The following is a 57,671-nucleotide window of genomic DNA, read 5'->3' as shown; positions in this document are numbered from 1 at the left end:
CCGGTCAATCTCGGCTTTCTCGGCAAGGGCAACGCGAGCTTGCCGGAGCCGCTCGTCGAGCAGGTCAAGGCGGGCGCGATCGGCCTGAAGCTGCATGAAGACTGGGGCACGACGCCGGCGGCCATCGACAACTGTCTCTCCGTCGCCGACGATACCGACACGCAAGTCGCTATTCACACGGACACGCTCAACGAAGCGGGCTTTGTCGAAGCGACGATCGCCGCGTTCAAGGGCCGCACGATTCACACGTATCACACGGAAGGCGCGGGCGGCGGCCACGCGCCCGACATCATCAAGGTAGCGGGCGAATCGAACGTGCTGCCCTCTTCCACGAATCCGACGCGACCGTACACGGTCAACACGCTCGACGAACATTTAGACATGCTGATGGTTTGCCATCACCTGGACCCGTCGATTGCGGAAGACATTGCATTCGCGGAATCGCGCATCCGCCGGGAGACCATCGCGGCGGAAGACATTCTGCATGACCTCGGCGCGCTGTCCATGCTCTCGTCCGATTCGCAGGCGATGGGCCGTGTCGGCGAAGTCATCATCCGTACATGGCAGACGGCGCACAAGATGAAGGTGCAAAGGGGCGCGCTCGCTGAAGACAACGCACGCAACGACAACTTCCGCGCGAAACGGTACGTCGCGAAGTACACGATCAATCCCGCGATCACGCATGGCATCGCGCATGAAGTGGGATCGATCGAACCGGGAAAGTGGGCCGATCTCGTGTTCTGGGAGCCGGCGTTCTTTGGCGTGAAGCCGGCGATGATCGTCAAGGGCGGCATGATCGCCGTGGCGCAAATGGGCGATCCGAACGCATCCATACCGACGCCGCAGCCCGTGCACTACCGCGAGATGTTCGCGACGCGCGGCGGCGCTCTCGGCAAGACATCGCTGACGTTCGTGTCCCAACTGGCGCTGGAGTCGCGCATCACGGAACGTTATGGCTTGAAAAAGCAGGTGGTGGCGGTGAAGAACTGCCGCAATGTGACGAAGGCCGACATGATTCACAATGCATGGCAGCCGTCCATCAGCGTCGATCCGCAGACCTATCAGGTGATCGCCGATGGTCAATTGCTCACCTGCGATCCCGCCACCGTGCTGCCGATGGCGCAACGCTATTTTCTGTTCTAAAGCTCTATGCGCACTATCGACAAACGTCTCACAGCGAAGCTCGCCCCGGTTCTCGTCAAACGCGCGCCAACAATGACCCTGGCATTCGATTCGCGCGGCAAGAGCCGTCTCGCGGTCACGCTCGATAACGGCGAGGAAGCCGCGCTCGTGATGCCGCGCGGGACCGTGCTCGCCGATGGCGACATGCTCGTCGCCGACGATGGCGGCTTCGTGCGGGTGGTTGCCGCTGCCGAAGACGTGCTCGTCGTGCGTGCGGTGAATCCGCTGGTGCTGATGCGTGCGGCCTACCATCTCGGCAATCGGCATACGCCCGTCGAGATTCACGCGGATCATCTCAAGCTCGAAGCCGACTCCGTTCTCGAAGACATGCTCAAGCGTCTCGGCACGACCGTCACGCGCGAATCGCAGCCGTTTCAGCCGGAAACGGGCGCATACGGCGGCGGGCACAAGCATGGCCATGACGAGACGTTCAGCGAGGACTACGCGCTCGCGCAGAAGGTCTATCACGAGCATCACGGGCACGATCATTCGCAGTGCGGGCACGACCATTCGCACGATCATCATCACCATCATCACGGTCATGCGCACGACTGAACTCACGGCGCTGCTGCATCTCGCGTCGCCTGCGCTGCCTATCGGCGCGTTCAGCTATTCGCAAGGGTTCGAAGCGGCAATCGAACACGGCTTCATACACGATGCCGATAGCACGCGCGAGTGGATTGCAAACGGCCTCTCGCATGTGCTCGCGCGTGGGGAGTTGCCGTTCATCGCGCATCAGATCGAGCGCTGGCGGACGCATGACAGTGCCGCACTTGCCGATGCAAACGAAGAATTCATCGCGAGCCGCGAGTCCGCTGAGTTGCGCCGCGAGACCGAGCAGATGGGGTGGTCGCTTGCGCAATTGTGCGCATCGCTCGAATGGGGCGATGAGGCGCGTCGCGCGACGCTCGCTGCGATGAAGCCCATCGCGCAACCGACGGCCTTCGCGTTCGCGGCGTATGCACACGATGCTTCAACCGATGCGGCGCTCGCCGCTTATGCGTTCAGTTGGGTCGAGAATCAGGCGGCAGCGGCGCTCAAGGCCGTGCCGCTGGGGCAGCTTGCAGGGCAGCGGATCATCGTGGCATTGCGCGCGCCCATCGATGATGCCGTGAGTCGTGCGCTCGCTACATCGCCCGATCAGGTCAATACATTCGCGCCGCAGCTTGGCATCTTGTCGGCGCGGCATGAGTCGCAATACTCGCGGCTCTTCCGTTCTTAACTTGCTTCAAACATCGAATCGAAATCGCATGAACGCTCCTGCTTATTCCGCCGCCGCTCGTCGAACGAAGAAACTGCCGCCGTTGCGCGTGGGCGTCGGCGGGCCCGTGGGTTCCGGTAAAACGACGCTGCTCGAAATGCTCTGCAAGGCGATGCGCGACAAGTACGATCTCGTCGCCATCACCAACGATATCTATACGAAAGAAGATCAGCGGCTTTTGACCGTGGCGGGCGCGTTACCGGCTGAACGGATCATGGGCGTGGAAACGGGCGGCTGTCCGCATACGGCGATCCGCGAAGACGCATCGATCAATCTCGAAGCGGTGGACAGGATGGTGTCGCGCTTTCCGGACGTCGATATCGTGTTCATCGAGTCGGGTGGCGATAATCTGGCGGCTACGTTCAGCCCCGAGCTTTCCGATCTGACCATCTATGTGATCGATGTCGCCGGTGGCGAGAAGATTCCGCGTAAAGGCGGGCCCGGGATTACCAAGTCAGATTTGCTTGTGATCAACAAGACGGACCTTGCGCCTTATGTCGGTGCAAATCTGGATGTGATGGCGAGCGACGCTACAAAAATGCGTGGGGAAAGGCCGTTCGTGATGTGCAATCTCAAGGGACTCGACGGATTGGATGCAGTGATTTCGTTTATCGAGAAGAAAGGGTTGCTGGCGGTGTAAGGGGACACGATTGCGCGCGGCTGCTGGAGGTGGCCCGCTCAACATTGCAAGCTCGAAGCCATTCTCGGGCGCGTTCGGCTAACTGCGCCGTTTTATGTAGCTATTCTAATAAAACCAAAGCGTCATCTCCGCAGCAATCGCTTCACATCACTTCTGACATTCCGGAACGACCGCAAGGGCCGCTGGACGACAGAGCACGTCAATGCAAGACAAAAAAGATCTGCATTTGTTAGCCGGATCACGCATCCGTCGATAGCAAGCTGTTTAGAATCGTTCTTCCGGTGCCGCATCTTCACGCCCGGCCCAACGGGCTTCGCTTTATTCAGCATAACGAATGGTCGTTCGCTTCCTTTTACAGCGGAGAGATTCATGAATACGAGCGCAACCTTGAAAGCGGAAATTAAGCGGCGGGTGAAATGGTCTCTGATCGGCGCAGTCGCCAGACTTCCGGATTCCGTGCAAACCTTGCTTTTCGTTTCAAGCGTCCGCAAGTACGGCAAACGCGTGCCCATTCTGCGGGTCGTCTACAGCGGCTGTTACAGGACTCATCCGATCGACCGCACGCTCGGCACCGATACCGGCGGCATCTATCCGCCCGAATCCGTGACAGGCACTAATGGTCCGGAAAACGGCAACCTTCCTTATATGGGCTGCCAGCCGAGCATTGTCCGGCATGCGCTGAGTCAGCTCGGCGACGTAAGCGGACGCACGTTCATCGACATAGGCTGCGGCAAGGGCCGCCCGATGATCGTCGCAACGGAGTTTCCCTTCGATGCCGTGCTGGGCTACGACATCGCGGCGCCGCTCGTCGATATCGCGAACCGCAACGCAGAGATCGTCGCGCGCCGCTTTCCCGGGCGAACGGCCATGCACGCGTTCGTCGACGATGCGACCCGAATGCCCCTTCCTTCCAAAGACATCGTCGCATTCTTCTTCAACCCGTTCGGCGCGGAACTCATGACCATCATGCGGCAGAAGTTCGAAGCTGCCCTCGCCGATCACACGATCGAACGCCTCACTATCGTCTACATTTATCCGACGTGCGCTCATGTGTACGACCAGTCGCCGATGCTCGCGCGGCAAGCCTCGTTCAACACCCCGTACGCGCCCGGTGAAATCGGCTACGGACCTGACTCGCAACAGGAGGTGATCATCTGGAACGATGCGCGACACGCGCCGGCGTGATCATTTACCTTCACAACGGGCGAATCCAGTAACGCGACCCACGATCTTTTCGCGCGGCATGCGCAGATAGCGCTTGTCCATCTTCGACGAACCGACAGTCAAACAGTACATGCACGGCTATTCTCCTTGGCGCCTTGTCCGGCAGCGCACTCGCTATCTCGTCGCCAATTCCGCCGATGCCGATAAATCAGTTTTCGAAACTGATGGTACGACGCGCAGCGGATGCCTTCCAACATCGATGGAAGGATCTGCTCGCCGTTCATTAGCAGGTCGAAGCGATTGCCGCCGACGACGGGCGATCCGAGCGGCAGTCCAATCGCGCGAAGAAATTGCGGATCGTCGCTCGGATAGAGCCGTTCGATCTTGTGCTCGATTTTCTTCTCGCCGCTCGACAGGTTCGCGATGACCAGCACGACGACGAGCGTAACTCCGATTGGTCGCGACAATCAGGGCGATCGTCCGCATGCACGGCCTCGCTTGGCGGACGGACGTCCCGAAAGGAGATGGATGGGGCGATCCTCCAGGGTGCAATCCGGTGAGATCGCGGCCTTACGCCTCGCGATCCTCCAGCAACGCGCCGAGCACCTTAACCGTCCGTTCCGTCGCCCCGCGATGCCTCGCCGCGAACGCCGCCGCAGCCTCGCTCATCGCGATTCGGCGCGGCTTGTCCGCGAACAATTCGCGCAACGCATCCGCGAGGCCGTGCGGGTCGTCGACACGCAACGCCGCGCCCGCCGCGATGGCATCGTTGGTCGCCTGCGTGAAATTGAACGTGTGCGGTCCGATCAGCACGGGCACGCCCGCCGCACACGCCTCGATCAAATTCTGCCCGCCAAGCGGCAACAGGCTCCCGCCGATGAACGCCAAATCGGCCGCCGCGTAATACGCGCCCAACTCGCCCATCGAATCTCCGAGCAACACCTGCACGTTCGACGGCAATCGCGCCGGCACATCCGCGCCCGATCCCGCCGCGGCCGGCTTCGGCGCCCATACCGAACGGCGCGCGCCCGTCATCCCGGCAGCCGCGATCAACGCGGACACTTCATCGAACCGTTGCGGATGACGCGGCACCAGGATCAGCAGCGCATCCGGCACGTTCAGCGCGGCGAACGCGCGCAGCACGAGCGTCTCCTCGCCTTCGCGCGTGCTCGCGGCGACCCACACGGGACGATCGCCAATCGCCGCGCGCCAGCCCTGTCCGCGCGCCACCAGCTCGGGAGGCGCGCTCATGTCGAACTTGAGGTTACCGAGCACCGCGATGTTGCGCGCGCCGAGGGCGGTCAGACGTTCCGCATCGGAAGGCGTCTGCGCAAGCACACGCGAGAACCCGCCGAACACTTCGCGCACCGCGCGCCCAAAACGCGCCGCGCGCCGGTACGACCGCTCCGACATACGCGCGTTCGTCAACACGAGCGGCACGTCGGCGTGCTTGCATTCGTCGATCAGCGTCGGCCAGACTTCCGTCTCCATCACGATGCCGATCGACGGCCGCCACGCGCGCAGAAAACGCCGCACGAGATGCGGAAGATCGTAGGGAAGATAGCTGCGCAAGACGCGATCGCCGAACAGGTCGATGCCTGTCGCGCGGCCGCTCGGCGTCATGTGCGTGATGAGCAGGCGCGCTTCGGGATGCGCCTTCATCAGCGCTTCGATCAGCGGCTGCGCGGCGCGCGTCTCGCCGACCGATACCGCATGCACCCAGATCAGCGGCGCGAAATCGTCGGAGCGGCGTGCGGGGCCGCGTCCGAATCGTTCGCCGATATGCTCGCGATATCCCCGCTCCTTGCGCGAACGAATCAGAAGACGCAGCACGGCAAGCGGCGCCACGATCCACCACATCGCGCGGTAGATCGCCCTTAGCACAGTCGCCGAGAACGGCGCCGCCGGCGCGGATGCAGCGCCGCTCAAACGAGCGCCCTGCCCTTCAGGCGCTCGAGAATGCCAAGCGGAGCATGATCGGGCCGCGCCATCGCCTTGACGGGCAGGAAGAAAGTCTGCTCCATCATGAACTGGCCGGACATCACCGCATGCGACGTCTGATCCGAAAAGCACACCCACACCGATCCGGGCGGAAACGGCATCGTCTCCTGCGGCGAGGACTTCTGATAATCGAGGTCGGCCTTCATCGCGTCATGCAGATGCAGCATCAGATGGTCATACTCGCTGCGCTTGCTCTTCGTGATGTGCAGCAGATTCATCAGCCACGCGGAACCCGGCGCCTGCGGCTTGATGCCGGGCAGAAAGCGCTTGGCCATGTCTTCGAACGGCTCCCCCACGCGCCACACGCGCGGCGCGCCTGCCGGATTGACGTTGGTGAAGACGCGCAAAATGCGCTCGCCGTAATTCGGACGCGACGGGAATGCATCGACGTGCAGGCGGCTATCGTCCTTGCGCCACGACGTCTCGCGCGTTTCGACCTGATGCAGCCGCAGGCTCGTCGGTGCGACGCGCAGCTTGCCGTCGTATTCGGGGAAGAGCCCGTCGACGAGCGTGCGCGCGTTCGTCTGATACCGGGCGATGAGCGAGCGCACCGCGGACTGCATCACGTTGTCGCCGACGACGCCGTTGAGCGCGCCGCCGTTGGGCGCGAGGCTGATGTTCTTGCGCTTCGGGTCCGCGATTTCCGGATCGAGCAGTGCCTGTTCGCCGCCTTCGATCGCGAAACGCAGGTTGGGAAAGTAGAGGACCTTGCCGTCTTCCACGCCGGCCAGCAACGCCTCGCGCGGTACGGACAGGTTCTTGCCCTGCCAGTCGCAGGATGCGACTTCGATGATCTGAGATTCCGTCATGTGCCTTCCAACTTGATTAAGCTCGCGCACGGCGCTGCGTCTTACGGCATCACAGCAGGCCGAAACCCGCGAGCGCGGCCTTCACTTCGGAGAGTGTCGGATGCCGGCTCGCGTCGCCGAGATTGATCACGTTGGGCGACCAGTAGCCGCCGGTGCGCCATGCGGTCGAGAAATTGTACAACTCGACGGTAGGCCGCTTCAGCGCTGCGGCAATATGAACGAGTCCGGTATCGACGCCTACCGTCGCTGCGGCGCCATCGATCAAACCGACGACCGCCGGCAGCGACAGCTTCGGCGGCACGATCGCGGCCGCGCCGAATTCCTTCGCGAGCTTCTCGCTCGTCGCGCGTTCGGCGTCGCTTCCCCATGGCAGCACGATGGACGCACCGCGCGTCACGAGCGCCTGCCCCAGTTCGATCCACGCGGCTTCGGGCCATTGCTTGTCGGCGCGGGACGTCGCGTGAACGAACACCACATACGGCACGGGCAAATTGAGCCCGAGCGCGGACACCGCGAGCGTCGCGCGCCGAGTATCGATGCCGAAGTCGATGTCGTCGGTCATCTGCGGGCGAGGCAGATCGAGCGCGGCCGCCACGAGTTGACGCGTGCGCTCGACGACGTGCGTGCGCGGCTCGATGGGCACGCGCCGGTCATAGAAGAAGCGCACGGGCCATTCATAGCCCGCGCCCTCCGTGCGATTGCCGAGCCCGACGAGCGGCCCGCGCGCCCAGCTCGCGACCCACGCGGTCTTGATGAGCCCCTGGCAATCGATGACGAGATCGTATTTCTCGGCGGCAAGCTCACGCCTGAACTTGCCGATCTCGCGCCAGTTCGCCGCCGATGCGAAGCCCTTGCGCCAGCGGCGCAGCGAAAACGGGATCGCGCGGCGCACGCCATCGACCAGTTCTACGAGGCTCGCGAAGCTCTCTTCGACCAGCCAGTCGATCTGCGCATCGGGATAACGGCGGCGAATGTCGGCGATGGCCGGCATGTTATGCACGACGTCGCCAAGCGACGACACGCGGACGATCAGGATCTTTTGCACGCTGTGAAGGAAGGCGCGGCTCGCGCGATGGAGATGGATACGAAGCGAGGATTTTAGCGCGGGTTGATCGCGGGACGGGGCCGGTGAGCAGCGGCGGCGTGGCTTTCTCGCAGAAAAAGCCGGTAACATGTCGGGGCAGGCCAGAACGGCTATGGATCAACGAAAGGAGTACGCGATGGGAACGCGTTACGAACAGGACGTCGTGGCATGGGCGCGGGAACAGGCTGCGCTGCTGCGCGCTGGGGAGTTCTCGGCTATCGATGTTGAACATATCGCAGAGGAAATCGAGGACGTGGGCAAGAGTGAGCAACGAGAACTGTCCAGCCGCATGGCCGTCCTGCTGGCGCATCTGCTCAAGTGGCAGTATCAGCCGGGACGCCGCGGATCGAGCTGGCAACGCACGATCAAGGAACAGCGCCGCGCCGTCGGCGTCGCATTGCAGAAGACGCCCAGTCTGACGACTTCGTTGCGTGATCCCGACTGGCTCGTCGGTACATGGGCCGACGCCGTATCGAAAGCAGTCGAGGAAACCGGACTCGACGTCTTCCCCGAAGATCTGCCCTGGTCCACCGAAGAGATCCTGTCTCCGGAGTTCTACCCTGAATAAAAAACGGCGCGATCTTTCGATCGCGCCGTCTTCATCACAGCATCACTCTCAAAACGGCAGCTGTGCGTCCGGCTTCTCCGCCAGAATCACGCGGCGGAAATCTTCCTGAATGCGCTTCAGCGCTTCCTCACTGTCCGCCTCGAAACGCATCACGACAACCGGCGTCGTGTTCGACGAGCGAGCAAGGCCGAACCCGTCCGGATACTCCACACGCAGTCCGTCGATCGTCAGCACGTCGTCCGCGCCTTCGAACTTCGCCGACTTCTGCAGACGCCCGATCAGTTCGAAGTTCTCGCCTTCCTGCAGCTTCAGTTGCAGTTCCGGCGTCGATAGCGAATTCGGCAGATCGTTCAGCAGTTTGCTCGGATCGTCCACGCGCGACAGGATTTCGAGCATGCGTGCGCCGGTGTAAAGGCCATCGTCGAAACCGTACCAGCGGTCCTTGAAGAACACGTGACCGCTCATTTCACCCGCGAGCGGCGCGCCCGTTTCACGCAGCTTTGCCTTCACGAGCGAGTGGCCCGTCTTCCACATCACCGGTTCGCCGCCCTGCTCACGCACCCACTTGGCGAGATTGCGCGTGCACTTCACGTCGTAAATGATCTGGCCGCCCTTGTTGCGCGACAGCACTTCCTGCGCGAACAGCATCAACTGACGGTCCGGATAAATCACTTGCCCGTCCTTCGTGACGACGCCGAGACGGTCGCCGTCGCCATCGAACGCGAAGCCGATTTCCGCATCCGTTTCCTTCAGCGCCTTGATCACGTCCTGCAAATTTTCGGGATGCGCCGGATCCGGGTGATGGTTCGGGAAGTTGCCGTCGATGTCCGTGAACAGTTCGACGCACTCGCAGCCGAGCGCCTTGAACAGACGCGGCGCGAGACCGCCCGCGACGCCGTTGCCCGCATCGACGACGATCTTCATCGGGCGCGCCGGCTTGATGTCCGAGACGATGCGATCGAGATAGATCTGCGATACGTCGAACTCCGTATAGCTGCCTTCGCCCGACTCGAAGTCGTCGTTGACGATGCGCTGATACAGGCTTTGAATCTGCTCGCCGTAGATGGCCGCGCCGCGCAGCACCATCTTGAAGCCGTTGTAGTCGGGCGGGTTATGGCTGCCCGTCACGACGATGCACGAATCCACGCGGCGCTCGCCCGAGGGCAGCGGCAGCGGCACGCTCGCCGCGAAGTAACCGACAGGCGTCGGCACCATGCCGATATCGATGACATCGACGCCCGCCTCGCGCAGGCCGTCCGCCAGCGCGCCGACGAGTTCCGGACCGGACAGGCGGCCATCGCGGGCCACGACGACGGAATCGCCGCCCTGCTTGCGAATCTCGCTGCCGAACGCACGGCCGATGTTTTTCGCGACATCCGTATCCACCGTCTTGCCGACGATGCCGCGAATGTCATACGCCTTGAAAATGGATTGGGATACCTGGCTCATAAGATGGCTACCTCTTCTGTATTAATTGATGAATTCTCGGCGATGCAGCCATAAGGGCGTGGCAAGTCGTGGCGACAGGTGCGCGCCGACTCCGCCAATATGCGCGCGAACGACTGCGAGGCTCATGTGTCGAGCGTCGGACCATCGCGAGCCTGCCGACGAAACGTTGCAAGCGCCACGCGAGGGCGGGCTTCGGTTCGCACTTATAATCGCTGTCTTTCAGCGCTTTCGATGTTGCGCGTCGCGGTTAAGGCCTGCGCATTCATTCTAATCCAATGCCCAAACGCTCTTTGGCCTTCAGGCCGACGAATGAGTCGCCTTCGCGCGCAACCGCACATAAGCTGATCCTTGACGCGGTTTTATTACGTGATGCGCAACACGTCAAGCGGGCTTCGGTAGCACGGCGCGTGCCCGCGATCATTCAAGGATGCCGCGCATGAAGGTGCTGACGCGCTCGGGCAATCCGGACGTCGCCCGCGCGCTCGCGAACATCGTCTGGCTCGGGCTCGAGCGGCTCACGCAGATCGCGGTGGCCATCGTTATCTCTGGGCTGCTCGCGCGCTATCTCGGCCCCGACGCGTTCGGCAAGTGGCAATACGCGAACACGCTGCTGCTTGTCATTGCACCGATCACATGGGTATGCGGCGCGGAGATTCTCGTCCCTACCATCGTCGACAAACCGCCCGCGCAAACCGGTGCCGTGCTGGGCAGCGCGTTCGTGTTGCGCATGGGCGTGTCGATCGTCGCGCTGCTTCTGACATGGACGTGGATCGCAGCGGGCGGCGCCGATCCGCTCGTCGGCGCGATGCTCGCGGGCCTTGCCGTCACGCTGCTCTTTCGCGAACCGTTTATCGGCGTGATCAACGCGTGGCTGCAAAGCATGACGTACAGCAAGCCGCAACTGATCGCGAGCATGACGACGGCCATCGTGAAAGCCGCGCTCGTCTACGCGCTCGTGCGCATGGCGGCGGGTGCGGCGACGTTCGGCTGGCTATGGGCGCTCGAAGCGGCGGCCATCGCCGGCGCGCTCGTGTTCTATTACATGCGCCGTCACGGCGGCACGCTCGGCTGGCGTTTCGACCGCGCGCTCTTTCGTCATTTCGCAAGCGCGGGCACGGTGTTCTGGATCGGCCTCATCTGCATGTATCTGTTCCTGAAGCTCGACCGTCTGATGCTCGCGCATCGCGTATCGTTCGCCGAACTCGGGCTTTATTCCGCTGCACAACAACTGAACGAAAACTGGATCGCGCTTGCGCTGATGCTCTCGCAAACCATCGCGCCGGCGTTCGTGTATCGCGTAACGGAAACGGCGCGGCTGAAGCGCAACCTGCTGCGCCTCTTCGCGATGACAGCCGTGCTGATGATCGCGGGCGCCGCCGTGCTGGATGCGCTGGCGGGCTTCATCATCGCGCGTGTGTTCGGGCCGAACTATGCGAGCGCGGCGGATATCTTCCGCTGGGCCGTGTGGCTTTCAGTGCCCGCGGGCATCGAAGCAATCGGCAATCTCGTGTTGCTCAAGTATCAGGCGAAGTACGTGCTGCTTGCGAAGTGGCTGCTTGCGCTTGCCGTTGCGTTCGCGGTCAATGCGTACGCCATTCCGCGTTTCAACGGCTACGGCGCGTTGATCGGACTGGCGGCGGGTTACGTGGCGGCGGCATCGGTGAACTTCTACTACATTCGTTTCCGGCTGCGCGCATGACCGATCTTTCCGACGTAGCCGTCCTGATTCCGGCCTATCACGGCCAGGCCGATGTCGAACGCACGCTTGCCTCGTTCAAGGAAGCGTCGCGTGTGCGCGTCTTGATCGTCGATGACGGCAGCACGCCGCCCATCGTCGCGCCTTTGATCGACGGCCTCGACATCGAAATCGTGCGCATGGCGCAGAACGGCGGCATCGAGCGCGCGCTGCAAGCGGGCATCGACGCGCTCGCTGAACGCGGCATGCGTTACGCGGCGCGCATCGACGCGGGCGATCTCGCGACGCCTGGCCGTCTTGCAGCACAACGCGCGTATCTCGAAGCGCATCCGGATGTTGCGGTCGTCGGCATGTGGACGCATGTCGTCGCGACGAACGGCGCCCCGCTCTTCGATCTCACGCCGCCCACCGACCCCGCCGCGATTCGCCGCACGATGCTCGCGCGCTCCTGCTTCGCGCATCCGTCGCTGATGCTGCGTGTCGATGCGGTGCGCGAAGTCGGCAACTATCAGGCGAAGTATCGCGCCGCCGAAGACCTCGATTTGGTGCTGCGGCTGATGGCGCGTTATGACGGCGCGAACCTGCCTGAATTCGGGCTTTACTACGAGCTGAACGAAGGCGGCATCAGCGCGACGAAGCGGCGAACGCAGACCATGTCAACGCTGCGGCTGCAACTGCGTTACTTCCGTGCGGCGAATCCGTTCGACTGGATCGGAGTCGTGAAAAGCATCGCGCATCTGCTGCTGCCGTATCGCGCGCTGCGTGCGCTCAAGGCCCGGCTGTTCAAAGCCGCATCGCGCTAAAACGAAAACTTCCGGATGAACGAAAACAAGTCCAGCCTACGCATCGCCCTCGTGTGCAACACGGCCTGGGCCATTTATACGTATCGGCGCGGCGTATTGCGGATGCTGACCGAGCGCGGCGCGGAAGTGACGATCATCGCACCGCGCGATCGCACGTTCGAACCGCTCATCGAAATGGGCTGCCGTTGCGTCGAACTGCCGGTGGCTTCGAAGGGCACCGATCCGCGCCAGGACCTGAACACGATGATCGCGCTCTACCGCGAATATCGGGCGACGAGTCCGCATCTCGTCTTTCACTACACGATCAAGCCGAACATCTACGGCTCGCTTGCCGCCATGCTCGCGCGGGTGCCGTCCATCGCGGTGACGACCGGTCTCGGCTACGTGTTCATTCAGAAGAGCCGCACGGCGCAGATCGCCAAGCGGCTCTATCGGTTCGCGTTTCGCTTTCCGCGCGAAGTCTGGTTTTTGAATCGCGACGATCATCAGGCTTTCGTCGACGAAAATCTGCTCGCGCATCCGGATCGCGCGCGGCGTCTGCATGGTGAAGGCGTCGATCTCGATGACTTCGCGCTCGCACCCCTGCCGCGCCGCGAAGACTTCGTGTTCATCCTGATTGGGCGGCTGCTGTGGGATAAAGGCGTGGCGGAATACGTGGAGGCGGCGCGGCGTTTGCGGCGGCGCCATCCGCATGCGCGCTTTCAATTGCTCGGGCCGGTCGGCGTCGATAACCCCAGCGCGATCAGCCGCACGGACGTAGAGGCGTGGGAGCATGAGAATATCGTCGAGTATCTGGGCGAAGCGAACGACGTGCGTCCGCTCGTCGCCGCAGCGGATTGCGTCGTGTTGCCGTCGTATCGCGAAGGCGTGCCGCGCACGCTGATGGAAGCCTCCGCGATGGGCCGCCCGATCGTCGCGACCGATGTGCCCGGCTGCCGCGAAGTGGTCGAGCACGGCGTCAACGGCTTCCTCTGCGAAGTAAAAAGCGCCGATAGCCTGGCCGAGCAGCTCGAACGCATGCTGACGCTGCCCTTCGAAGAACGCGAAGCGATGGCGCTGCGTGGCCGCGAAAAAGTCGCCCGCGAATTCGACGAGAAAAAGGTCGTCGAACGATACAAGAGCACAATACACGCTATTACCGGCATTTCACTCTGAACCGCGCTTCCTGGAGAGCATCACAATGAATGGCACGAACCCAAGCGCCAGCGGCATCAAAGGCACCATCCTCGTGACCGGCGGTGCGGGCTTTATCGGCTCGCACACGTGCGTCGAACTGCTCGATGCGGGCTACGGCGTCGTGGTCATCGACAACCTCGTCAACAGCCGCGCGGAATCGTTGAAGCGCGTGGAACGCATCACGGGCAAGCGCGTGACCTTCTATCAGGAAGACGCACGCGATGAAGCCGCGCTGAACCGCATCCTCGACGCCCATGCGATCACCGCCGCGATCCACTTCGCCGCGCTGAAAGCCGTGGGCGAATCGGTGGCGAAGCCGATCGACTACTACAGCAACAACATCGGCAGTCTGCTCGCAGTGCTGAAGGTGATGGGCGAGCGCAACGTGCGCAACTTCGTGTTCAGTTCGTCGGCCACGGTGTACGGCGTGCCGCAGTCGGTGCCGATCGACGAATCGTTCCCGCTGTCCGCGACGAATCCCTACGGCCAGTCGAAGCTGATCGCCGAGCAGATTCTGCGGGATCTCGAAGTCTCCGATCCGTCGTGGCGCATCGCGACGCTGCGCTATTTCAATCCGGTCGGCGCGCACCAAAGCGGCCTCATCGGTGAAGATCCGGCGGGCGTGCCGAACAACCTGATGCCTTATGTCGCGCAAGTGGCGGTCGGCAAGCTCGAACGGCTGCGCGTGTTCGGCAGCGATTACGATACGCACGACGGCACCGGCGTGCGCGATTACATCCATGTGGTCGATCTCGCACGCGGACACATTGCCGCAATCGACGCGCTGAAGCGGCTCGACCGCAGCTTCGTCGTCAATCTCGGCACGGGGCAAGGCTATAGCGTGCTGGATGTCGTGAAGGCGTTCGAGCGTGCTTCGGGCAAGCCCGTACCCTATGAACTCGTGCCGCGCCGTCCGGGCGATGTCGCCGCCTGCTATGCCGACCCCGGCGCCGCGCTGGCGCTGATCGGCTGGCGCGCGGAGCACGGCATCGAACGCATGTGCGCAGATCACTGGCGCTGGCAGTCGCAGAATCCGCAAGGGTTCGCTTAAAGTCGCGCCGCGCCCCGCATCGCATAGTCGTTGGTTCGATGCCGGGCGCTGTCATCAACCGGTCCATTTTTCATGCTTAGTTTCGCGCTTGCTTTTCTGGTCTCGCTCTTCGTGACCTTGTTGATCGTGCGCTTTGCACACTTGCAGGAAGGCGTGCTCGGCGACACCGACCTCGCCGGCGTGCAGAAGTTTCACGCGCGTCCGGTGCCGCGCATCGGCGGCGTCGGCATCCTGTGCGGGCTGACCGCATCGGCGGTGCAGTTGCGATGGAGCTATCCGCTGGTATCGGCCGGCATTCTCGGCATCATTGCGTGCGGCATGCCCGCGTTTTTGTCCGGGCTGCTCGAAGACCTGACCAAACGCGTGACGCCACTCGTGCGCCTTCTCTGTACGATGGCCGCAGCCGGTCTCGCTTATGCGCTCCTGAATATCGCGGTGACACGCATCAGCGTGCCGCCGCTCGATTTCCTGCTCTCCTACGCGGTCATTTCATGCGCGGTGACGGTGCTTGCCGTCGCGGCGCTGGCGAATGCGGTGAACATCATCGATGGCTTTAACGGCCTTGCATCGATGGTCACGTTCATGATGTTCGCGTCGCTCGCCTATGTCGCGTTCCAGGTGCATGACCCGATCGTGCTGTCGGGATCGCTCATCATGATGGGCGCGGTGATGGGCTTCTTCATCTGGAATTTTCCGGCGGGCCTGATCTTTCTCGGCGATGGCGGCGCGTACTTCGTCGGCTTCATGCTGAGCGAACTGTCGATCATGCTCGTGATGCGCAATCGCGATGTCTCCGCTTGGTATCCGGTGCTGCTTTTCATGTACCCGATCTTCGAGACGTGCTTCTCGATCTATCGCAAGAAGTTCATTCGCGGCATGTCCCCCGGCATTCCGGATGGCGTGCATCTGCATATGCTCGTCTACAAGCGGCTGATGCGCTGGGCCGTCGGCGCGCAGAACGCACGCGAAATCACGCGGCGCAATTCGCTGACATCACCTTACTTGTGGCTGCTGTGCCTGATCGCCGTGATTCCCGCGACGCTCTTCTGGCGGCATACGGTGCATCTGTTCTGCTTTGTCGTCGTGTTCGCGGTGACTTACGTGTGGCTCTACGTGAGCATTGTCCGCTTCAAGGCGCCGCGCTGGATGGTGTTTCGCAGGCCGCATACGGTGAAGAAATAGCGCCCGCCTTTGCACGAGCCGACGCCGCCCTCTTCGGGCGGCGTTTTCATTACACGCCAGATTTCAGGTGCTTTCTGAAGAAATCGGCGGTTCGGCCATTCGCAAGTTTCGCTGCGGCTGCATCGTAATGTGCGCCCTGATTGCGTGCGAACGCATGATGACAGCCGGGATAGGTGTACGCCTCGATGTTCTCGCGCCCCTGCACCGCCGCGAGCACCCGATTGCGCGCTTCGGCATTGATGAACTCATCTTCTTCCGCCAGATGAATGAGCAGCGGAATCTTGATGTTCGGCACTTCATCCAGGTGCTGGTCCGTGCCGCCGCCGTAGTACGACACCGATGCATCGACATCCGTGCGCGCGGCGCTGAGAAACGACAGCAGCCCACCGAGACAGAAGCCGACCGAGCCAATCTTTCCCTGCACTTGGGACAGGCCACGCGCGAAGCCGATAGTCGCCGCGATATCCTCGACGCCGGTGTTCAGGTCGAATGCGTTGTAGTACTTCATCGCCTGCTGCCATTCGGCTTCGGTGCGATCCGTGAGATTCACGTTCGGCTCGATCCGCCAGAAAAGGTCCGGGCATAACGCCACGTAACCCTGTCGTGCGTATTCGTCGGTGGTTTCGCGCATGTCGCCGTTGATACCGAAAATCTCCTGAAGAACGACGACGGCGGGCGCGGGCGTCTGCGTGGGAAACGCAATGTAGGCGTCGAAATCGCCATCGGGTGTAGAGATGCTGAGCATGTCGGACATGGGTTCTCCTTCCATGAGGGCTGCGGCATCTCTTTGATACGCGAAAAACGACGGATGCGCCAGCACGATTCGCCAGCGCGATCGCCGTCCAATCCTTCAGGCAGGCGCTGCACCCGGCAGGCCGCGCGCGACGCCGCGAGCGACGGCGAGGTATTGCGCAGCGGTATCAGCGAGCGTGAGGCCGTTGAGCGGCCTGTGCGAACGCGGCTGCGTCAGCGCGGAAACGAGCGCATCGGCGTAGGCGGCGGTATCGTCGGGATCGCAAAGACGCACGCCGGGAAAATCCGCCGCGAATGCAAACGGCCGGATGGTGCTCGCGACCACCGGCACGCCTGACGCCAGCGCCTCCAGAAAAGCGATGCTGTGTCCTTCCGAGCGCGAAGGCATCGCGAACACGCTCGACGAAAACAGCAGTTCCGCGATATCCGAACGCGGCCCCTGCAGCGTCACGTTATCGGAGAGGCCGAGCTTGTCGATGAGATCGCTCACGGCTGCGTGATACGCCGGATCTTCGATCACGCCGCACAGAAGCAGCCGCGCATCGGGCACGCGTTCGACGACCCGCTGGAACGCATGCACCGTCGAGAGCTGATTCTTCACCGACGTATAGCGTCCGATCTGCACGATCTGTTGCGATGCGTTCACTGCACCATGCGCCGCGCGCATCGAAAAGCGCGACATGTCCACGCCGTTCGGGATCAGCGTCATCGACGGATGACGGCCGACGGCGCGCACGTAATCGTCGATATTCGCCGGCGATACGGCGATCACCGCGCGCGCCCGCCGCGACAGCATGCGTTCGACACGCCGGAACATCGCGCTCTCGAAGTCGTTGGTGGCCGAGTGCATCACGTAGACGACCGGCACGCCGAGCGGCAGCATGCGCGCATAGAACGCGGGGATCGTCGCGTGCGCGAAGATCACGTCCGCGCGATACCCGCTCATGGTCCGATACAGATTCCACAGCTTGCCGAAGCGTCCTTGCGCGTGCTGCGGAAAGAGACACTGCACGCCGTTCGCCACCAGTTCCGCCTGCAACGCGGTGAAGTCGTCATGTGCAGGCGTCAGCGATGCGATCGCGACCGTTTGCCCGCCGCGTTGCTGATGTATCGCCAAGTCTTTCGCCAGCACTTCCGCACCGGAAAGACGCGGCGCGAGCACGAGATGGATGATCCGCATTAAGCCTCCTTCACGCTTCGATAGAGCATCCATGCAGCAGCCGAACCGAGGCCCGCTGTCATCGCCCATGCAATGCCCGTCACACCCCACAGATGCATCGCGACAGGCACGGTCACGCACAGCACGATCGCCTGAATGATCGACGCGTGCGTCGCGACCTTCGGCATGCCCGCCGCACGCAGCCACGACACGAGCACCGCGATGACCGCGCCGATCGCCATGTTGATGACGAAGATCCTGAAGAGCGGCACCGCCGACAGCCACGCCGGTCCCAGCACGAAATTGAAGAGCGGCTCGGCGGCGATGCGCAGCACGATCACGAGCACCGTCAGGCCGACGCCCGCGAGCAGCAGATAGCGGCGAAACAGCTTGCGTGCACCTGCAACGTCGCGCCGGAGATGCTCGGAGAACGTCGGAAACAGATACTGCGACATCGCGATGGCGGCATCGGCGAGCAGCATCTGCGCGAGCTTCGACGACATCTGATACGCGCCCAGCTGCATCGGTCCGAGCAGCTTGGCGACGACCACCTTGTCGAACTGATTGAGCAGCAGATTGACGACGCTGCCTGCCCAGATCCATCGGCTGAAGTTGACGTAGTGCGAGATGCCCGCAAACGAAAAGCGAATCGGCGGACGCGGCGACATGGCGGTCCAGGTCAGCGTGGTCTTCAGCAATTCGCCCGCAACGAGGCCGATGAGCACCGAATAGGCGCCCGCGCCCGATAGCGCGCATACGAGTCCCACTGCGCAATCGGTGAACGCCGCCGATGTCTCCACGCCCGCCAGCGCCTGAAAGCCGCGATGTCGCGTGACGATGAAATACGCCGGCGAGGCAACGCCGCGCATGATGGGTAACACGGTCGCAAGCAGAATCAGTCCGATGGAGCCGCTCATGTGGAACTGGCTCGTCATCAGTGGCGCGAGCGCGGCAAGCAGGAGGCCGATCAACACGCCGCGCATCGCGAGCGTGGCCCATACCGCGCCGAGCTCATCGTGCGTGGGCGCATCACGCCCTTGCACGACGGCCTGTGCAAGCCCGGTATCGGACAAGGATTCGGCGATAGCCACCGCAAGCAGCGCAATGCTCACCGCGCCGATCGCTTCCGGCCCGAGTATGCGGCCGATGGCCAGGAACTTCACGGCAACGAGGCCGCGCACCACCACTTGTTGCAGGAGCACCCAGAACGCGGCATCGTGCCCGAATCGCGCGCGTGCTGGCATAAACGGTAGCCGGACAGATCTCACTCAATTTCCCCGCGCTGCTGATGTTTATTCGATTCGTGGCGCGGCGATATGTCGGTATCGCGCGCGATCCACCTTGCGCGCCACGCCGACGCACCATGTCCGGACGACGGGTGCGCGCACGACGACGCTTGTTTTCAGGCGACTGACGCAGAGTATCGTGACCGCATCCGTTGCGGACGACAACGCGTAGTGCTAATCGGCCCTGCGTGGTGGTAGTGAGGATTGACGGATCGCGTTGCGTGTCCTCGACCACATCCGGCGATGCCGGTGACGCCTCAAAATGCAGCGTGCCTCACTCCACCATTACCATGCCGGATACCAACATCATGGCGAACGAGACCGTCCTCATCATCGAGCCCGATTTCAGCGGCCATCGCTGGCGCTATGCGGAATGGGCCGCGAACGCGTATATGGAAGCGGGTTATCGCTGCCTCATCGTGACGCAGCCGCGTAACGCCGAGCATCCGCTCGTCAGGAAGATTCGCGAGCAAGGCGGCGGTGCGCTCGACATCACGCTCGTTGCGCCGCCCGAGCATCGCGGGCGCAAGGGTCTTTCTTCGATCAGCTATATGCGCTCGCACGAAGAGTTCCGGCATGCGTATGCAATGGCCAGCCGCGAGCGCAAGGTCGCGCTCGTCGTCGTGCCTTATGTCGATTACTTTCTGCTCGCGCTGCCGTTTCTGCGCTCGCCGTTCGGCAAGACGCCCTGGGTCGGCGTCACGATGCGCTCGAACTTTCATCATCATCTCGTCGGCGTGCGCGCGCCGCGCCGGCCGCTCGTCAATGCGGTGAAATCGAAGCTCTTCGCGCGTGCGGTTCGCGTGGGCGGCATGAAGACGCTGCTGACCATCGACCCGACTTTGTCGGACTGGTGGAAGCGCAACGCGGGCCATAGCGGGCGCACAGCGATCGAATATCTCGCCGATCCGTTTCCGGATGCGCGCGCAGCCGAGCCATCGGCGGCGAAGCAAAGGCTCGGGCTTTCGGACGGCAAGCATGTGCTCGTGTATGGCGCGATCAACGATCGCAAGGGCCTCTTCGAACTGATCGATGCGCTCGCCGCGCGCAACGGCGATGCACATGCGCCGACGCTCGTCATCGCCGGCAAGCAGGACAACGATGCGCGCGCCTTGCTGGCAGCGGCGGTCGCCAGGCTCACGCCCGCGCCGGTCGTGTTGGATCGCTTCATCCCGAGCGAGATGGAGCTGGACCTTTTCTCCGCGTGCGATGTGGTGTGGCTCGGCTATAAAGGCCACTACGGCATGAGCGGCGTGCTCGTGCAGGCGTTCCGCTTCGGCAAGCCGGTGGTCGCGACGGCCGATGGACTGATCGGCTGGTTCTGCCTCACGGGGGATTTGGGGCCCGTCATCGATGATCTGTCGCCTGCATCGATCAACCGTGCGCTCGACGATGTGCTCGCGCGACGCACTCGGCCTGTCGTTCAAGGGCATCTGCTCGAACGCAACACGCTTGCGCAATTCAAGGAAACGCTGCGTCAGGTGATGGCCTGATCCGTTGCAATAAAGAGCCGGTGCTTGCGATAACCGCAAGCACCGGCTTTTTTCATCTCAAGCCTGACGGCCCACCACTTCGGACACTTCGACTTTCCGCTTCGCAGGGAACAACGCATCGCGAATGCGGAGGAACGGAAACTCGACAGCACGCGTCGTTACATAGCCCACGATGATTGCGATGGCGAATTGCGCCGCCATGATGACGCCCCACGCGGGTATCGCCGGCAGATTCAGCGCCGCGGCCTTGCGGATGAGCATGTCGCCCGGCGCGAGCGCCAGCGAATGCCACAGATAGATGCCATACGAGTACACGCCGATCCACCCGATCACGCGATAGATCAGCGTCTCGCGCACGCGCCCGGAGTACTCGAGCGTCAGCACGATCAACGCGCAATAGCCGAGCGCTTGAACCGTATAACCGATGCTTTGATCCACCGCCGGGTTGCGCGTGCCGAGCACGAGCCACAGCGCGAGGCCCGCGACGATCGCAATCAGCACGCCCTTTCTCTCGGCGATCCCGCGATACACCGCGGGCTTGAGCCAGTAGATCGCGGCGAGCATCACGCCGAACAGCAGGCTGTCGATGCGGTATTGCGTATAGAAGAAGGTCCCCTGGAGATCGCCGTTATAGACCGCGATGCTGCGCGCAATCAGCACGGCGACGCAGATGCCGGCGAGCACGGTCAGTATCGTATTGATGCGGGTTTGCCAGCGCGCGAACACGATCAGCAGCAGCGGCAGGAACAGATAGAAATGCTCCTCGACTGCGAGGCTCCAAGTCTGCGCGACCGACGAACCGAAGTAGTTCTGCATGTGCGTGAGGTTCTGCACGAGGAACGTATCGGCCGGATGCCGCCCCACGATCACATGGAACAGGATCAGCGCGTAGTACGCGGGCCATATCTTGAAGATGCGCCGCACGATGAAGCGCCCTGCATCGATGCGCCCTTCCTGCGCGTATTGCTTCAACAGCAAGCCGCCGACGAGAAAGCCGCTCAGCGTGAAGAAAAGATTCACGCCTTCATGGCCGAAGCTCTTGAGCGGATATTCGATCGCGGCAATGAACGCACTGCCCGTCGGATACGAATGAAAGTGAAACCCCATGACTGCGATGATGGCAAGGCCCCGGATGAAATCGAGCTCGATCGATCGATTGGGTCCTGACATGCGTGTGGCGCCGAAAAGGCTCATGGCCTTCCCCCTGTCTGCGAAGGTCTTGTTTGTATTGGATGCCTCGCCGCCCGGGTCCTCATATCGGCGCACGCACGCGCATCGCGATTATCGTGGTCTCACACCGGTATTCCGGCAGTGCAATGTTCGTTCGAGAAGGGCGGTGCAATCGGCCAGAATCGCGTTCTTAGCCGACAGCGCGTCGCGCGCTACGTGACCTCGCCAACACACGAACGATGCGAACTTGACGAGCGTGGTGCGGCGCACATGGCCATCCGTCGATTCGCGCCGAAGACTAGTTGCTAAACGCCGCGCCGGCGGATCGCGCTTCTACCCGCTGATATATTCGACGCACAAATACGGGGTACCCGGGGACCGTCGCTCGAGCTTTGACCAAGCATCCGACACGCGACTTCAGGCTTCCAGGGCACGCACCGGCTCAATGCCGCGAAGCCATCTAAAGAGAACGCCATGCGCAACAAGTTCGCCGTCGTCTGGATCTGGCTTTTTCTGCTGCCGCTCGCTTTCGACTTCAAGGCCGCAGAAACCGCCAGCAAGGCCATACAGATTCTGCTCACCATTCCCGCGATAGGCGCGGCCTGCGCCCTGCTGATGATCGCTCCGCGATTCGCACAGCGCTCGCGGCTGCGCACGATCATCACGTCGCTCTTTCTCGTCACGATGCTCGGCAGTGTCGCGACGCAAGTGCTGCAAGGAAACGATTCGGGGAACTACATGCGCGTGATCCTGCCGTTCGCGCTCATGCTGCTCGGCTATTTCGTCGCTTGCCGTCCGTGGGATTCGCAGCGGCTCGAACAGATTGAACGCGCGATGTTCTGGTCGATGGTGGCATCGCTCGTGTTCAGCTTCGCCTATGGCATGGCGACCGGCGGTGGACTGGAGAACGTGCGCTTTCGCATCGTATCGGTCACGTTCCTTTGCCTGCAAGGTCTCTTGCTGCATGAGTTCGTCGTCGCCAAGCGCATGACGAAGCTGACCGTGCTGCTGTTTCTCGCGACGGTCGTGATCGAGCTGCTGAGCGTCACGCGCAGTCTGCTCGTCGGCACGATGCTGCTCTTCGCCTTCGCGACGTGGCTCGCCGCGCCTTCGGCCAGGCATCTCTTCAAGGCGGGACTGCGCGCAGTCATGATCGCCGCCTTGCTCGGCGCGATGGTCGCCGCTTCCGCCGCGTTCTTCCCTGCGGTGGCCGAGCACTGGTCGCAGCGCATGTCGTTTGCGAAGGCCACGGAATCGGGCCGCGATCCGACGACCATCACGCGTCTTGCAGAAATGAAGGACCAGTACGATCAAACGATGTCGGACACGCTGTCCGTTATCGTCGGCAAGGGCTACGGCCACGACTATCGCTATTCGCCGGACTATCTGCCGGACCTCGCCGGCCAGTTCACGCCGAAGGATTTCTACGCGATCAAGGAATGGGCGGCGGGACACAACTTCTGGGTCTATCAGTTCTTCGCCGGCGGCGTGCTGTTCGGCATCGCGCTGCCGATCGCCGTGCTGTGGGCGCTGTATCGCGGCTCGATGGCGTATCGCGCGTGGCGGCGCCGCTCGCCGGATGCCGTCTATCTGCCCGTGCTTGGCCGCGCGCTGCTCGTCGTCGCCGCGCTGCCTGCGACATCGGTCGGCGGCAACCCGCTTGGCAACCGCTTCTCCGGCATCGTGTTCGGCGTCGCGCTTGGCTTGCTCGTCGCGGCCTTTGCACGCATCGCTCAAAACATGCGGATGCGCGCGGCACATGCTTCGGCGCATCAGGCATCGATGAGAAGGCGCTATGGCGGCACGCGACAGGACGTTCATCCGAACTACGATCCGTTTTACGGTCCGATGCCGGACATGCTGCCATCACACGCAGCAGCCATCGCGCACGATCATCATGGACAAGACCGACACGAGCCGCCATCGGGTGCGGGTTCGCTCGCACCGTACGCATGATGCGATCGCCAGTGCCATCGCATATGTCAATGTCAACGATTCCGGGGCTCGTTGCTTCATGAAGATTCTGCATCTGCTGTCCACCGTCGATCCGCGTGCGGGCGGTCCCACAGAGGGCGTGCTGCAAAGCGGCCTCAGCATGCGCGCGATGGGCCATCAAATCGAAGTCGTATCGCTCGATGCACCGGATGCGCCCTATCTCAAGGCGTTTCCGTTGCGTCTGCATGCGCTCGGTCCGTCGCGCGGCTTCTATGGGCTATGTCCGCGGCTCGTGCCGTGGCTCGCCGAACATGCGGTTCGCTTCGACGCGATCATCGTCAACGGTCTCTGGCAATACCACAGCTTCGGCGCATGGAAGGCGCTGCGCGGCAGCAACGTGCCGTATTACGTGTTCCCGCATGGCATGCTCGATCCGTGGTTCAAGCGCACGTATCCGCTCAAGCATCTGAAGAAGTGCCTGTACTGGCCCTGGGCTGAATATCGCGTGTTGCGCGATGCGAGGCGCGTGCTCTTCACGACGCAAGAGGAACGCTTGCTCGCGCGCGAATCGTTCAGGCTTTATCGTGCGAACGAAGAAGTCGTGTCGTTCGGCACGCGCCAGCCGCCCGCTGATTCGACGACATTGCGCAACGCGTTTCTGTCGAAGTTTCCGCAACTCGCGGGCAAGCGCGCGATTCTCTTCCTCGGCCGCATTCACGAGAAGAAAGGATGTGATCTGCTGCTGAAGGCCTTCGCGGCCGTGCGCGATATCGACCCTCGCGCGCATCTGGTGATGGCCGGTCCCGACGATAGCGAATGGGCCAGACAGCTGCGCACCCTTGCGAAGGAACTCGGCATCGAGGACCGCACGACGTGGACGGGCATGCTCACCGGCGATCTCAAGTGGGGCGCTTTCCGCACGAGCGACGTATTCGCGTTGCCGTCGCATCAGGAGAACTTCGGCATTGCCGTGGCAGAAGCGCTGGGCTCGAAGCTGCCGGTACTGATCTCCGACAAGGTCAACATCTGGCGCGAAGTGAAGGAAGACGGCGCGGGCATCGTCACGAGCGATACGGTCGACGGCGCCATTGAGGCGCTATCGACCTGGCTGCGCATGGACGCCGACGCGGCAGCCGCGATGCGCGAGCAGGCGCTTGCCACCTTCATGCAGCGCTTTCACGTCGATGCGATGTCGAAAGACCTCGTGCGTGTGCTGCGCGAAACGGCAAACCGGCGCGATGGCGGCGTCACGCGCGGTCTGGTCAGCGAGGCGACTGGATAGCGCTCGCAAAGCGGTTTTGCACCGCGATGATCTTGCTTGCGCAGTCGTCGTAATCCGAGCCCTTCGCGCGCTCGGGGCCATACATGCCGCGGCATTGCGCATAGAGCGAGATCGTCGCGCCATTGCCCTTTGCCACGCGCGTGGCCGAATAAACCGGCTTGCCCGAACGCAAAGGCAAGTCGCTCTCGATAGCGTCGGCATCGGCGCGAATCACCGGCTGATTCGAATTCTGCTCGATATAACGCTTCGTCATATCCCACATCGCATTGCATTGCGCGGCGTCGCGACACGCGAGCGTCGCGTTTCGCTGCGCCGTCTCGAGCGCCTGTTCCGAGCGCGTGAAACCCTGAGCCTTCAGCGCGTCCTTCTCGGGCGAGGAACATGCTGCGAGCAATACGGAAGCAATAGCGATGACGGTGAGCTTTTTCACAGGCGATCCAATTCGAAGCGATGAACGGATGCCGATTATAGCCACCAAAGAAAACGCCGCCGGTCTTCCGAACCGGCGGCGCCCCCTTCCCCTACATGCCAGGCTTCACGCCAGGTCTCCCCGCATATGCATGGCCGATGCCGCCATCGGCAGCGATTCGGCTTGTTTCTCGTGACGCATCGGCTTGCCGGACGCCGTGACGATCGTCGGCGCTGCATCGTCGCTCTTGATGACGCGCTGAAGATGCCCCGCCAGTCGCAAGGTCAGCGCGGCGATGGTGATCGTCGGGAAATTCGCGCCGACGGTCGGGAACACCGAGCTTCCCGCCACGTACAGATTGCTCATGCCGTGGACCTTCAGGTTGCGGTCCACCACGCCGTTCTTCGGCGAATCGTGCATGCGCGTCGTGCCCATGTGATGCCACGTGCCTTCGAGCTGCGCCGGCCACGGCTTGCCTTGCAGCGGCTCGTCGAGCGTGACATCGGCCACGCCGCCGCGCCGCAGTTCCGTCGCGATATGCGCGACAGTGCGATCAAACGTGCGCTTCACGAGCTCGGTCACCTGCCAGTCCACCTTAACGCGATTCATGCCGAGCGCGTCTTTTTGCGCGGACAGTGTCACGCGGCTATCGCGATTCGGCTCCGCTTCCACGATGGTCTGAATCTTCACTTCCGTGATGAGCGGACGCGGCTGCAACAGACGCGCGAGACCGAAGCAGGCGGTATCGACGGGATGCGTCATCATCGTGACGAGGTCCGCCGCCATGCTGTAGCCCGGCTGGTCCTTCTTGAGCATGGCCTGCTTCGCGCGGATGAGCGCCTCGGAGCCCTTCGTGTTCTCGCCACGGAACACCGAATAGAACCACGCACGCGCATTGAGCAGCTTCTCGCGCTTCAGTGTCTTTTGCGTCAGCGCAAACTGCGACGAGATGAACGTGCCGTTCGCGGAGACCGCCTTGTTCTGATAGTGATACTTGATGTCGTAGAGCTTGTTGCGCGCCCACTCCTTCTTGAAGTGCACGCTCGCCGACATGATGCGCGGATGGTCCATGAAATAGCGGCCGACCAGATCATTGCCGTTGCCAAGACCTGCCGCCTGCACCTTGTTCGACGAAAGCAGCAGCCGCGCATTCTCGATGCCGCCCGTCGCGAGCACGAACACTTTTGCGCGAATCGCGAAGCGGCGGCCGGACAGCGTGCCGACATCGATCTTCGTGACGGAGCGCGCATCGGTATCGGTGTCGATGTTCAACGCGTTCGCGTACAGGAACACGCGCACGCTTTTCGCCGCCAGCAGCTCCTTGCGATACACCTTGCCGAAGCGCACGGGCGGGCTGAACTGCGAGATCGTGTCGCGCACGTTGCCGCTCAGGAACGGATGACGCCGCACGTCCGGCCGGTTGATCGCCGCTTCCCAATGCGCGGGATCGAAATTGTTCTCGCCGAGTTGCAGCAGCGCATGGGTGCGCTCGTAATACGGGCGCAGTTCTTCAAGGCCGAACGGCCAGCCGCTGTCGGCCACCCAGTCGCGCTTCTCGAAGTCCCACGGATCGAGCGGGCGGCACCATCCGCCCCAGCAGTTGCTGCTGCCGCCGAGAAAGCGGCTGCGGCATCCATCGGCGAATTCGTAAGGAACGCCAACGTTCTCGCCACGATAGAGATCGCGCGTGTCGTTGTCCGCCTTATATCCGCCGCTTTCCAGCAGACACGCGCTGATGCCCTGCTTCTCCAGCTCCAGCGCCAGCGTTATGCCGGCGACACCCGCGCCGACGATGCATACCGTGGTCTCGATGACTGCGCCTTCGTCCACGCTCCGGCTGTCAATGAACATGCCCCGTGCTCCCTCTTATTTTCATGCTTTAAGCGATGCCGCGCTGCGGCCTTCATGCAGCGCCCTCGTGATGCCTTGCCCGTCTGTCATGCAGGAAAGCGCTTCCTGATGAATCGCACCGGATTGCCGCCGTACACGCCCTCGGCTTCCAGCGAGCGATGCACCACGGAAAGCGGCGTAACGAGCGCCGATCGTCCGATGGTGACGCCCATCTGCACGACGCATTTCGATGTGATCCATACGCCGTCTTCGATCACGATCGGCGCGACCTGCAAATCCATGCTGCCGGCCGCATCGTGCGATCCGGTCGTGAGAAACGTGCCTTGCGAAATGCACACATTCGAACCGATGCGGATATCGGTCTGGTTATAGATCCACGCATCGACGCCGAACCAGCAGTTATCGCCGACTTCGAGATTCCACGGCGCCTTCACGCGAATGGGATGCGGCATGCGACAGTTCCTGCCGATGCGCGCGCCGAACGCCCGCAACAGCGCCACACGCACGAACGAAACCGGAATCAGCTTGTTATTGATGAAGCATGCTTCGACGAAGAACCACACGAGCTCGATGAGAAAGCTGCGCTTCGCGACGAAGTTGCCCGGACCCGCGAGCGAAAGATCGATGACATTGCCGCGTTTGATCCGCGCGTCGTGTTTGTCGTCGCTGCGCCCGTCGCTGGGCGCGCCGATGCATCGCTCGTCGATCGCTCTGTCCATGTAATCCCCGGCCTTGTTCGCTGTGCGCTTGCTGCGCGTGGTCGCGCGCATTGATTCTTCGAATACAAGGTGATGTGCAGTCTTCGTTGCTTGTTATTCGTATCGATCGCGCCATGGCGCTGGACCGCATACGGTGAACCGATTATCAGCGAACGTCAAAATGCGCCACGTGCGCTATGACACGCTTGGCCGCATCGGCAAGACATTTGGCGGCACTAGTCGGAGCCTGACCGTAAGCTCCCGGCCATGCGTATGCGATTCATCACGCCGCGTGGAGTAGCGTACCGATGCGCCGGTGCAATCTCTGTACAACGCATGACAGAGCATTCAGGAATGCATGCCGATCACTGCAACAAAGTCCCGGAGGATCGAATGAAACACGAGCTACGCGCGGCGCTCATGCCGCTTGTGCTGGCTACGCTGATCGCATCGCCCCTTGCGCATGCGGGCAATTTCGCCGATGCGGCGATCGCGAAGCAGGCGGGCGGCGGCGTGCCGTCGGAAATGGATTTGCTAGGCAGTCCGGATCGATACGCCGATCCCTACGGCGCGCCGGTCAACGGCAAAGGCGGACAGCGCGGGCCGATCACGAATGCGCAGACCGCGCAGGGCATATCGCCAACGGACAAGCTGCTCGCGCAACAGAATGGCTATGCGGGAAATCCTGGCGCGGGCGCGCAATTGCGGCGCGTCGGACGCAATGCGGATGCGAAGGCGATGATGATGCCTCAGGCCGCGGCAGCGACGCTTTATCGCACGCCCGATGGGTTGAAGCCGCCGGCGAAAGCCGTGCGGCCGAGAGAGATTTACAAGTCGCCGTATTGAGGACGGGTGATCGGCCGTTCAGATCACCGAACGGCCGACGATACTGCTCACTCGATCTTTTCGACTTGCGGCATGATCGGTGCGCGTTCCTTCATGCGAACGATGGGCAGTTCGACGGCGTCGCCGCCACGGACTGCGGCCGCATCGCCGACGAGCGACTTCAAGCGCTCTTCGAGCCGCGCGAACACCGATTGCGGCGAAAGCCGTTCTTGCGCGAAGAGGCGCCCTTCCTCACCATAGCGCGCACGCAGCGCCGGGTTGCGCACGAGCATCTCGATGGCATCGGTCAATGCGTCGACGCTTTCCGGCTCGATCACGACACCGCGCCCCGATACCGCTTCATATAACTCGGTGCCGGGATGGGCCATCGCGACGACAGCGCGCGCACTTGCAAACATGCCGGTGAGCTTCGAGGGCATGACGAGGTCGGCGACATCGCCGCGTTGCGGCAGCACGTGGATGTCCGCGAGATTCAATAGCTCGTTGAGACGCTCGACCGGTTGCAGTGAGAGAAAGCGCGTATTCGGCAAATCCGCGCAACGCTTTTGCAGCTCGGCCTTGGTCGCGCCGTTGCCGCAGAAGACGAACACCACGTCATCGCGCGATGCAAATTCAGCGGCGGCGGCCGCCAACACTTCGAGGCCTTGCTTCGCGCCCATGTTGCCCGAGTAAAGCACCACTTTCGTGTGCTCGCCAATGCCGAGTTCGCGCCGGAACGCGTTCGGACCGTCGAGCGGATAGATCGCGGTGGTATCGACCCAGTTCGGGAGATGGAAGGCATCGGCGGGTGCGACGCCCTTCTTCACCGCGCGCTCGACCATCTTGTCGGATATCGAGGACACCACGTCGAAGCGGCGCATCAGCCAGCGTTCGAACGCAAGCGCGCCACGCGCCGCGCGTGCGTTCTTCAGCAGGCCGAGATCGAACGCCGCATCTACTTCGAAATCCTGAATATGCAGCCATGACCGCGCGCCGGTGAATCGGGCCAGTGCGAGCGCGCCGGGCGCGTTCGCCAGGCTCGGTGCGATGGTCATCACGACATGCGGACGCCAGAGCGCGTGCAGCATCAGCGCAGGCAGCGACAGGGCCGCGAACGAGCCCAGATGCAGCATGCGCTTCGCTCCGCTCGGCTTCTTCGGCACCCACAACGGCGCGCGCGACAGGCGCACGCCCTTGCGCGTCTCGAAGCGAGGCCGCCAGCTTGCATAGCCCTTGCCGACCTTCCATTCCGGATAGTACGGCGGCGCGCAGACGACGCGCACGTCGTGCCCACTCTGCGCCAGCGCTTCCGCCATTTCCGCCGTGTATTTGCCGGTTCCCGTCAACTCGGGCGCGTAGTTCAGCCCGTATATCAGTATTTTCATGTGGTCCCTCGCCCGACAATCGCGCTTCGAATCCCGGGCGTGTCCTCGTCGCCCGCAAAGCGCCAACCCTCGATCACTGCGTGTGTAGCGCCCTCCTTCCCCGTGTCGACCGACTCATCAGTTCGTCAGCAGCAGCGCACAGCCCCGAGCTATGCTGGCCGCAGCCGATGGCGGATCGAAGCGCTGAATGACTTCGGTGCAGCGCTTCGCGACGCCCGCCGTATCGGCGAACGCTTCCAGCGATTTGAGCATGGTTCGATGCAGGCTCGCGACATCGCCCGCAGGGAACGCATAGCCCGACACCCCTTCGACGACCAGCTCCGGCACGCAGCCGCAGCTCTCGCTCACGATCACAGGACAGCCGTGATTCAATGCTTCGTTCGTCACGAGGCCCCACGGCTCGCGCTTGCTCGGCAAAACCATGCAACTTGCGCCGAAGTATTCGCGCGAGAGCGGCGCGTCCTGAAGGCTGCCCAGGAAATGCACCGCGCCTTGCAGGCCCGCATCGGCCACCTGCTTCTTCAGTTCATCGCCGAGCGGCCCCGTTCCCACGATGCGCAACTCCGCATCCGGCACGCTCTTTCTCAGTATCTTGAACGCTTCGACGAGCGTATCGATACCTTTCTCCGCTGACAAGCGCCCAACGAACAGAAACACAGGCTTGTTGCCTTGCCGATGCGCGAGCCGGTCGGGAACCACCGTTTCCGGCGAGAACGAGCGCGGCAATGCAGCGGCCTGGCACGGAATGAAAATCTTCTCCTGCTTCGCTCCGAGCGACATCAGATACTCGCGGCTGCGCGTGCCGAATGCGAAATAACCATCGCACAGCGCAAAGAACACGCGCTTCGGAATCGACGTCAGCATGCGGCGCGGATTGTCGCGTGCGGTCGAATCGCAGAACACGGCGCGGCGCTTCCCCGTCACGATGCATGCGGCCATCATCGCCCAGTATTCGGGACGGTGATAACCCGGCAAAACCACGAGATCGGATTTCGCCTTCAGCACTTCCCAGACGAGGCGCGCGGTCATGCGCCAGGTGGGCACGTCTTCATAGCATCCGTTGTAGAGCTTCTTCATCGGATAGCGATGAAACGAGTAATCGACATCGGAGAAGCCGATGCGGTCGTGCTCGGTATCCGCGATCTGCACCATCGAATAGCGGATGGAGCCGGTCCCCGAGATGTTGTGCAGCGCGGACAGGACTTCCCCTTTGTGCCGCGACCACACCACGTTATGAAAGATGGTCACTGAAGCTGACATTATTGTTTTATCCCCGCGAAAGGATGCGTCGCGACTCAGGCAGTCACCAGGGTCTGCGGCATCGATGCATAGCGTTCAAGGAAGTCCCCGTACGTCGCGCGTATGCCTTCTTCGAGCGCGATCGACGCCTTCCATCCCATGCTTTCCAGTTTCGATACATCGAGCAGCTTGCGCGGCGTACCGTCCGGCTTGCTCGCATCGAACACGAGTTCGCCTTCGAAGCCCACGACGCGGCACACGGTCTGCGCCAGTTCGCGGATGGTCAGATCATGGCCGACGCCCACGTTGAACACGCCGTCGTTCACGTCGCTTTCCATGAGGAAAGTCGCGGCGTCGGCGAGATCTTCGACATGCAGGAACTCGCGGCGCGGCGAGCCGGTGCCCCACACCGGGAGCGATTCATCGCCGCGCAGCTTCGCTTCGTGCGCCTTGCGCATCAGCGCGGGCAACACATGGCTGCTCTTCAGATCGTAGTTGTCGTTCGGGCCGTACAGGTTGGTCGGCATCACCGAAACGAAGTGCGTGCCGTACTGACGGTTATAGGCCTCGCACATCTTGAGGCCCGCAATCTTCGCGATGGCATACGCTTCGTTGGTCGGCTCCAGCTCCGATTGCAGGAGATACGTCTCCTTGATGGGCTGCGGGCAGGCCTTCGGATAGATGCACGAGGACCCGAAGAAAACCAGCTTCGACACGTTCCAGCGGCAGGCCGCATGGATCACGTTCGTTTCGATCGCGAGGTTCTCGTAGATGAACGAGGCGGGCATCGTCGAATTGGCGAGGATGCCGCCCACGCGCGCTGCCGCCAGAAACACCACGTCGATCTGATTCTCTTCGAAGAAGAGATTCACGCCGCCCTGATCGGTGAGATCGAGATGCGCCTTCGTGCGCGTGATGATGTTCTGATAACCGGCGGCCTTGAGACGGCGCACCAGCGCCGATCCCACCATGCCCCGATGCCCCGCCACGAAGATACGTGCTTGCTTGTCCATGGCGGCTTACTCGTGATGTTCGAGGGCCTTGAAACCGGCCAGCGTGACGAGTGCGTCGCGACGTGCAATCTGATAATCCGCACGCACCATCTCCTTCACGAGCGACTGGAACGACGTGACCGGACGCCAGCCGAGCTTCTCGTGCGCCTTGGTCGGATCGCCCAGCAGCGTCTCGACTTCGGTCGGGCGGAAGTAGCGCGGATCGACGCGCACGATGACCTGTCCCGGACGCAGCTTCGTCTCACGGCCTTCCACGCGATCGACGATGCCGATCTCATTGACGCCCTCGCCCTCGAAGCGCACGTGCACGCCGAGTTCCGCTGCCGCCTGCTGCACGAATTCGCGCACGCTGTACTGCACGCCCGTTGCGATGACGAAGTCCTCGGCCTGCTCCTGCTGCAGCATCATCCATTGCATCTCGACGTAGTCGCGCGCATGGCCCCAGTCACGCATCGCGGACAGGTTGCCGAGATACAGATCGTCCTGCAGGCCCGCGGCGATACGCGCGATGGCGCGCGTGATCTTGCGCGTGACGAAGGTCTCGCCGCGCACCGGCGATTCGTGATTGAACAGAATGCCGTTGCATGCGTACATGCCATACGCTTCGCGGTAGTTGACCGTGATCCAGTATGCGTAGAGCTTCGCGACCGCATACGGGCTGCGCGGATAGAACGGCGTGGTTTCGCGCTGCGGAATCTCCTGCACGAGGCCATACAGTTCCGAGGTCGATGCCTGATAGAAGCGTGTCTTCTTCTCGAGGCCGAGAATGCGGATCGCTTCGAGAATGCGCAGTGCGCCGAGGCCATCGGCGTTCGCCGTGTATTCGGGTTCTTCGAAGGAAACGGCCACGTGGCTTTGCGCAGCCAGATTGTAGATTTCGTCCGGCATCACGCGCTGAATGATGCGCACGAGGCTCGTCGAATCGGTCAGGTCGCCGTGATGCAGAAAGAGACGCTGATCCGGATCGTGCGGATCGCGATAAAGATGGTCGATGCGGTCAGTGTTGAAAAGCGAGCTGCGGCGCTTGATGCCGTGTACTTCATAGCCCTTGTTGAGCAGCAGTTCGGCCAGATACGACCCATCCTGCCCCGTGATCCCCGTGATCAAAGCAACTTTGCGGTCCATGCTTAACCCCTATTCTTCGGTCTGAATGCGGCGCGCGTACGCGCCGCGTTATTTTTATTGCTGGCCTTGCCTATTTTTTTATTCGGCGATGCTCTCGTAGCCGTAGTAGCCCGCGTACGTGCTGCCCATCAACATCTTCGATTGCGGCACGTCGGTCAGCAGAACGCCCTTCATGTTCACCCCGCCGTGCTGCAGGCGTTTCATCGTCTCGCCGATTTCCTGGACCTGGTTCTTGCCGTGCCGCACGACGAGCAGGCTCGTGCCCGCGTGCTTGCCGATCACGGTCGCGTCGGTGACGGCGAGGACCGGCGGGGTATCGACGATCACCAGGTCGTACATCTGCTTCAGTTGATCGAGCATTTCGCCGAGACGCTCGCTTGCGAGCAATTCCGACGGATGCGACGGCAACGTGCCCTTCGTGATCAGGTCCACGCCCGGCAACACGTCATGCAGGATCGCGCTGTTGACATCCGCGCCCATCAGCACGTCGGACAAGCCCGGCGAATGGCGCACGCCGAAGTGCGAGTGGATATCGCCACGGCGCATGTCGCCGTCGATCAGAAGCACGCGCTTTCTCGTCGATGCAACCAGCGTCGCGAGGTTCGCCGACAGGAATGACTTGCCGGCTTCCGGACGCGAGCCCGTCATCATCACAACGTTGTTGCGCGCATCGGCGAGTTGCAGTTGCAGCGAGGTGCGCAGGCTGCGAATGCCCTCGACCGCTGCATCTTCGGGCGCTTGGGCGGCCAGCACGTGCATGCCTTCACTGCGCATGCCGACCTTGCGTTGCAGGCGAAGCTGCGTATCGCTGCGCGGCACGATGGCGAACACGCGAACGCCGAGCTGCTTCTCGATCTCTTCCGGACGCTCCACGCCGCCATACAGCGACTTGCGGACGAACGCGAACAGGATGCCGAGCGCGAGGCCCACGCCAGCCGAAATCAGGATGACGATGAGGCGCTTCGGGCGCACCGGATCGTCCGCCGGCTGTGCATAGTCGACGACGCGCACGTTGCCGATCTGCCCGGCCTTCGCGATGCGCAGTTGTTGCGCGCTGTTGAGCAGGTTCGTGTACAGCTCGGTGTTCACGCGGACATCGCGCAGATAGCGCAGCGCCGTTTGCTCGGTGTCCGGCAGCGTCGATACGTTCTTGCCGAGGCGCGTCTGCGCACCGGAGAGCGAAGCGATCTGCGCATCGAGCGCCTGCACCGAAGGATGATGCGGCGTGAAGCGTTGCGACAGTTCCGCGCGTTGCTGTTGCAGGTCCGTGAGCTTCGTCTTGTTGTCGACGATCTGCTGCAGCAGCAGGCGGCTTTCCTCGCTCAGATCCACCGTGCCCTGGCGATTGCGGAACGTGTTGTAGCGCTGCTCCGCTTCGTCGAGCTGCTTCTTCAGCACCGGCAATTGCTGATCGAGGAAGGCGAGCGTGTGCTCCGCTTCGGCCGATCGCTTGTCCGAGTCCTGCTGCACGAAGCGGTTCGCGATGTTGTTGACGATCTGCGAGATCTCTTTCGGGTTGCGCCCTTCGAGGCTCACGCTGATGATGCCCGATTGCAGGGCCGTTTCAGCGACCGTCAGACGCTGCTGCAGATTGTCGATGGTCGTGAGCGTCGAGAAACGCTGGACGTCGAAGTGCACGCCCGGCGCGCCGACGAGCTTGTCGACCTTCAGCCTGATCGGACCTTGCGGCGTCATGCCCGACGCTTCCTGGCCGACCTTGCCCGACAGAACCGCCACGCCGTTCGGATCGTTCAGCACATACGCGCCGTTCTCGCCCGCCACGATCGTGAACTTCTGCTCGTACAGTTCCTTCGGCGTATCGAAGAGCGGCACGTCGATCTGCTCTTTGCCCCATGCGAAGCGCGACAGATAGCCTTCCGGCACCTTCACGTCGAACGTGGACAATGCGCTGCCGATCACGCCGCCGAGCACCGGCACCGTATGCGGCGCGGCGGCGATGTCGAGGTGAAGACGGCGCACCGTATCGTCGACGACGAGGCGCGAGCGCAGCAGTTCGATCTGCGCGGCCGTGGTGGATTTCGCGTCGAACATCTGCGACACGGCTTGCACCGCGTTGACGTTCGCGTTCGCGTTGTTGTTGGCGTTGGTCTCTTCGGTCTGGATCAGCGCGTCGGCCTTGTAGGTCGGCGGCGCAACGAATGCATACGCGGCGCCCAATGCGACCACCGCGAGCATAACGACCGTCACGAGTTTCCAGTTGCCGAAGACGGCCGCCAGATAGTCGGATAATCGCAACTCGTCGCCGGTCGAGACGTCCGAGTAGCGTGCATCAAAGTTTATGGCCATGGTCTCGCTCGCTTATTTCTTTGAAAAGTCGCACAGAACGCCGGCGCGCCCCGCGCGCGCCGGTTGAAGCCAAAAAAACGAAGTTTTACTTGGTGATGACCGCTGCCGTCAGACCCGCGTTGATCGCGGGCAGCAGCAGGTTCAGCACGCGGCTGAAGCGGACAAGGCCGTTGTTATCGACGTAGACCACGTCCTTCGGCTGCAGCTCGAAGCTGTTCGCAAGCAGCATGGACACCGGCGAACGCGCGTCGAGTTTGTAGACCTCGGGGTTGTCCGTCTGGCCATTGCGAATCACGTACAGCTCCTTCGGATCCGACGTCTCGGCGTTGAAGCTGCCGGCCTGCGAGATCGCATCCGAGAGCGTCAGCTTGCCGTTGCGCATCGGGATCACCGTGGCCGGCTTGGTCACTTCACCCATCACGTACACGCCGTTGTCTTCGCGTGAATCGATGCGCAATGCATCGCCCGGCTTCAGCATGATATCCGCCGGGCTGCGGCCCTTCGCGGTCATGCCCGCCATGTTGATGTGATAGGTGACGCCGTCACGAATCAGCGTGACGCGGCTTTGATCCGCGCTCGTCGCGAAACCGCCCGCACGCCCGATGGCTTCGGTGAGCGTCATCGGAATGTCGTTGATCTGCAGCGAGCCGGGCGTGCGCACTTCGCCGTCGATATAAACCTGCGACGCACGGAACGAAGCGACGCGCACCGTCAGTTGCGGCTTCACGAAGACCTTCGACAGCTCCGCGTACAGTTCGCGCTGGACCTGCGATTCGGTCTTGCCCGCGACGTGCAGCGCGCGGTTCACATACGGGAATTGCAGATTGCCGTCGGCATCGACGACGAAGCCAGGCGCGGCATCGGCTGGACGCGTCTGCTGCGGCGGCTGCCCGAGCGCGGCGACCAGTTCAGGGTGATCCCAGACCGTGATCTGGAGCACGTCGCCCGGTCCGAGCACGTATGCGGTCGGCTTGCCGTAGAGGCTCGCGTTCGGATCGACCGTTGACGACGGCTGCGCGGCCTTCAGCTTGCGCACGAGCGAGAGGTCGATCGGCGTGATCGGAATGTTCACGGCGGTCGCGGTATCGCCCTGGTCGGTCGACGTTTCGGCGAGCGCGGCCGGCTTTTCCATGTGCATGCCCGGTGCGAGCGCGCATCCTGCGAAGATCACGCAGAGAGAAGCTGCAGCCGCCAGGCTCGAAAGCCGGAAGACGCCCGACACGTTGGTATTGGCGGCCATGGTCGTGGTGCCCGGTTGTTGTTGATTGTGCATGATGGTCGTCCCCTGCATTCAATAAGCGTTGGTGTGGCGTAGTCCCTTGAAGATCGTTGCGGCAATGATTTTCATGTCGAGGCCGAACGACCAATTACCCAGGTAGTACAAATCGTGAGCGACGCGTCCTTCCATTTTTTCGATGAGATCGGTCTCTCCCCGAAAGCCGTTGACCTGCGCCCAGCCGGTGATACCCGGCTTGATCCGGTAACGATGGATGTACCCCGACACGACCTTCTGATAGAGATCGTCATGCTCCAGTGCGTGGGGACGCGGGCCCACGACCGACATGTCGCCGAGCAGAACGTTGAAGAACTGCGGCAGCTCATCGAGGCTGGTACGGCGCAGGAATGCCCCGACACGGGTCACGCGCGGATCATTGCGCGTGGCCTGCCGAACCACTCCGGCCTGTTCCGTGTGCAGTCGCATCGAACGGAACTTGTAGATTCGAAACACACGGCCGTCCGCGCCCTTGCGACGCTGCCTGAAGAAGACCGGACCGCGCGACGTCAGCTTGATCGCGATTGCAATGGCGATCAGCAGCGGCGAGATGGCGATGATCGCGCCGAGCGCGAACACGCGGTCGAAGATTTCCTTCTGCAACAGCGCGCTTTGCGAGATCGGCGATGCAACGAGGTTGATCGCGGTTTCGCCGAGCAGGTCCGTCGTGCTGCTTTCGAAGAGCGAGAGGCTGCGCACGTCCGGCATGAAGCGCACGTTCACGAGCTCTTCGCGGAACTCGTTCACGAAGCGATGGATCGTGCGTTCCTCGGAAAGCGGCAGCGCGAGCCAAACTTCATGCACGTTGTGCGTGCGTACGTAGTTCACGAAGGCATCGTGATCCTCGAACACGGGAACGCGCGCGTTGAGCCGGCCCGATTCGGGCGCCACGTTGAACACGGCGCTCGCACGAAAGCCCGAATTCTTCGCACGTTCGAGCTTCCTGACGATGGAATTGCAATGCTTGCCGCAACCGACGACAGCCACCTGATGCAGGTTGATGCCAGCATTGCGCATGCGTGCAAGCACGACATGCGTGAGAAGCCGCCCGCCGATCATGAGCACGCCGGACATCGCGGTCCAGTACGCAAACCAGAGGCGCGATACATAGTCGAGCCGATGCAGCGAGAACATCAGCGCCAGCGCGCAGCCCTGCACCACCAGCCAGCCAAGCGACACCTGGCAGATGAGCATCACCTTCCTGCGGCCGCGCCATGATTCATAGACGCCGAAGCCCGGAAAGAGGGCAAGCGAAAACGCTGCCGCAAAAGCGACGAACACCGCCGAATAGGCGGGCACCGCTATGTTTTCGAACCTGATCTGCGACGCCACCGCCGCGCCGCCGACGATCATGGCGACGTCGAAGAGGCGCGCGAGCAATCCTTGTAAATCGCGCATGTCTTTTCCCCGAACGAAATCGATCCCGCCCAGCTAAGTTTTCATTTACCCCTCGCATGCCGCGGCGAACTATCGCGCGCCGCTGCGAGGGACCCAGTGCCATGCACCCGCTAAACGCGGTGCTCAGCTACGGCCATACGTATCGTCGAAACGAACGATGTCGTCCTCGCCGAGATAGCTGCCCGACTGCACTTCGATCATCTCGAGCGGTACCTTGCCCGGATTTTCGAGGCGATGCCGCACGCCCAGCGGAATGAACGTCGATTCGTTCTCCGAAAGAAGAAACTGTTCTTCGCCGCGCGTGACGAGTGCCGTGCCGCACACGACGATCCAGTGCTCCGCGCGATGGTGATGCATCTGCAGCGAAAGCTGCGCGCCCGGCGCAACGACGATGCGCTTCACCTGGAACCGCTCGCCATGCTCGATCGAGTCATAGAAGCCCCACGGACGGCGCACCTTGCGATGCGTGTCGGCTTCGGGCGCATGCTGTTCGCGGATGCGCGCGACGAGACCCTTGATGTCCTGCACGCGCGAACGATCGGCGACGAGCACCGCGTCATCCGTTTCGACGACGATGATGTTCGTCGTGCCGACGCATGCGACGAGGCGTCCGCCTTCCGAGCGCGCATAGCTCGAAGTCGCGCCTTCGAACACCACGCGGCCGCTCGCGACGTTGCCCGAGTCGTCCTTGTCCATCGCGTCCCAGACGGCGTCCCACGAGCCGAGATCGGACCAGCCTGCGACGAGCGGCACCACGATGCCTTCGCACGGTGCGTTCGGCGTGCCGATGTGCTCCATCACCGCGTAGTCGATCGAATCGGACGGCGTACTGCCGAACTGCGCCGCGTTGGGGCGGAAGAACTTGCCGTCGTCCTTGCCTTCGCCGAGCGCCGCGCTGCATGCCGCGAACATCTCGGGATTGAGCTTCTGCAGCGCGGCCAGCCACACGCTTGCGCGCACGACGAAGATGCCGCTGTTCCACCAGTACGTGCCCGCTGCGACGTATTGCGCGGCGAGTTCGGCGGCGGGCTTCTCGACGAAGCGGTCGATCTGATGCGCGCCGTCGGAGAGCGCGCCGCCGAGGCGGATATAGCCGAAGCCGGTGTCGGGACGCGTCGGCGGAATGCCGAGCGTGGCGATCGCGCCGCGTTCCGCGTGCTCGGCGGCGATCGCGATTGCGCGATGCAGCGCCGGGATATCGGCGATAGAGTGATCGGCGGGCATCGCGACCATGATCGCGTCGCGGCCATCCTTGCATGCGGCGAGCGCGGCCAGCGTGAGCGCGGGCGCCGTATCGCGGCGTGCCGGCTCGACGATGATCTTCGCGCTGACGCCGCTTTCGCGCGTCTGCTCTTCCGTCGTGAAGCGATGCTCTTCACCGCACACGATGATCGGCTCGGCGCTCACGTTGAAGTCGCCCGTAAAGCCTTTCATGCGCGAAACGGTGGCTTGCAAAAGCGAGTCGCGACCGACGACGCCGATCAATTGCTTCGGAAACTGTTCACGGGACATCGGCCACAGGCGCGTGCCCGAGCCGCCGGCCAAAATGACGGAAACCAGCCGGCGGCACGGCGTGGCCGTCACGGCGCCCACCTGCACCTCGCTGCTTGTCGTCACTTCGCCTTGCGTGCGTGTTTCATTGCTCATCGTAGGACTCCTGCCTGCATGTTCGTTCGCGGCTTGCTTGACATCACTGCCGCCCGAGAATGATTGGGCCCCGGACCAAGATGGTCCGGCCAAATGTTCGACGCTTTACGCCACCCCTGTCCGGTACCCCACACAGAGGGACGCTGATGCTTCGGCCTTGCTGTCTCCTGGCCCTTCTGACGCGTCCGGCTCTCAGCCGTTTGCCTCGCGCCGGCTTTGCATCCGGTATTCGGTCGGCGAAATCAGAAGGCGCTTGCGGAAAATCTTGGCGAGCCTGTCGCCGTTGCCCATGCCGCTTCTGCGCGCGATCTTGTCCACCGGCAACTCCGAGTCGGTGAGCAGCGCGCAGGTCACGGCAAGGCGTGCCTGCAGCAGATAATCGGATGGCGTGATGCCCATCTCGATCTTGAAGCGGCGCAGGAAGTTGCGCTCGCTCATCGCGGCGACTTGCGCCGCATCGACGACGGAGATCGGCCGCTCGCAGTTGTCCTGGAGCCACCGCGCCGCCGCGCGAATCTTGTCGCCCGCCGATGCCGCGCCGCTGTCGCCAAGAATCGACACGAGCTTCGCGGCAGAGCCGGGCATGAGACGTTCGGCCACGCTGCGCGAGATGTCGAGTCCGAGATCTCGCTTCACGATCATCAGCGCGCCCTTCATCGATTCGTAGCGATCGCCGCCTTCACCCGATTGCTCGTCGCGCACGAGCGGCATGATCGCGTTGCCATAGCGGGCCTGCGCATCGTGTGCGTAACCGATGCCCGCCGCCTCCAGCACCTTGCGGCCTTCGGAGATCGACTTGATCGCCGTGGTCTTGCCGTTCACGCGGCGCAGCCATTCGACGATGCGATCGTCCTTCGCGGCTTCCTCGGCGCCGCGTCCGCCAGCGACGAAGAGCGCATCGAAGCCGCCGTAGTGGCGTGCGTCGAGACCGTCGGTCCAGACACGCACCGAAGACGAGCACGCGACGTTGCCGCCTTCGACGGAGAGGAAGCGCACGTCATAGGTGCAGTCCGCTTTCGCCTTGGCCGACGACAGTTCATTGGCCATGTGAAAGACTTCAGCGACGATTCCGGCACCCAGTAGCGAGAATCCGTCGAACAGCAAAATCGCAATCCGTTTCACCTCTGCCTGCGACGGTCTCGTCGAGGGAGGCATCCAACCCATCACTGCGGGTTCGAGAGTGGCGTAAGGCATGGTCATCCTCTGCAGCTTTGTTTCCAGGGTGCGGAAGAGTTACTCGGCCATTGCATTGCATCAAGGCGTTCCCGAACTTCGCCGGGTTGCCGTGACCGATGGGAACGAGAGGTTGGCGGAATCGTCTCCGCTGGTGTGAATAATAAGCAGACAATGTTTTCCGTGGGTTCGATTTTCGCGCTTAAACCACAAAATCTGTTCGGTTATGAGGCTGACCGCACATTGATATCCATGTCCGCATTCGGTTTGAGCGTCTTTGAATGCCAATTGCCTGGATTTCATTTATTCTTCATACGAACGGTCGATCTGTTCGGCAATGCCGTATGGCTTCCCTTCCGTGCGGTTCCCCGCTCAAATCGCCAGAAGCCCTGTCGCACGGCCTTTTGCGGTCAAACGAACCAACCAGCGCTTTTCAACTGCCCGTTTGAAAATGATTCACCGATGAAACATCGGCCGCTTCAAAGCGCGCCGTTCGCACGCGTTGAATCGGCAATTTTTGGATTATCGCCGGTAAGATTTTGATACAGACGGCGGCGCTTCCAGACCACCGAATAAATCCGAAATCCGTTGATTTATTAATCGCCGTTTAACGTCGATTTAATTCAACGAATGCGAATCAGCGTTTCTTTAATAACACCACGACTATTTATTCACCGACATAATCCAGGCGTTTTATATGAATTGACATGCTGCGCCGCACGAGGGCAAAAAGCCCGGGAAGCACCGCGAGCAAAGGCGGCCCCAGCCGGACATTTCCGCCAAAACCTAGTTGATTTGCGGCGGTGCACAGTTCAGGGTTAATACGAACGAACGGTTCCGAGTCGTCACGATTCGTCCGGGGAATACCACTGGATTGACCCGATTAATTGCGCGTACTCCAAAAGAAATCGTAAGACGAAACGGTGAGGGAAGCCGGTCAAATTTGCCGGTCTCGATTGGCAACCAGTAACCGTGCCGCAGGCGCATGTGTTTCATGTCTGATCAGTTCCTCGCCGGCTCCGACGACGCATTCATCGGACGAACGGGCGGCGCGCGTGCGCATGCGCACGGTTCGCGGCGGGCGCTGCGGTCATCGTGGGCGCTTGCACGCGGTCTGTAGTGCCGCGAATCGCCTTGCCCCTCACAATCCGATCATTCGCACGATGAACCGATTTCCGACCGCACGCCGCGCGACAGCCGCCATCGCCATGCTTTTGACGATGACCGCCTGCGACAACGCAACGTCCGACGAACCCGTCACGCCCGCGGCCAGCAAGCGCGCCTCCTTCGATACGCCGCCGCTGCGCTGCGACGCGCCCGCAACGCCCGTACCGGCTGCGAAAAGCGGTCCCTCGATCGAAGCGGATACGCCCGGCAGCAACGGCACGCGCATGTTCGCGCTGAACGCGCCGCTTTCCGTTGCAATCACGACTCGCGCAAAGGCTGCCGACGCGGTGAGCTGGGAGATTCGCGATGCGTGGAACGTCGTGAAAGCGAGCGGCCGCTTCGCCGTCGATGCGAAGCCGGGCACGTACACGCTCGCGTGCTCATCGCGTGCGGCGGGGTACTTCGCGGTGAGCGCATCGCTCGAATCGGACAAGGCCGCGTTACCTCGACGCGGCACACGGCCTTCGGGCATCGCGACGTTCGGCGTGCTGCCCGATGTATCCGCGGCGCTGCCGGCCGTGACGTATGCGCGCGTCGATCAGCATCGCTTCGGCGGTCAGGGCGCCGCGTATCTGAAGCCGGGCGAGGCATGCTGCTCGGGCGATGGTTATCGGCCGCTCTATCCCGATCTCGGTCTCACGTGGGTCAATGACAATCGCAACTGGTACGTGACCGAGGAGAAAGACCCGCACACGTTCGATGCAGCGGCGGACAATCTCGCGCCCTTCTTCAAACCCGGCGACCTGTTGCGCCTTATTCAGCTCGATGGCATCCCCGCCTGGGCGAGCCCGACGAAGGAGCGCACGCACAGCTACGCGCCGGTATCCCTCGATGCTTACCGCGACTACATGAAGCGCGTGGGCGCCGAGTCGAACACCGTGCGCAAGACGTGGTTCCCGCGACAGTCGCAGAACTACTATCAGGTGACGTGGGAGCCGGATTACGAAGGCGGCCTGCCGTGGCGCGACTCCGATGCCAACCTCGTCGCGATGTACAAGGCCACGCACGAAGCCATCCATGCGAGCGATCCGAACGCGGTCGTGATGGGGCTGACGCTGTCGAATCTCGCATCGAATACGACGTGGCTCAGGCGTCTCGCGCCGCTTGGCATCGGCAAGTATCTGGATGGCGTAAGCGTGCATGGCTACTACGACGTGGGCACGTCGCCGTCGCATCCGCCGGAGCGTTTCGATGCCGATGCATCGACGTCGGCCAAAGCGATGCCCGCCGCGATGCGCGAGTTGCGTCGCGCGATGACGGACATCGTGAAGCCTGGCGCAAAGCTCTTCGTCACCGAGACGGGCGTGAGCTATGACAACGGCAGCAAGTATGGTCCGCATACGCCCGGCTGGAACGTGCTCTATGCGCAAGGCGCGGTTGTCGCGCGCGCGCATCTGATGCTGCTTGGCGAGGGTGCGGACGTGAGCTTCGTGTTCTATAGCGCCGATCCGCCCGAAGTGGGCTATGGCGTGTTCTTCGATCTCGTCAATGCGGAGGGCGGCTTCGGGCAGACGCAGATCAGCCCGAAGCCCGCTGCGATGGCAGTGGCCGCGATGACGCGCATCATCGATGGCACGACGACGCTCGGTTATCTCAATGGCACGCCGCGGGGCGTCTATGCGTACGCGTTTCAGCGTTTGAATAGCGGCAAGGTCGTGACTGCGTTGTGGACGCATCGCAATGCATCGTGGCCGAGCCGCGACGGTTTCGATTCGACGCATGGCGTCGACTACAGCCTCGTCGTGGATGCGCCGGGCAAGTCGGGCACGGTGACGGTATTCGACATGATGGGCAATGCATCGGCGATGCAATACAGCGATGGACGCTTGCCGCTCGTCTTGAGCGAAGCGCCGGTCTATGTCGTGTCCGATAACGCCGCAGCGATGCGCGCGAACGTCACGAAGCCTGCGGGTTATGTGGGGCAATAGGGACTGATTTAGTCGTTTAAGACCAGTGCTGCGGCGGACTGTCGCATGCCTGTGCGCGCTACACTGAATTGGCGCTGCGTCTGTTCAAACGGGGACCGGCATCCATCATTCATAACGATCAAAAGAAAATGACCAATGCAACGGCGATGCTGAGCGAAGCGGATTTCATGACAGTGGTTCGGCTTGCGCCGCTCGTGTCGATCGATCTCATAGTCACTGATGGGAATCGGCGAGTGCTCGTGGGGCGGCGGCGAAATCGGCCTGCACAGGGGACGTGGTTCGTGCCCGGCGGGCGCATCGCCAAGGACGAATCGCTCGATGCCGCGTTTCGGCGCATCGTGCGGAGTGAGCTAGGCGTCGCCAGTGTCGAGCGGTCTTCTGCGCGGTTTTATGGGGTGTTCGAGCATCGCTATTGCGATAATTTTTCTGGGTCTGAGGGGTTTGGGACGCACTATGTGGTGCTTGCTTACGCTCTGCCGTTGAGTGGCAATGTGGCCATTGGGCGCTTTGATCAGCACAGCGAGTATCAGTGGTTGCACGCTGATGATCTGCTAGCTGCTCATGATGTGCATGAGAATACCAAGGCTTATTTTCGCTGATGCCGCGAGGGGCTTTTTTCTTTTCGTGTCGGTCTATTGGCGCGCCCCACCCCTGGGCGGGGGTCACTTTCTTGGCTGTCGACCAGAGTTGGCGCTTCAGCGCCTTACTCTTGTCCCGTGCAAAGAAAGTAACCAAGAAAGCAGCTTTTTTTCGAACTGCACAAAGCACTAACTTGCGTGGCCACTTGGTAGAACATCGGTGGCACTCAGCTTGATAGAGCCTTGAATCACCTTCCGCGCCCGCTGACAACCAACGTCCTCCGAGCCCTTTGGCTCGACAACACCAACAGGACACTACCCTCGCCACGCGTATACGGTTCACCCGTGATTCCGGACCCAATCACGCTAGCGATGCACACGTACCAACAACAACGTCGCTGCGCATGAGGCTGTCTCGGTCTGCCACACGCAGCCGTGAAAGACCGTCGAGGGCGGTCACAATGCTTCGAGTGTCTTCTTGGGCTTCGAGCTTTCTGCTTCGGGCTTTGTGTTTGGCGCTTTGAGCTTCGTGCTCGGTGCTCAGTGCTCGATGGTCGGTGACGCGTACTGCGTGATAGATGCACGATGCTCACTGCTCGACACTCTTGCGCGTTGCTTAATGCGTGATGCTCGGCGCTCGGTATTCGGCGCTTAGCGACCCGTGACCAGTGCTTGATGCTTGATGCTTGATGCTTGATGCTTGATGCTTGGTGCTTGGTGCTTGGTGCTTGGTGCTTGGTGCTTGGTGCTTGGTGCTTGGTGCTTGGTGCTTGGTGCTTGGTCTTGGTCTTGGTCTTGGTGTCTTTGAGCGTGCAGGTCTGCTTCGCCGTTGACTGCGTTGCTTGATGCGTGGGAATTGGTGAACGATGGTGTTGTCGAGCCAAGGGGCTCGGAGGACGTTTGCGCTCAGCGGGCGCGGAAGGTGATTCAAGGCTCTATCAAGCTGAGTGCCACCGATGTTCTACGGAGTGGGCACTTGAATCAATGCTGCGGGCGGTTCGAAAAAAGCTGCTTTCTTTGGTTACTTTCTTTGCATGGGACCAGAGTAAGGCGCTGAAGCGCCAACTCTGGTCGACAGCCAAAAAAGTGACCCCCGCCCCAGGGAGGGGCGCGCCAATAGACCGACACGAAAAACCGAAGAAAAAACAAAATGCCCGCCCCGGCAAGGGGCGAGCAAACAGACTGACCCGAACTCAACCCTCAACAACGGGAACATCGGCATCATCCTCGGCAGAAGCATCCAGAACGGCATCCTCCACGACAGGAACCGCGAACTGCGCCTTCAAATACGCTTCAAATTCATCGCGAACCTCCGGATGCCGGAGCGCGAACTCGACAGTAGCCTTGAGATACCCCAGCTTGCTGCCGCAATCGAACCGTTTCCCGCGATACCGATAAGCCAGCACTTGCTCCTGCGAAAGCAGCGCCTCGATCCCATCGGTCAACTGTATTTCACCGCCCGTTCCAGGCTTCTGATTCCGCAGAAATTCAAAAATGCGCGGCATCAAAACATACCGCCCGACGACGCCAAAGTTCGAAGGCGCCAAAGCCGGCTCCGGCTTCTCGACCACACGCGACAGCTTGAAAAGACCATCGTCCCAGGGCTTGCCTTCAATCACGCCATACGAGCGCGAATCCTTGCGATCGATCTCCTCGACGCCAATCACCGACGAGTGATAATGATCGAACACGTCGACCATCTGCGCGAGCACAGGCGGCTGACCATCGAGCAAGTCATCCGCGAGCACGACGGCAAACGGCTCGTCACCGACGAGCTTCTCGGCACACAACACCGCATGCCCTAATCCGAGCGCCTCGGCCTGACGCACATACATGCACGTCACGTGGCTCGGCAAGATGCCACGCACCAGTTCCAGCAGCTTCGCCTTGCCGCGCGCTTCGAGCTCGGCTTCGATCTCGTACGACTTGTCGAAGTGATCCTCGATCGCACGCTTGCTGCGGCCCGTCACGAAGATCATCTCCGTGATGCCCGCCGCCATCGCCTCTTCGACCGCATACTGAATCAGCGGCTTGTCCACCACCGGCAACATTTCCTTCGGGCTCGCCTTCGTTGCGGGAAGGAATCGCGTGCCGAGTCCCGCCACCGGAAATACCGCCTTGCGCACTTTTAGCATCGGCTCACCTTGTTGGTTGTATGTGCAATAGGCGAACGCAACGCTTCATCGAGCGTTCGCGGCCGCCTCTTCTTGTTGTCGCCGTCGCCGATTTCATCAGACGACACGAGTAGCGTCAGCTTATTCGCGCGATATCGAAATCATCTGCCAACACTTCGTCATTTTCAGACTGTCAAGCCGACGCGCATTCACTGCCGCGTATAGTGCGACGCATGTGAGCTTGGTTTTCCCGCTTTCGACGTTCCTCACCGGAACAAGGGAGATGAAAGCAACCGTCCGGCATGTGACCCGAGCGAGGCGCGACAAAGCGCCCAAAGTGGCCCCAAAAGTGGCTTGAGCGCGCCCGCTCCGGTCGACAGGAGATAGTCGATGGAATACGCCAATGGTATGGGCCGGCTGCACGTCGTGCGCTCGCCCAGGCCCGATGTACGGTCTGCCGACACCGCAAAGCGGATCGGCATTCTGGTCTTCGAGGACTTCTCTCTCGTCGAAGTCAGTTCGATTTCCGAGGTCTTCTCGCTGGCCAATCAGGTCAGCCCGTACGCGGAAGAATCGCGCGGGCAGCGTGAGCTACCGCACGCATCGTCCGCATCATTTGCGGAAATGCCGAACTATTCGCTGCAGTTCGTGTCCAGCGAAGGAGGCAGCGTTGCGAGCAGTTGCTCCATGCGCATCTGGACCGAAAGCCTCGAAGCACGATGGATGAACGAATGCGATGCGCTTTTCATCGCAGGCGGCCCCGGCGCACGGCAGGCGCGCCACGATGTCACGCTGCGCAGGCAGCTTGGCCGCATCGCACCGAAGATTCCGTTCATCAAGGCCATCGGCGAAGGCGCGCACCTTCTCGCAGCGGCGAATCTCACGCTGCAGAACCGCTCGCTCGATTTCGCCGATGAACCGGCTGCGGAAGCCATGTCGCCGGCATTGTCGAACGCGCTGTCCATCGCCGAGCAGACGCTCACGCTCGACGACCCGAAAGGGCCAATCGCTGCCGCGCTGTCGATGGTCAAGCGCGATTACGGGGCAGCCGTCGCACGCGAAGTATCGGAGCGGTCGATACCGGGCGCGTGGCAGAAGCTCGCGATGGTGCTTGACGACACCGACGGCGGCGGCGTGCGTCAAAAGATCGACGCGGCCGCGCGCTGGATCCGCGAAAACTACGTGCGGCAGATTTCGATCACCGATGCCGCACGCGTCGCCGCCATGAGCGAGCGCAACTTTCTGCGGCGCTTCAAGGCGCAGATCGGCCTGACGCCATCGGAATATCTGTTGCGCGCCCGGCTCGATGCGAGTTGCATGCTGCTCGCCGCCACCGACTTGCCAGTCGACAAGATCGCGCGGCGTTGCGGCGCGGGCAGCGGCGACGGCCTCGCGAAGATTTTTCGCAAGCGCCTCTCGATTTCGCCAACCGAATATCGCATGGCGGGCCGCCGCAAACAGGCGGACAGCTCGTAGGCATTTCCAAACCGCGATACCTACAACGGACACGTATGGAAACAAAGGTACTCTGGATTTGTTCGAACCTCGGGGATGCAGCATTTACGCTGCCACTGGCACTCGTCTGCGCCTTGTGGCTGCGCACCGTGGACTGGCGGCTCGCGCTGCGCTGGGCCGTGCTGCTCGCCGCGGGCATGGGCCTCGTCGGCCTCTCGAAGATTCTCTATGCAGGCTGCGGGCTGGAGATTTCGACCTTGGGCTTCCGCATGATCAGCGGACATACGATGCTCGCCGCGTCCATCTACACGGTCGCGGGCGCGCTGATATTCGGCAGCTTCGGCGGCGGGTGGTACCGGCTGGGCGCGGCGGGCGGCCTCGGACTCGCCGCGATGATCGGCGCGAGCCGCATCATTCAGGACGCGCATACGCCGAGCGAAGTGATCGCGGGATGGCTGCTCGGCGCGGCCATCGCCGGCATCCTGCTCATGCGCGTGTTCGAGCAGCCGCGCAAGATGCCGCGTGCGGCTGTCGCGGGCGTCGGGCTGCTGGCGGTATCGTCGATTGCGTATGGGCATCACGCGCCGTTCCAGGCACTCATCGAGCAATACTCGTGGGCGCTTTGCCGGGGGCTCGGGCTGTCGTGAGTATGATGTCGGCCTGATCGCTGACTCATACACGCCGCGCACCGGATGCTGATTCATCCGGCGGCGCGGCCACGACTCCGGACTCCAGCATGGACCGCTTCCTCGCAATGAAAGTGTTCGTGCGCGTCGTCGAATCGGGCAGTTTCTCGAAAGCCGCCGACGCGCTTCATCTTCCACCCGCAAGCGTCTCCCGCACGCTGCAGGCGCTCGAGGCGCATCTCGGCGCGCGGCTGCTCAATCGCACGACCCGCAGCATCAGCATCACCGAAGACGGCGAAGCCTATTTCGACCGGTGCGTGCGCGTGCTCGGCGAAGTCGACGACATGGAAGCGTCGCTGTCGCATTCGAAGCTGAGTCCGAAGGGCAACGTCAAGGTGAGCCTTCCGCAGGTGATGGCGAAGAGCACCGTCATTCCCGCGCTGCCGGAATTCTTCGCGGCGTATCCGGATATCGGCGTCGAATTGCTGCTGACGGACCGGCAGGTCGATCTCGTGGAAGACGCCGTCGATTGCGTGGTGCGCGTCGGCGCGATCGGCGATATCGGGCTGGTTGCGAAGCGTATCGGCGCTTATACGCAGATCACGTGTGCATCGCCGGGATACATCGAGCAATACGGCGAGCCGCAGACCCTCGACGATCTCGACCAGCATCTGGCCGTCGGCTATGTGATGAACAAGTCGGGGCGCGTGCGCAACTGGGAATTCGTCGTCGATGGCGAAACGCGCAGCATCGCGCTCAAACACAAGATTGCGGTCAACGATGCGGATTCATACATCGCGTCCGGGCTCGCAGGCCTCGGGCTCATCCAGAGTTCGAGCTACACGCTCGATCCGTATATGAGAAGCGGCACGCTACGGCGCGTGCTCGTTGAATATCCGACGCATCCGCGCGTGGTGTCGGTGCTGTACGCGGCGAACCGGCATCAGCCGCGGCGCGTTCGCGTGTTCATCGACTGGGTCGCTGATCTCTATTCGCGGCTGCCGATCTTCCAGGAAAGCTGAAGGCGCGCCGCATCTCAGCCAGCCGCTCCGCGCCCCTTCGCCACGCTCTGCAGCACAGGGGCCGCCGCCGTCTGATATTCCGGCACCCAGCGGCGCAAGTCGCGGCGCACTTCATCGTCGGACAACACGCGGTGCTGCATCAGCCACGGCAATAACTCGTCGATGAACGCGTCCGGCACTTCCCGCGCCTGCGCGATGCGCAGCTTCGGATGCGGCGTGCGCGTGGTGGTTTCATCGTCGGCGAGCAGTTCTTCGTAGAGCTTCTCGCCGGGACGCAGGCCGGTGAACACGATGCGAATCTGCCCGTCGCTATAGCCGTAGAGGCGAATCAGATCGCGGGCGAGATCGACGATCCGCACCGGCTGCCCCATGTCGAGAATGAAGATCTCGCCGCCCCGACCCATGCTCGATGCCTGCAGCACGAGTTGCGCGGCCTCGGGAATCGTCATGAAGAAACGCGTAATTTCGGGATGGGTTACGGTGACAGGACCGCCCTTCGCGACCTGTTGCTGGAACTTTGGAATCACGCTGCCCGCGCTGCCGAGCACATTGCCGAAGCGCACGGTTTCAAACTGCGTGCGCGGCGCGGATTGCTGCAACGCCTGACACGTCATCTCAGCGAGACGCTTGCTCGCGCCCATCACGTTGGTCGGGTTGACGGCCTTGTCGGTGGAAATGAGGACGAAGTGGCGCACGTCGTGACGAATCGCCGCGCGCGCGACGCGCAGCGTCCCGAGCACGTTGTTGCGCACGGCTTGCCACGCGTTCTGCTCTTCCATCAGCGGGACGTGCTTGTAGGCCGCCGCATGAAAGACGATGTGCGGCGTGAAGCGCGCCATGGTCTGATCGAGCAGCAGCGAATCTTTCGCGTCGCCGACGACCGGCACCACGGATAGCTCCGGAAACTTCTCGTGCAACTCTTCGATCAGGCGATACATCGCGTATTCGCTGAGGTCGTAGGCGATCAGTTGCGCAGGCGAGAAGCGCAGAATCTGGCGGCACAGTTCGGAGCCGATCGAGCCGCCCGCGCCCGTCACCATCACGACGCGTCCGTGCAGCAGTTGCTCGACGTGCGGCATGTCGATTTTCACGGGCTCGCGGCCGAGCAAGTCTTCGAGGTCGATTTGCCGCACGCGCGACAGGAAACCGCCCTCGCCTTGCGTCAACTGACTGAGCGCGGGGAGGACCATCACCTTGACGCCTGCGCGCACGCAGAGTGTGGCGACGCGGCGTTGTTCGTCGACGGAAGCCGAGGGAATCGCGATGATTGCGTATTCGGTCTTGTACTGCTCCGCGACCTTCGACAGATCGCCGAACGAGCCAAGCACCTTGTGGCCGAGCACTTCGCGGCCTTGCTTCGAAGGATCGTCATCGAGCAGGCCGACGAGACGCCACTCCGACGAACGCGCCAACTCCCGCGCGAGCATCGCGCCCGCCGTGCCCGCGCCGAGCACGATCACAGGCTTGCCCTGCCCGACGAGTCCGCCGTACAGATAGAACTCCTTCGCCGCGCGATACAGCGCACGCGCGCCGCCCATCGCCAGAAACAAAAACAACGGCTCGACGATGAGCACCGAGCGCGGAATGACGGGCGTCGGCTGAAGCAGCACTGCGCCGATCATCACGACGAGCGCGCCGACCACGACCGACTTCGAAATTCGCATGAGGTCCGGCAGGCTTGCGAACACCCACATGCCGCGATACAGGCCGAAGACGCGGAACATGACGCCATAGACCGGCAGAACCCAAATAAGCGCGATGAGCGCGCCGTGCTGGAACAGCGTCGGCACGGCCCCGTTGAAGCGGATCAGGTAGGCGGCGAGCCAGGTCGCGGCGACCGCCACGAGATCGAACGTGAAGGCGCCTGCGGAAAGCCACGATGCTTTGAATCGAATCATCCGCGTCCACCTCGAGATTGTTCGGATATGAGCGCCCGATGACGCCGCCAGCTTGCATCGACAACCAGTCCCGCCACCGCGACGGCGATCGCCCAGCCTGCCAGTGCTATCCATTGCGCCGCCGGCGACCAGGCCAGCGCCAGATTGGCGAGCGCGACGCTTGCGAGCATCAGCACGTACCAAACAATTGCCGTCCGCGCGTGGCCAGCCCCCATCTGCACCATGCGCTGGTAGTAATGCTCGCGATGCGCCTGCCAGAACTTCTCGCCGCGCGCGAGCCGTCGCAGCAGCGTGACGGATGCATCGGCGATGAACGGCCCGAAAACGAGCGCTGGGAACCACACTGGCCACGTGCCCTTCAGCCAGCCCCAGTAGCCGAGCGCGCCTGCAAGGAATCCTAGGGGAATCGACCCCGAATCGCCTAGGAAAATCCGTGCCGGGTGGAAATTGAAGAGCAGGAAGCCCGCCGCCGCCCCGGCGATGGCCGCGCTGGCGATGCCCAGATCGATCTGCGGCACCGGCCCCGACAGCGCCGCCACTGCATAACCGCCGAAGCCGAACAGCGCCATGCCGCCCGCGAGGCCGTCGGAACCGTCCATGAAGTTGTAGAGATTGACGAGCCAGACCATCAGGAAGCCGACGGCCGCGAGCGCCCACCACGGCGCGGGCGCGGGGTTCGCCACGATCAGCACGGCGACGGCGGCGACGTGCGCGCCGAAGCGGACGCGTGCGGGCAGGCCCCGGCGGTCATCGATCTGCGATACGGCGGCGAGCGCGGCGGCGAGCAGCGCGGCGAGCCACATCGAGCGCGTGAGCGCCAGCATCGCGATGATCGAGACCGGCACGATGCCCCATCCGCCGACACGCGGTGTCGGGCGCGTGTGCAGTGAACGATCGTTCGGGATGTCGGTGGCGAGCCGCCAGGCAAGGCCGGTGCGCAAGAGCTGAGAGAGAATCAGCGCGCAGATCGCCAGCGATGCCGCCGCGACGCACGCAGCGGCGATCCACGGCGAATCGACGACGAAAGGGGACAGCGGGGCACTCATTTCCCGGAATTGCCTGCGTTTATGTTCTTTTGAATAGCCGAATCATGCCGCTTTCCGGCCGATCGGCGTGTTACTGCCGCCTTTCCGTTGTTACGGGAAGTTAGCTTTTTTCCGAACGCTGCTCGTTCCTGAGAAACCAGGTGGCGGTGGAGGCCAATCCCGCATCCAGCGAGGACGGAGGCCGCCAGCCTAGCACATCGCGGATGTAGGACGAATCCACGCGCAAGCTGCCCGTAAGGCGTTCGATCTGCGCCATTTTGCCTGTCAGCCGCCCCGCAGCTTTCAGGATGCCGACCGGCACCGGCAGCAGGCGCGCCGGCCGATCCAAATGATGCCCGAGCCGGCGCGCCAGTTCGGCAACGCCGGGGTCTTCACCATCTGTGACGTGGAAAAGCTGATTCGCGGCGCGCGGATGTGTCGCGCATTCGACGATCGCGCTCGCGAGGTTGTCGACGTAGACGAGGCTTCTTCGGGCTGTCACCGCGCCGATCGGCAGCGGCATACCTTTCGCGATGGCGCGCATCAGCGCCAGAAAGTTCGCGCGCACTTCGGGACCGTAGACGAGCGGCGGGCGCACGATCACAATTTCCATCCCCGTGCGTGCTCCGAATTCCTGCAGCATGACTTCTGCTTCCGCTTTCGATACGCCGTACGGATCGGGCGGACGGCGTTCGTCGGTTTCCGTGAGCGGGTGGCCGTCGTCAAGTTCGGCGAGCGCCTTGATGCTGCTCACGAAGACGAAACGCGTCGCGCCGGCGCGGCGGGCGGCATCGGCGGTTTTGAGCGCGCCATCAACGTTGACGGCGCGGAAGGCGGCGAGCGGGTCGGTGGCGGCGTCGTTCATCACGTGGACTCGCGCGGCCAGATGGATCACCGATGCGCAGCCTTCGAAGACGGCGGGCGCGATAGCGTCGAGCGATTTCACTTGGACGGTGTGCGGGCCCGTGCTCTGACGAACGATGCCGAGCGGTTCCCTGCCCCCATCGAGCAACGCGCGCGTGACCGCACGTCCGACGAAACCGTTCGCCCCCGTGATGCCGATGCGCTCCCTCATAGCCACTTCCAGCCGAAACGGTTGAAGAACTTGTACGCCGACGCGATGAAGAGCTTGATGTGCGTCCAGCCCTTGCCGGCTGCGTCGCCGCCATGATGCAGCACGCGCACGGACGGCACGTAGGCTACGCGAGCGACGTCGTGCGCGCGCAGGCTCAGATCGTAGTCTTCGAAGTAGAGGAAATAGCGCGGATCGAAGCCGTTGAGCTTTTTCAGGACCTCAGTGCGAAAGAGCATGAAGCAGCCGCTGACGATGGGCGGGTCCCAGACGATGTTTTTCTCGCCGATCACGTCGCGCATCTCGTATCTTGCTAGTCGCCGTTCAAACGGCTTCCTCAGGCTTCTCGGGAGGAAGCCCCGAACGAAGAGGTCAAAGACCGTGGGGTACCGGCGGCAGAGATATTGCCGGCTGCCGTCGTCTTCGATGATCTGCGGCGAAAGGAGGCCGACTTCCGGGTGAACGTCCATGAACGCGAGCGCGTGGGTTAGCGCGTCGACGTCCAGTTCGATGTCGGGGTTCAGGATTAGATGGTAACGGCTCGACATGCGCTCGATGGCCAGGTTGTGACCGCGGCCGTAGCCGACGTTGCCCTGGCCTTCGATGACGTGCGTTTGAAGCCGAGTTTTGCCGGCAACCTCGGACAGGTTGAACCCTTCGTCCGTTCCGTTGTTGATCAAATACAGCGGCGCAGACGCGCTGAGATCAGCGGGAAACATACAATGCAACGCGTTATCGAGCGTAATCAGCGTGCGTTCGAGAAGCTGCCGATGCGGCCGGTACACAACGAGGGATACGCTTATCAATTGAGCTGAGCTTGCGCTGGCGTATTGGGGGGTCAACTGCATCCTTAGCGACTGAGTTCTGAACGCGCCACCCTACTGTCGGACGACGCAGCCGACATTTTCCCTGAAATGGGCCGCGTGTAGGAAATAATCGAACGCGGCTAATACCGGCGGGATGATGCGCCGCCTCTGTCGAAGCCTGCGAACCCCGATATTTCCCACAAAGTGCTCGTCTTGACGCTCTTCCATACGTTAGTCAATTTTCGCCCAGAGCAAATGCCTGGGAGCATGCAGCGTATGAGGGTTGTGGCTATGGCAAGCACACGGTCTGCTCTCTCTGATTGGCATGACGCGACTTTCACCGCGTCACCATCACGTTGAAAGAACGACGTATGCCTCGGAGCTCCGATGTGGAGGGACGATTTTGAACAGGTGGACCCAGCGGTTCAGATGGTGCCGACTTTGATTCGACGCAGCAAGTCCCTTGACGTACTCGCTGGTTTGACTTCAACTCTTTTTCGGATCCTTTGGTGTCGATCACAGCGAGCAATACACCTGATATATTCCGGTCGTTCTTTTGGGTAAGAATTGGAATCTTCCGAGACCAGCAAGATGCCTCAGGTTCCAACACAAAGTAGCTCCGTGCGGTGACGCCTACGCCTCGCTTCCCCTTTCACGATGGAATTGCACGCACAATGACTCCATCACTGGTGCGCCACAAAACTCATGCAAACAACGACGCGGACGTGCGCCGTTGTTATAAGCGTTTAACGCCGCAGCCGGCGTACTCTTTTTGCTCTTCGCTAACAGCGTGCAGCGCAAATTCGTTAAATTAATGCGCCTGCGGCTTTGGGGCGCTGCTTCCGCGAGGGCCTGCGGAGCCTGAGTGCTGCCGGACACACGCGTGCTATGACTGGCAGCTCTCAACGAAAAGGAGGAGCGACTGAGGATACGTCCGCGCGGACGCCCCGATCAGCTTCGTACTCGCCCGGGACCGATCGCAATCCGTTCAACCATTATCGCCAGGGACGGCTGCGCGACAGTAAGCCCGCTCCTCCAAATAGCATGAGCGCAAACTGCAGTGAGCGACATACCGGACCGGTCGAAGGCAACGAACGCGCGGCGCTACACTCGGAACCATCGATATTCAAGACACACGCCACGTAAGTATCAATGCCTAACGGCGACACAATCGCCCGCTACCCAGCCACTCGGGATATCTGAGACTTCACGTGTAGCCAGATTGACAACTGCCGTTCGAGATATTTGCGAAACTTGCTATCGCCATTGCGTGCAAGGGTAGTAACTGTATTGGCTGTCGCATGCCGCCAATGGCCGAAAACAAGCACGGTGTCGTTTCGCTTGAGCTTATGTAACCATTCGGCTCGACTGGTCCATGCCGTCGCGTGCGCGAGTTCTCCTACCAGCGGGTCACGAGAATATGGCTGCGCTGCTGACGGCTTCATATGCAAAACATACAAACATCGACCATGTCTTTCGATAGTCTCAATATTGGATACCGTGCCCACCAAAGTGACTGGGAAAGAAGTTGCAGTCTTACCAAGCCAACGATAGGCTGTGAGAAACCGCGCTTGCTCGTAATAGAAATCTTCCCAATTCACTGATGTCCCATTAAAGACGAATTCGAGACGGTCTCTGAGATCGGAATCGCTCGCACACAAACTCCGAAGCTCGATAACTCGCTTCGCCGCGTTGATGTACGCCGACAGGAAACGGCGCGAGTCGCTTGAAAAAAACGCACTGCCGTCCCCTGCCATATCGGCCTTGCGAGACATTATCGAACGCATTGGATGCGCGTCCGCGTTGCGTATATCGTCGATTGCCAGGAGACGAAAACGATATTGTCCTCGTTCAATGGCCTCCAAAAGACCAAACGAACGACGCGCAATGACTTTCAGTTGCTCCTCGACATCGAACATGCAGCGCTCGTTATGCGCCACCTTCGGAAACAAGCGGAAATACGCCTTGACCGAGTAGGCTTTGCCCCGACTCTCGCGTGCGTGCTGCGGAACGTAGCTGACGGGCGCGCTGCAATACACACATCTCAACGGCGGAGCCTCTTGGAGAGAACCGATCGTCTCGGCGGAGACTTCTTGCCCGTCCATTGTTGATGCCACCCACATTCTTGCAGCCATCTTTTTCCCTTCCTTCTTCCTTTGCGAGACACGGTGAAGACCGCGCAATGACGCGATGATCAGGTGCCACTTCGTTTTCTTTCAGCGCGGACGAGTTAACCCAAGCGTCTATGCGTGCACAAACTTCGACACGGATTCGCGGGGCGTTCCGGAAGATTCCCGACGACGGCTCGCTTGGTGACGCCTCGGCTGGCAACTTCCGCCAGCGATCGCGCTAGCCCGGCGCCCCTCTTCTCCGCGCGATACTGTTTCACGGTAAGGTCGCGTCGCTGCGCTTCGGTTGTGGCAGCGGTGACGGTGGCGAGCGTCCCGTTGCCAGCGAACGCCGCTCGTCAAACAACGGCAACTGGATGTGTGG

Annotated in this window: 48 protein-coding genes and 1 pseudogene (1 of these 49 cut by a window edge); 22 read left to right on the top strand and 27 right to left on the bottom strand. The window is 62.1% G+C overall.

All coding sequences use genetic code 11. The features are described from left to right. From ureC to LDZ21_RS03510, 5 genes are all read left to right on the top strand, one after another. Positions 1 to 1,143: the 3' portion of an urease subunit alpha gene (gene ureC, locus LDZ21_RS03530; protein WP_244794253.1), read on the top strand. Its footprint begins 564 nt before the window's first position; 1,143 of the gene's 1,707 nt are visible here — the last part of the coding sequence; the start codon falls outside the window, past its left edge; it ends in the stop codon at positions 1,141 to 1,143. 6 nt (positions 1,144 to 1,149) lie between these two features. Then, positions 1,150 to 1,737 (top strand): urease accessory protein UreE, encoded by a 588-nt coding sequence (gene ureE / locus LDZ21_RS03525; RefSeq protein WP_244794252.1) that lies wholly within the window; start codon positions 1,150 to 1,152, stop codon positions 1,735 to 1,737. After that, positions 1,724 to 2,404: an urease accessory protein UreF gene (locus LDZ21_RS03520; protein ID WP_244794251.1), complete on the top strand. Its 681-nt coding sequence runs from the start codon at positions 1,724 to 1,726 to the stop codon at positions 2,402 to 2,404. Before ureE ends, LDZ21_RS03520 begins: the two co-directional genes overlap by 14 nt. A gap of 28 nt (positions 2,405 to 2,432) precedes the next feature. Further along, positions 2,433 to 3,083 (top strand): urease accessory protein UreG, encoded by a 651-nt coding sequence (ureG, locus tag LDZ21_RS03515; protein ID WP_244794250.1) that lies wholly within the window; start codon positions 2,433 to 2,435, stop codon positions 3,081 to 3,083. 504 nt (positions 3,084 to 3,587) lie between these two features. Next, positions 3,588 to 4,268: a class I SAM-dependent methyltransferase gene (locus tag LDZ21_RS03510; protein WP_244794249.1), complete on the top strand. Its 681-nt coding sequence runs from the start codon at positions 3,588 to 3,590 to the stop codon at positions 4,266 to 4,268. A gap of 48 nt (positions 4,269 to 4,316) precedes the next feature. On the opposite strand, the pseudogene LDZ21_RS03505 reads toward LDZ21_RS03510, so the two are convergent. The 4 genes and pseudogenes from LDZ21_RS03505 to waaC form a co-directional block, all read right to left on the bottom strand. Beyond that, positions 4,317 to 4,733 (bottom strand): annotated as a pseudogene (locus LDZ21_RS03505) (phospholipase D-like domain-containing protein); the annotation flags it as partial. An 84-nt stretch (positions 4,734 to 4,817) separates the two neighbouring features. Further along, positions 4,818 to 6,131: a lipid IV(A) 3-deoxy-D-manno-octulosonic acid transferase gene (gene waaA / locus LDZ21_RS03500; RefSeq protein ID WP_244794752.1), complete on the bottom strand. Its 1,314-nt coding sequence runs from the start codon at positions 6,129 to 6,131 to the stop codon at positions 4,818 to 4,820. Between the two features lie 41 nt (positions 6,132 to 6,172). Next, on the bottom strand, positions 6,173 to 7,057 hold the full coding sequence (gene kdoO / locus LDZ21_RS03495; RefSeq protein WP_244794248.1) for a Kdo hydroxylase KdoO: 885 nt from the start codon (positions 7,055 to 7,057) through the stop codon (positions 6,173 to 6,175). A gap of 49 nt (positions 7,058 to 7,106) precedes the next feature. Continuing rightward, positions 7,107 to 8,102, bottom strand: coding sequence for a lipopolysaccharide heptosyltransferase I (gene waaC, locus LDZ21_RS03490; RefSeq protein WP_244794247.1), 996 nt, complete (start codon positions 8,100 to 8,102; stop codon positions 7,107 to 7,109). Positions 8,103 to 8,277: 175 nt separating this feature from the next. Between waaC and LDZ21_RS03485 the strand changes: the two genes are divergently transcribed. Further along, entirely contained in the window at positions 8,278 to 8,709 is a 432-nt protein-coding gene (locus tag LDZ21_RS03485; protein ID WP_244794246.1) for a DUF29 domain-containing protein, read from the top strand. 48 nt (positions 8,710 to 8,757) lie between these two features. Here LDZ21_RS03485 and LDZ21_RS03480 read toward each other — a convergent pair whose 3' ends face one another. After that, positions 8,758 to 10,158: a phosphomannomutase/phosphoglucomutase gene (locus tag LDZ21_RS03480; protein ID WP_244794245.1), complete on the bottom strand. Its 1,401-nt coding sequence runs from the start codon at positions 10,156 to 10,158 to the stop codon at positions 8,758 to 8,760. 436 nt (positions 10,159 to 10,594) lie between these two features. On the opposite strand from LDZ21_RS03480, the gene LDZ21_RS03475 reads away from it, so the two are divergent. The 5 genes from LDZ21_RS03475 (at position 10,595) to LDZ21_RS03455 (ending at position 16,066) form a co-directional block, all read left to right on the top strand. After that, positions 10,595 to 11,857: an oligosaccharide flippase family protein gene (locus tag LDZ21_RS03475; protein WP_244794244.1), complete on the top strand. Its 1,263-nt coding sequence runs from the start codon at positions 10,595 to 10,597 to the stop codon at positions 11,855 to 11,857. Next, positions 11,854 to 12,657 carry a glycosyltransferase gene (locus tag LDZ21_RS03470; protein WP_244794243.1) on the top strand — a complete coding sequence of 268 codons (804 nt, stop codon included), beginning with the start codon at positions 11,854 to 11,856 and terminating at the stop codon, positions 12,655 to 12,657. The genes LDZ21_RS03475 and LDZ21_RS03470 overlap by 4 nt, the downstream gene beginning before the upstream one ends. Positions 12,658 to 12,672: 15 nt before the next feature. Beyond that, the gene (locus tag LDZ21_RS03465) at positions 12,673 to 13,812 is read left to right on the top strand and encodes a glycosyltransferase family 4 protein (RefSeq protein ID WP_244794242.1); all 1,140 of its coding nucleotides are present in this window, start codon (positions 12,673 to 12,675) and stop codon (positions 13,810 to 13,812) included. A 25-nt stretch (positions 13,813 to 13,837) separates the two neighbouring features. Continuing rightward, the gene (gene galE / locus LDZ21_RS03460; RefSeq protein ID WP_244794241.1) at positions 13,838 to 14,884 is read left to right on the top strand and encodes a UDP-glucose 4-epimerase GalE; all 1,047 of its coding nucleotides are present in this window, start codon (positions 13,838 to 13,840) and stop codon (positions 14,882 to 14,884) included. Between the two features lie 72 nt (positions 14,885 to 14,956). After that, positions 14,957 to 16,066: an MraY family glycosyltransferase gene (locus LDZ21_RS03455; RefSeq protein WP_244794240.1), complete on the top strand. Its 1,110-nt coding sequence runs from the start codon at positions 14,957 to 14,959 to the stop codon at positions 16,064 to 16,066. A 49-nt stretch (positions 16,067 to 16,115) separates the two neighbouring features. Here the strand turns inward: LDZ21_RS03455 and LDZ21_RS03450 are convergent, their stop codons facing one another. The 3 genes from LDZ21_RS03450 to LDZ21_RS03440 all read right to left on the bottom strand — a co-directional run bounded on the left by LDZ21_RS03450 (position 16,116) and on the right by LDZ21_RS03440 (position 19,222). Then, positions 16,116 to 16,820 (bottom strand): dienelactone hydrolase family protein, encoded by a 705-nt coding sequence (locus tag LDZ21_RS03450; RefSeq protein WP_244794239.1) that lies wholly within the window; start codon positions 16,818 to 16,820, stop codon positions 16,116 to 16,118. Positions 16,821 to 16,916: 96 nt separating this feature from the next. Beyond that, positions 16,917 to 17,999, bottom strand: coding sequence for a glycosyltransferase (locus tag LDZ21_RS03445; protein WP_244794238.1), 1,083 nt, complete (start codon positions 17,997 to 17,999; stop codon positions 16,917 to 16,919). After that, positions 17,999 to 19,222 carry an oligosaccharide flippase family protein gene (locus tag LDZ21_RS03440; protein WP_404980535.1) on the bottom strand — a complete coding sequence of 408 codons (1,224 nt, stop codon included), beginning with the start codon at positions 19,220 to 19,222 and terminating at the stop codon, positions 17,999 to 18,001. The genes LDZ21_RS03445 and LDZ21_RS03440 overlap by 1 nt, the downstream gene beginning before the upstream one ends. 350 nt (positions 19,223 to 19,572) lie before the next feature. On the opposite strand from LDZ21_RS03440, the gene LDZ21_RS03435 reads away from it, so the two are divergent. Further along, positions 19,573 to 20,757 carry a glycosyltransferase gene (locus LDZ21_RS03435; RefSeq protein WP_244794236.1) on the top strand — a complete coding sequence of 395 codons (1,185 nt, stop codon included), beginning with the start codon at positions 19,573 to 19,575 and terminating at the stop codon, positions 20,755 to 20,757. Positions 20,758 to 20,814: 57 nt separating this feature from the next. Here LDZ21_RS03435 and LDZ21_RS03430 read toward each other — a convergent pair whose 3' ends face one another. Further along, positions 20,815 to 21,951 carry an acyltransferase family protein gene (locus tag LDZ21_RS03430; RefSeq protein WP_244794235.1) on the bottom strand — a complete coding sequence of 379 codons (1,137 nt, stop codon included), beginning with the start codon at positions 21,949 to 21,951 and terminating at the stop codon, positions 20,815 to 20,817. Between the two features lie 450 nt (positions 21,952 to 22,401). Between LDZ21_RS03430 and LDZ21_RS03425 the strand changes: the two genes are divergently transcribed. Next, positions 22,402 to 23,883 carry a hypothetical protein gene (locus LDZ21_RS03425; protein ID WP_244794234.1) on the top strand — a complete coding sequence of 494 codons (1,482 nt, stop codon included), beginning with the start codon at positions 22,402 to 22,404 and terminating at the stop codon, positions 23,881 to 23,883. Between the two features lie 58 nt (positions 23,884 to 23,941). Then, entirely contained in the window at positions 23,942 to 25,144 is a 1,203-nt protein-coding gene (locus LDZ21_RS03420; RefSeq protein WP_244794233.1) for a glycosyltransferase, read from the top strand. Here the strand turns inward: LDZ21_RS03420 and LDZ21_RS03415 are convergent. The 3 genes from LDZ21_RS03415 to LDZ21_RS03405 all read right to left on the bottom strand — a co-directional run bounded on the left by LDZ21_RS03415 (position 25,125) and on the right by LDZ21_RS03405 (position 28,174). Further along, entirely contained in the window at positions 25,125 to 25,574 is a 450-nt protein-coding gene (locus LDZ21_RS03415; RefSeq protein ID WP_244794232.1) for a hypothetical protein, read from the bottom strand. The genes LDZ21_RS03420 and LDZ21_RS03415 overlap by 20 nt on opposite strands. A 105-nt stretch (positions 25,575 to 25,679) precedes the next feature. Next, on the bottom strand, positions 25,680 to 27,404 hold the full coding sequence (locus LDZ21_RS03410; protein WP_244794231.1) for an FAD-dependent oxidoreductase: 1,725 nt from the start codon (positions 27,402 to 27,404) through the stop codon (positions 25,680 to 25,682). An 86-nt stretch (positions 27,405 to 27,490) separates the two neighbouring features. Next, entirely contained in the window at positions 27,491 to 28,174 is a 684-nt protein-coding gene (locus LDZ21_RS03405) for a DapH/DapD/GlmU-related protein (RefSeq protein WP_244794230.1), read from the bottom strand. A 321-nt stretch (positions 28,175 to 28,495) separates the two neighbouring features. On the opposite strand from LDZ21_RS03405, the gene LDZ21_RS03400 reads away from it, so the two are divergent. Further along, positions 28,496 to 28,948 carry a hypothetical protein gene (locus LDZ21_RS03400; RefSeq protein WP_244794229.1) on the top strand — a complete coding sequence of 151 codons (453 nt, stop codon included), beginning with the start codon at positions 28,496 to 28,498 and terminating at the stop codon, positions 28,946 to 28,948. Positions 28,949 to 28,995: 47 nt separating this feature from the next. On the opposite strand, the gene LDZ21_RS03395 is transcribed toward LDZ21_RS03400, so the two are convergent. The 9 genes from LDZ21_RS03395 to LDZ21_RS03355 all read right to left on the bottom strand — a co-directional run bounded on the left by LDZ21_RS03395 (position 28,996) and on the right by LDZ21_RS03355 (position 41,508). Next, a complete protein-coding gene (locus tag LDZ21_RS03395) occupies positions 28,996 to 30,312 on the bottom strand; it encodes a glycosyltransferase WbuB (protein WP_244794228.1) in 1,317 nt (438 codons plus the stop codon). Between the two features lie 117 nt (positions 30,313 to 30,429). Continuing rightward, positions 30,430 to 31,572: a glycosyltransferase family 4 protein gene (locus tag LDZ21_RS03390; protein WP_244794227.1), complete on the bottom strand. Its 1,143-nt coding sequence runs from the start codon at positions 31,570 to 31,572 to the stop codon at positions 30,430 to 30,432. A 35-nt stretch (positions 31,573 to 31,607) separates the two neighbouring features. Further along, on the bottom strand, positions 31,608 to 32,564 hold the full coding sequence (locus LDZ21_RS03385; protein ID WP_244794226.1) for a GDP-L-fucose synthase family protein: 957 nt from the start codon (positions 32,562 to 32,564) through the stop codon (positions 31,608 to 31,610). 6 nt (positions 32,565 to 32,570) lie between these two features. After that, a complete protein-coding gene (gene gmd, locus LDZ21_RS03380; protein WP_035959759.1) occupies positions 32,571 to 33,689 on the bottom strand; it encodes a GDP-mannose 4,6-dehydratase in 1,119 nt (372 codons plus the stop codon). A 78-nt stretch (positions 33,690 to 33,767) separates the two neighbouring features. Beyond that, positions 33,768 to 35,996: a succinoglycan biosynthesis protein ExoP gene (locus LDZ21_RS03375; RefSeq protein WP_244794225.1), complete on the bottom strand. Its 2,229-nt coding sequence runs from the start codon at positions 35,994 to 35,996 to the stop codon at positions 33,768 to 33,770. Positions 35,997 to 36,081: 85 nt separating this feature from the next. Further along, complete coding sequence (locus tag LDZ21_RS03370; protein ID WP_244794751.1) at positions 36,082 to 37,236, bottom strand: polysaccharide biosynthesis/export family protein; 1,155 nt, start codon at positions 37,234 to 37,236, stop codon at positions 36,082 to 36,084. Between the two features lie 51 nt (positions 37,237 to 37,287). Then, a complete protein-coding gene (locus LDZ21_RS03365; RefSeq protein ID WP_244794224.1) occupies positions 37,288 to 38,667 on the bottom strand; it encodes an undecaprenyl-phosphate glucose phosphotransferase in 1,380 nt (459 codons plus the stop codon). A gap of 123 nt (positions 38,668 to 38,790) precedes the next feature. Next, entirely contained in the window at positions 38,791 to 40,314 is a 1,524-nt protein-coding gene (locus LDZ21_RS03360) for a mannose-1-phosphate guanylyltransferase/mannose-6-phosphate isomerase (protein ID WP_244794223.1), read from the bottom strand. A 192-nt stretch (positions 40,315 to 40,506) separates the two neighbouring features. Continuing rightward, positions 40,507 to 41,508 carry a GlxA family transcriptional regulator gene (locus LDZ21_RS03355; RefSeq protein WP_035959886.1) on the bottom strand — a complete coding sequence of 334 codons (1,002 nt, stop codon included), beginning with the start codon at positions 41,506 to 41,508 and terminating at the stop codon, positions 40,507 to 40,509. Positions 41,509 to 41,670: 162 nt separating this feature from the next. On the opposite strand from LDZ21_RS03355, the gene LDZ21_RS03350 reads away from it, so the two are divergent. From LDZ21_RS03350 to LDZ21_RS03340, 4 genes are all read left to right on the top strand, one after another. Continuing rightward, complete coding sequence (locus tag LDZ21_RS03350) at positions 41,671 to 42,030, top strand: hypothetical protein (protein ID WP_244794222.1); 360 nt, start codon at positions 41,671 to 41,673, stop codon at positions 42,028 to 42,030. A gap of 451 nt (positions 42,031 to 42,481) precedes the next feature. Next, positions 42,482 to 42,607 (top strand): hypothetical protein, encoded by a 126-nt coding sequence (locus LDZ21_RS31150; RefSeq protein ID WP_280519418.1) that lies wholly within the window; start codon positions 42,482 to 42,484, stop codon positions 42,605 to 42,607. Positions 42,608 to 42,650: 43 nt separating this feature from the next. Continuing rightward, positions 42,651 to 44,582: a hypothetical protein gene (locus tag LDZ21_RS03345; protein WP_244794221.1), complete on the top strand. Its 1,932-nt coding sequence runs from the start codon at positions 42,651 to 42,653 to the stop codon at positions 44,580 to 44,582. 146 nt (positions 44,583 to 44,728) lie between these two features. Next, entirely contained in the window at positions 44,729 to 45,181 is a 453-nt protein-coding gene (locus LDZ21_RS03340; RefSeq protein WP_035959888.1) for a GDP-mannose mannosyl hydrolase, read from the top strand. A gap of 1,172 nt (positions 45,182 to 46,353) precedes the next feature. Here LDZ21_RS03340 and galU read toward each other — a convergent pair. Continuing rightward, positions 46,354 to 47,295, bottom strand: coding sequence for a UTP--glucose-1-phosphate uridylyltransferase GalU (gene galU, locus LDZ21_RS03335; RefSeq protein ID WP_244794220.1), 942 nt, complete (start codon positions 47,293 to 47,295; stop codon positions 46,354 to 46,356). A 369-nt stretch (positions 47,296 to 47,664) separates the two neighbouring features. Here galU and LDZ21_RS03330 point away from each other — a divergent pair, with 369 nt between their 5' ends. The 3 genes from LDZ21_RS03330 to LDZ21_RS03320 all read left to right on the top strand — a co-directional run bounded on the left by LDZ21_RS03330 (position 47,665) and on the right by LDZ21_RS03320 (position 50,377). Further along, positions 47,665 to 48,750: a GlxA family transcriptional regulator gene (locus LDZ21_RS03330; protein WP_244794219.1), complete on the top strand. Its 1,086-nt coding sequence runs from the start codon at positions 47,665 to 47,667 to the stop codon at positions 48,748 to 48,750. A gap of 35 nt (positions 48,751 to 48,785) precedes the next feature. Then, complete coding sequence (locus LDZ21_RS03325; protein ID WP_244794218.1) at positions 48,786 to 49,376, top strand: phosphatase PAP2 family protein; 591 nt, start codon at positions 48,786 to 48,788, stop codon at positions 49,374 to 49,376. A gap of 89 nt (positions 49,377 to 49,465) precedes the next feature. Next, complete coding sequence (locus LDZ21_RS03320; protein ID WP_244794217.1) at positions 49,466 to 50,377, top strand: LysR family transcriptional regulator; 912 nt, start codon at positions 49,466 to 49,468, stop codon at positions 50,375 to 50,377. Positions 50,378 to 50,391: 14 nt separating this feature from the next. Here the strand turns inward: LDZ21_RS03320 and LDZ21_RS03315 are convergent, their stop codons facing one another. The 5 genes from LDZ21_RS03315 to LDZ21_RS03295 all read right to left on the bottom strand — a co-directional run bounded on the left by LDZ21_RS03315 (position 50,392) and on the right by LDZ21_RS03295 (position 57,313). Next, the gene (locus tag LDZ21_RS03315) at positions 50,392 to 52,275 is read right to left on the bottom strand and encodes a polysaccharide biosynthesis protein (protein WP_244794216.1); all 1,884 of its coding nucleotides are present in this window, start codon (positions 52,273 to 52,275) and stop codon (positions 50,392 to 50,394) included. After that, positions 52,272 to 53,321: an MraY family glycosyltransferase gene (locus LDZ21_RS03310; RefSeq protein WP_244794215.1), complete on the bottom strand. Its 1,050-nt coding sequence runs from the start codon at positions 53,319 to 53,321 to the stop codon at positions 52,272 to 52,274. Before LDZ21_RS03310 ends, LDZ21_RS03315 begins: the two co-directional genes overlap by 4 nt. Before the next feature lie 100 nt (positions 53,322 to 53,421). Further along, complete coding sequence (locus LDZ21_RS03305) at positions 53,422 to 54,375, bottom strand: UDP-glucose 4-epimerase family protein (RefSeq protein WP_244794214.1); 954 nt, start codon at positions 54,373 to 54,375, stop codon at positions 53,422 to 53,424. After that, a complete protein-coding gene (locus LDZ21_RS03300; RefSeq protein WP_244794213.1) occupies positions 54,372 to 55,220 on the bottom strand; it encodes a glycosyltransferase family 2 protein in 849 nt (282 codons plus the stop codon). The genes LDZ21_RS03305 and LDZ21_RS03300 overlap by 4 nt, the downstream gene beginning before the upstream one ends. A 1,136-nt stretch (positions 55,221 to 56,356) precedes the next feature. Next, complete coding sequence (locus LDZ21_RS03295; protein WP_244794212.1) at positions 56,357 to 57,313, bottom strand: hypothetical protein; 957 nt, start codon at positions 57,311 to 57,313, stop codon at positions 56,357 to 56,359. Between the last annotated feature and the right edge of the window lie 358 nt (positions 57,314 to 57,671).

Origin of the sequence: Caballeronia grimmiae (genome assembly GCF_022879615.1) — a bacterium.
Taxonomy (GTDB): domain Bacteria; phylum Pseudomonadota; class Gammaproteobacteria; order Burkholderiales; family Burkholderiaceae; genus Caballeronia; species Caballeronia grimmiae.
The sequence above is the reverse complement of the archived record's forward strand: the minus strand, read 5'-3'. Positions and strand labels throughout refer to the sequence as shown.

Bases quoted from the DNA above. Each gene is read 5' to 3' on its own strand.
- galE (WP_244794241.1), top strand. From the start codon at position 13,838: ATGAATGGCACGAACCCAAGCGCCAGCGGCATCAAAGGCACCATCCTC.
- LDZ21_RS03480 (WP_244794245.1), bottom strand. From the start codon at position 10,158: ATGAGCCAGGTATCCCAATCCATTTTCAAGGCGTATGACATTCGCGGC.
- LDZ21_RS03310 (WP_244794215.1), bottom strand. From the start codon at position 53,321: ATGAGTGCCCCGCTGTCCCCTTTCGTCGTCGATTCGCCGTGGATCGCC.
- LDZ21_RS03375 (WP_244794225.1), bottom strand. From the start codon at position 35,996: ATGGCCATAAACTTTGATGCACGCTACTCGGACGTCTCGACCGGCGAC.
- LDZ21_RS03455 (WP_244794240.1), top strand. From the start codon at position 14,957: ATGCTTAGTTTCGCGCTTGCTTTTCTGGTCTCGCTCTTCGTGACCTTG.
- gmd (WP_035959759.1), bottom strand. From the start codon at position 33,689: ATGGACCGCAAAGTTGCTTTGATCACGGGGATCACGGGGCAGGATGGG.
- LDZ21_RS03430 (WP_244794235.1), bottom strand. From the start codon at position 21,951: ATGAGCCTTTTCGGCGCCACACGCATGTCAGGACCCAATCGATCGATC.
- LDZ21_RS03445 (WP_244794238.1), bottom strand. From the start codon at position 17,999: ATGCGGATCATCCATCTCGTGCTCGCGCCGCGTCTTTCCGGTGCGGAA.
- LDZ21_RS03420 (WP_244794233.1), top strand. From the start codon at position 23,942: ATGAAGATTCTGCATCTGCTGTCCACCGTCGATCCGCGTGCGGGCGGT.
- LDZ21_RS03405 (WP_244794230.1), bottom strand. From the start codon at position 28,174: ATGCGCGCGACCACGCGCAGCAAGCGCACAGCGAACAAGGCCGGGGAT.
- LDZ21_RS03435 (WP_244794236.1), top strand. From the start codon at position 19,573: ATGGCGAACGAGACCGTCCTCATCATCGAGCCCGATTTCAGCGGCCAT.
- LDZ21_RS03475 (WP_244794244.1), top strand. From the start codon at position 10,595: ATGAAGGTGCTGACGCGCTCGGGCAATCCGGACGTCGCCCGCGCGCTC.
- LDZ21_RS03370 (WP_244794751.1), bottom strand. From the start codon at position 37,236: ATGGCCGCCAATACCAACGTGTCGGGCGTCTTCCGGCTTTCGAGCCTG.
- LDZ21_RS31150 (WP_280519418.1), top strand. From the start codon at position 42,482: ATGTCTGATCAGTTCCTCGCCGGCTCCGACGACGCATTCATCGGACGA.
- LDZ21_RS03340 (WP_035959888.1), top strand. From the start codon at position 44,729: ATGCTGAGCGAAGCGGATTTCATGACAGTGGTTCGGCTTGCGCCGCTC.
- LDZ21_RS03305 (WP_244794214.1), bottom strand. From the start codon at position 54,375: ATGAGGGAGCGCATCGGCATCACGGGGGCGAACGGTTTCGTCGGACGT.
- LDZ21_RS03440 (WP_404980535.1), bottom strand. From the start codon at position 19,222: ATGCCAGCACGCGCGCGATTCGGGCACGATGCCGCGTTCTGGGTGCTC.
- LDZ21_RS03390 (WP_244794227.1), bottom strand. From the start codon at position 31,572: ATGTCAGCTTCAGTGACCATCTTTCATAACGTGGTGTGGTCGCGGCAC.
- LDZ21_RS03410 (WP_244794231.1), bottom strand. From the start codon at position 27,404: ATGTTCATTGACAGCCGGAGCGTGGACGAAGGCGCAGTCATCGAGACC.
- LDZ21_RS03400 (WP_244794229.1), top strand. From the start codon at position 28,496: ATGAAACACGAGCTACGCGCGGCGCTCATGCCGCTTGTGCTGGCTACG.
- LDZ21_RS03450 (WP_244794239.1), bottom strand. From the start codon at position 16,820: ATGTCCGACATGCTCAGCATCTCTACACCCGATGGCGATTTCGACGCC.
- LDZ21_RS03345 (WP_244794221.1), top strand. From the start codon at position 42,651: ATGAACCGATTTCCGACCGCACGCCGCGCGACAGCCGCCATCGCCATG.
- LDZ21_RS03315 (WP_244794216.1), bottom strand. From the start codon at position 52,275: ATGATTCGATTCAAAGCATCGTGGCTTTCCGCAGGCGCCTTCACGTTC.
- LDZ21_RS03295 (WP_244794212.1), bottom strand. From the start codon at position 57,313: ATGGCTGCAAGAATGTGGGTGGCATCAACAATGGACGGGCAAGAAGTC.
- LDZ21_RS03320 (WP_244794217.1), top strand. From the start codon at position 49,466: ATGGACCGCTTCCTCGCAATGAAAGTGTTCGTGCGCGTCGTCGAATCG.
- LDZ21_RS03330 (WP_244794219.1), top strand. From the start codon at position 47,665: ATGGAATACGCCAATGGTATGGGCCGGCTGCACGTCGTGCGCTCGCCC.
- kdoO (WP_244794248.1), bottom strand. From the start codon at position 7,057: ATGACGGAATCTCAGATCATCGAAGTCGCATCCTGCGACTGGCAGGGC.
- LDZ21_RS03395 (WP_244794228.1), bottom strand. From the start codon at position 30,312: ATGAAAATACTGATATACGGGCTGAACTACGCGCCCGAGTTGACGGGA.
- LDZ21_RS03300 (WP_244794213.1), bottom strand. From the start codon at position 55,220: ATGCAGTTGACCCCCCAATACGCCAGCGCAAGCTCAGCTCAATTGATA.
- LDZ21_RS03365 (WP_244794224.1), bottom strand. From the start codon at position 38,667: ATGCGCGATTTACAAGGATTGCTCGCGCGCCTCTTCGACGTCGCCATG.
- LDZ21_RS03520 (WP_244794251.1), top strand. From the start codon at position 1,724: ATGCGCACGACTGAACTCACGGCGCTGCTGCATCTCGCGTCGCCTGCG.
- LDZ21_RS03470 (WP_244794243.1), top strand. From the start codon at position 11,854: ATGACCGATCTTTCCGACGTAGCCGTCCTGATTCCGGCCTATCACGGC.
- galU (WP_244794220.1), bottom strand. From the start codon at position 47,295: ATGCTAAAAGTGCGCAAGGCGGTATTTCCGGTGGCGGGACTCGGCACG.
- ureG (WP_244794250.1), top strand. From the start codon at position 2,433: ATGAACGCTCCTGCTTATTCCGCCGCCGCTCGTCGAACGAAGAAACTG.
- LDZ21_RS03425 (WP_244794234.1), top strand. From the start codon at position 22,402: ATGCGCAACAAGTTCGCCGTCGTCTGGATCTGGCTTTTTCTGCTGCCG.
- LDZ21_RS03355 (WP_035959886.1), bottom strand. From the start codon at position 41,508: ATGCCTTACGCCACTCTCGAACCCGCAGTGATGGGTTGGATGCCTCCC.
- LDZ21_RS03325 (WP_244794218.1), top strand. From the start codon at position 48,786: ATGGAAACAAAGGTACTCTGGATTTGTTCGAACCTCGGGGATGCAGCA.
- LDZ21_RS03465 (WP_244794242.1), top strand. From the start codon at position 12,673: ATGAACGAAAACAAGTCCAGCCTACGCATCGCCCTCGTGTGCAACACG.
- ureE (WP_244794252.1), top strand. From the start codon at position 1,150: ATGCGCACTATCGACAAACGTCTCACAGCGAAGCTCGCCCCGGTTCTC.
- LDZ21_RS03485 (WP_244794246.1), top strand. From the start codon at position 8,278: ATGGGAACGCGTTACGAACAGGACGTCGTGGCATGGGCGCGGGAACAG.
- LDZ21_RS03385 (WP_244794226.1), bottom strand. From the start codon at position 32,564: ATGGACAAGCAAGCACGTATCTTCGTGGCGGGGCATCGGGGCATGGTG.
- LDZ21_RS03360 (WP_244794223.1), bottom strand. From the start codon at position 40,314: ATGAGCAATGAAACACGCACGCAAGGCGAAGTGACGACAAGCAGCGAG.